We start from the raw sequence: 54797 nt of genomic DNA, 5'->3' as shown, positions 1-54797 counted from the left end.
CGGCGAGCTTCTTCGAGAAGAGATAGATATCTTCCGTGGCGCGTGCCCGCGAGCGGGCAGCGACCGCCTGTCGCTGCACGCGCACTGTCAGATTGCTGGCAATGACCGCAACAACCAGGAAGACAGCCAGCGCAACGATGCTCTCCGGATCCTGGATCGTCAGCGTGTAACGTGGTTCCAGGAAGAAAAAGTTGAAGGCAATGGCGCTGATGAGACAGGCATACAAAGCCGGCCAGAGACCGCCGGTCACCGCTGAAGTCAGAACCCCGATGAGAAAGATGATCGCCAGATTGCGGACGTCGAGAAACTGGTGGAGAAGGACGGCGAAGGCGAGCGAGCCAGCAACATAGGCCGTGGCCTTGAGATAGGGCCAGATCTCGAATTGCCACTGCTCGTCCGCGGCCTTGACGGTCCTCGACGTCGCCTCGGCGTTGCGCTCGTTTCCCGAAATGACATGGACGCTGATGTCGCCGGCATTGCGGATGAGATCATAAGTGAGCGAGCCTTCGATCAATTCCCGCCAGCGCGATCGGGTTGGCCTGCCGATCACGATATGGGTGAAGTTGTTCGCGGTCGCATGGCGAACGATGTCCTGCGCGACGTTCTGACCTGGAATGGTCGTTACCTCGGCGCCGAGCTGCTCGGCAAGGCGCAGCAGCGTCGCTAGCCGATCCTTGTCTTCCTCGGACATCCCGGCTGAACGAGGGGTATCGACATGAAGCGCCGTCCAGGGGGCGCGGAGCCGGTCGGCCAATCTCCGCGCATAGCGGACACGGGCCGCCCCGCCCGGACGCGCATCGACGCAGACGAGAACCCTTTCCCCCGCCGCCCAGGGCCCGGGTATGGCGTGGGCCTGCATGTGGATCAGCAACTGCTCGTCGACGCGCTGGGCGGTGCGGCGGAGCGCCAGTTCCCTGAGCGCCGTCAGATTGCCCGGCGAGAAATAGTTCTCGATGGCGCGCTGGGCGGTGCTGGGGATATAGACCTTGCCTTCTTCAAGCCGCTTGATCAGGTCGTCGGGAGTGAGATCGATGATCTCGATGTCGTCGGCTTGGTCGATGATGGAGTCTGGAACCGTCTCGCGCACCCTGACGCGCGTGATCTGCGCCACGACATCGTTCAGGCTTTCGACATGCTGGATGTTGAGCGTCGTGTAGACGTCGATGCCGTGCGTCAGGATTTCCTGAACGTCGAGATAGCGCTTGGGATGGCGGCTGCCCGGCGCGTTGGTATGGGCAAGCTCGTCGACGAGGACCAGCGCCGGACGCCGGGCAAGGATGGCATCAAGGTCCATTTCCTCGAGGATGCGCCCCTTGTAGTCGACTTGGCGACGGGGGATCACCTCATAGCCGTCGACCAGCACCTGGGTTTCCTTGCGGCCGTGCGTCTCGACGACGCCGATCACCACGTCCACCCCGTCGGCCAATCTTGCATGGCCCGACATCAGCATTTCATAGGTCTTGCCGACACCGGGTGCTGCGCCCAGGAATATCCGCAGACGACCGCGCGCCTCCCGCTCCGCATGATCAAGCAGCGCGTCGGGTGAGGGTCTGGTTTCGTTGCGGCTGTCGTCCGGCATCAGAATCGATCATGAATGGCGCCGGGGATGGTGTCGATCCCCGGCCCACCATTCATTGCTTCCCACCATTCATTGCCTGATGGCCTCGTTCAGCGCCAGGTTGAGCGCCAGCACATTGACCACCGGCTCTCCCATGAAGCCGAGCTTGCGCTTCTCGACATGGCTGTCGACAAGGGATTTAACCCTGGCTTCATCGACGTCCCTGGCCCTGGCCACCCTGGCGACCTGGAAATAGGCGGCTTCGGGGCTGATATGCGGATCGAGGCCGCTGCCTGAAGTCGTGACCAGATCCATCGGCACCGGCTGGTCCGGATTTTCCGCTTTCAGCCTGTCGGCATCGCCCTTGATGCGGTCGATCAGCTTGGGGTTGGTCGGCCCGAGATTCGAACCGCTCGAAGCGGCGGCGTTGTAGCCGTCGCCGGCAGCCGACGGGCGGCCATGGAAATAACTCTCGCTGGCAAAAGCCTGGCCGATCAGTTCGGAGCCGACGATCTTGCCGTCCTTCTCGATCAGGCTGCCATTGGCCTGGTTGGGAAACAGGGCTTGGGCAATGCCGGTCATGCCGAGCGGATAGATCAAGCCGGTGAGGATGGTGAAGAATACGATCATGGTGATCGCGGGTCTGATTTGCTTGAGCATGGACTTAATTCCTTATGCGAGGCCAAGCGCGGTGACGGCCATGTCGATCGCCTTGATGCCGACGAAGGGGACAATGATGCCGCCGAGGCCGTAGACAAGAAGGTTGCGGCTGAGCAGCGCGCCCGCGCCGATCGCGCGATATTTGACGCCTCTCAGCGACAGCGGGATCAGCGCGATGATGATCAGCGCGTTGAAGATGATGGCCGAGAGAATGGCGCTCTGCGGCGTTGCCAGATGCATGATGTTGAGCGCCTGCAGTGGACCTGATGTCTGTCCCGGCGCGATGTAGAAGACGGCGAATATTGCCGGGATGATGGCGAAATACTTGGCCACGTCGTTGGCGATGGAGAAGGTCGTCAGCGAGCCGCGTGTCATCAGCAGCGCCTTGCCGATTTCCACGATCTCGATCAGCTTGGTCGGATCGCTGTCGAGGTCGACCATATTGCCGGCTTCGCGCGCGGCGACCGTGCCGGTGTTCATGGCAACGCCGACATCGGCCTGCGCAAGGGCGGGCGCATCATTGGTGCCGTCGCCGCACATGGCGACGAGCTTGCCCTTGGCCTGTTCGTCGCGGATGAGCTTCAGCTTGTCCTCGGGCGTCGCCTGGGCAAGGAAATCGTCGACGCCTGCCTCTGCCGCGATCGCCGCCGCGGTCATCGGATTGTCGCCGGTGATCATCACGGTGCGGATCCCCATCTTGCGCAGTTCAGCGAAGCGTTCCCTGATGCCGCCTTTGACGATGTCCTTGAGATGGACGACGCCGAGCAAGCGTCCGTCGCGCTCGACCGCCAGCGGCGTGCCGCCGGATTTGGCGACGTCGTCGGCGATCGCCTGCAGATCGCGGACGGTGTCGCTGCTGGGGCGCGTACCATGCGTGGCGACGGTCGAACGATTGACGTGTGCGAGCACCGAATCGACCGCGCCCTTGCGCACCGAAGAGCCATCGATGTCGACGCCGCTCATGCGGGTTTGCGCGGTGAAGGGCACGAAAGCAGCATGCAATGTTGCCATGTCGCGGGCACGGATGGCGTATTTCTCCTTCGCCAGCACGACGATCGAGCGGCCTTCTGGCGTTTCATCGGCAAGCGAGGCCAACTGTGCAGCGTCGGCCAACTCCTGCTCGGTGACGCCCTTGACCGGGCGGAATGCCGTCGCCTGGCGATTGCCGAGCGTGATCGTGCCGGTCTTGTCGAGCAGCAGCGTGTCGACGTCGCCAGCCGCCTCGACGGCGCGGCCCGACATCGCCAGCACGTTGAACCGCACCAGGCGATCCATGCCGGCGATGCCGATGGCCGATAGCAGCGCTCCGATCGTCGTCGGGATCAAGGTGACGAACAGGGCGACCAGGACGGTCACCGAGATGTAGCCGCCCGAATAGAAGGCGAAACTCGGGATTGTCGCCGTCGCCAGCACGAAGATCAGCGTCATGCCGACGAGCAGGATGTTGAGCGCGATCTCGTTGGGCGTCTTCTGGCGCTCGGCGCCTTCGACCAGCGAGATCATGCGGTCGAGGAACGTATGGCCGGAGGCCGCGGTGATGCGCACGCGGATCCAGTCGGACAATACTTGCGTGCCGCCGGTCACCGCCGAACGGTCGCCGCCGGATTCACGGATCACCGGAGCCGATTCGCCGGTGATCGCCGCCTCGTTGACCGAAGCGACGCCTTCGATCACCTCGCCGTCCGACGGAATGATGTCGCCGGCCTCGACGAGCACCACATCGCCGACCTTCAGGCTGGTGCCGGGCACCAGCTTGAATTTGGTGCGGTCGTCGCCGCTCAACAGCTTGGCCTGGGTCTCGGTGCGCGCCTTGCGCAGTGAATCGGCCTGCGCCTTGCCTCGGCCTTCGGCGACCGCTTCGGCGAAGTTGGCGAAAAGCACGGTGAACCACAGCCAAATGATGATCTGCAGCGAGAAGCCGAGATCGCCGCCACCAGTGACAAGATCCTTGACGAACAGGACTGACGTGAGCGCTGAGACGACAGCGACGACGAACATCACCGGATTGCGCATCAAGGTGCGTGGGTTCAGTTTCCTGACGGCCCCGCCGATGGCGGGCAGCAGGATACTGGCATCCATGATAACAGCCGATTTGGACTGGCTCATTTAGTCGCTCCAGTGTCGATGTTGTTGGATGGCACCGATCGATCGGATGCCGAAAGAAGGTGCGGAAGCCCGGAGGCCAGCAACCAGATCACGAACATGATTGCCGCAATGCCGAAGAACGTGGACATGGTCGGAAAAGGCGGCGGGGTTGCCTCTCCCTCATGATGGGTGCGGAAACGCAGTCTGCGACGTATGGTTTCGAACCAGGACATGACATTGATCCAAGGTGGGGCGGTTTCAGAATGTCTGCCCGCGGATGCCAGCCAGGTGCTCGACGATCGGTCCGACCGCCAGCGCCGGGAAGAAGGTGAGGCCGCCAACGATCAGAATGACGCCGACCAGCAGCCCAACGAACAACGGCCCGTCGGTCGGGAAGGTGCCGGCGGAGGCGGGCACCGTCTTCTTGGCGACCAGCGAACCGGCGATCGCCAGAGCCGGGATGATGACCAGGAAGCGGCCCATCAACATGCCGATGCCGAGCGTGATGTTGTACCAGGGCGTGTTGCCGGTCAGGCCGCCAAAGGCCGAGCCGTTGTTGGCGGCGGCCGAGGTGTAGGCATAGAGAACCTCGGAGAAGCCATGCGGGCCGGCATTGGCCATCGAAGCGACGCCTGTCGGCAGCACCACCGCGATGGCGGTGAAGATCAGCATCGCCAGCGGCAGGCAGAGAATGGCGAGCATTGCCATCTTGATCTCCTTGGCCTCGATCTTCTTGCCGAGATATTCGGGCGTGCGTCCGACCATCAGTCCGGCGACGAAGACGGCGATCACGATGTACATCAGGATGCCGTAGAGACCGGCGCCGACTCCGCCGACAATGACCTCGCCGAGCTGCATGTTGATGATCGGGATCATGCCGCCAAGCGCGGTGAAGCTGTCATGCATGGCGTTGACGGCGCCGCAGGACGCGGCCGTGGTGATGACCGCAAACAGCGCCGACAAAGCGATGCCGAAGCGCGTTTCCTTGCCTTCCATGTTGCCGCCGTCGATGCCCAGCGCATGAACCAGCGGATTGCCTGATGCTTCCGCCCAGTAGCAGACGGCGACGCCAGCGACGAACAGGGCGCCCATCGCAGTCAAGATCGCCCAACCCTGGCGCTGGTTGCCGTTCATGCGGCCGAAGACGTTGGTCAGCGCCGCACCGATGGCGAAGATCGAAACCATCTGGATCAGGTTCGAGATCGCATCGGGATTTTCGAAAGGATGCGCGGCATTGGCGTTGAAGAAGCCGCCGCCATTGGTGCCGAGCATCTTGATGGCGATCTGCGAGGCTGCTGGCCCGACCGCGATCGTCTGCCGCGCGCCCTCCAATGTTGTGGCGTCGAGATAGGCGCTGAGCGTCTGCGGTATGCCGAGATAGACAAAGACCAGCGTCAGCACGATGCAGAGCGGCAACAGCAGGTAAAGGGTGCACCGGGTCATATCGACCCAGAAATTGCCTATCGATTTGCCCGAGGCCTTGGTGAAGCCGCGGATCAGCGCGATTGCGATGGCGATGCCGGTCGCCGCGGACAGGAAGTTTTGCACGGTAAAGCCGGCCATCTGCACGAGGTAGGACATCGTGCTTTCGCCGCCGTAGTTCTGCCAATTGGTGTTGGTCATGAAGCTGGCGGCGGTGTTGAAGGCGAGACCGGGTTCGACGGCGCTCATACCGGCTGGATTGTAAGGCAGGCTGCCTTGCAGCCGCTGCAGGAAGTAAAGCACCAGGAAACCGGCCAGGTTGAAGAACAGCAGGGCCGCCGCATAGGTGGTCCAGTGCTGCTCCTCACGCTCGCTGGTTCCCGAGATGCGATAAAGGCGCCGCTCGACAGGACCCAAAATAGGCGAGAGGACTGTGCGGTCGCCGCTGAAAACGCGATACATGTAGCCGCCGAGCGGCTTCACCAGCAAAACAACGATCCCGTAATAGACGAGGATCTGTATCCATCCGTTGAAAGTCATTGAAATAGCTTTCCGTGCCTTCGCCAGTTGCCGTTAGAAACGTTCTGGGCGAACGAGGGCGTATGTCAGGTAGGCGAGAAGGAACAAGGTCACAGCGCCACCAAGGATGTAATCGACAAACATGTTGTGATCCTTCAGCTAAACACTGTCGCAGGCTTTGATGAAGGCGAAGAACAGGGCGAAAAATAAAAACCCTATTCCGAGAACGATGATGTCCATCGGACTTGCTCCTTATTTTCATTTTGCATTGCATTGCCTTGCCTGCAGCCGGCAGGGTTGAAGTCATGTGAAAACAGTCGGTCGCGATGGTAATGGCGACCGAGACGTGTCCTTCCCGACGGAATATGGATCAAAACCCCATAAAGGTTCGAGCCGGGGCAAAGAGGAAAGAAATAAAAATCCTATAGGGGATTTTGCCGTCACGATCTCAGCGCACGGCGTTTAAAGACAAGTCGCGCGCCGGCGCGAAGCTGCCGAAAATCAACGATTGCGCGTATAGATCACGGCGTAGTCGTCCGCATACGCCCGCTTCCAGCCCAATTCATCGAAGAATGGAATGCGGCTGTCGTCCGGCGTCAGCAAGGCCCAGTCTATCGCATGCTTCTCGAGCTGGGCTACGAGGACAGGCTTTCCGCCGCTGCGCCCTGTCTCGGCATCTGTCTTCATAAAGCCGTTGAGAAAGAGCTGATCTGTCCGGCCGTCGATGAATGTCTTGATTCCATGGAAAATCAAGCTGCCGCCGAAGTTGTAGGAATTCAGGACATTGCCTGACAGATGATGGCTGTCGACGAATGCGAGCGCATCATTGGCCGAAGTCTTCTGGCTCGGCGCGACCGGATAGGCGCTCGTGAGCACTGCGGTTGTAACCACCAGCAAAACGCCTGCCACGCCGCAGATCTGGTAAAATCGCTGTGCCAAAAACCGTTCCAGCCCGTCGCGCCTGTCGGACACCCATTTCGCCAGGGAAAGTGCTGGATATTGCTCCGCAATCTCGGCCGCAACCACGATCGGAACCAGCAGAAAGAACAGGTACATGAAGCGCAGATGAGTGAGGTAGATATGCAAGGCAAAGACGATGAAAAGCGCCTTCGCCCAGCCGACGCGGAGTTTCGACACAAGCAGCGCGAAAAAGAACAGTAGGATACCCACTTCCTGGAACGGCTGATCCGAGGCGTCGAACGGTTTCCACTCGATAATCAAGGGAACCGCTTCATTGCCATAGGCTACCGTGAAAGTGGCAAGGATGGCTTTGATGCCATAGGGATTGATCAAGCTGACCACCGGGCAAAGCAGTCCGAAGGCAACCCATTTGCCTAGGAGTACCGGGTTGGACAAGCGGGTTCGCACAAGAACATCGAGGCCGGCGAAAGCCGCGATAACGAAGCCGATGGTAAAGGTCGCGTGGAGATTGGCCCACAAGACAAGCAGGGCAAGCAGCCACAGAGGCGGCCCCTGCTCATTGCGCGCTGCGCGGAAAAGCGCTGCGGTCCAGATCACGATGATGGGCAAGGTGAAGATGTGCGGACGCGCTGTGTAGATCGGGGAGATCAAGGCCGCCGCGAACAAGGCCAGTCCCACTGCCGCCGTCGGCCTCAACCAGGTGCTGAGATACCATGACAGCAGCGCGCCCGTCAGGGCGATGGTTGAGATGATCAGCACCGCCACGCCGTTCCAGCCGCCTGTCGTGTAGGCGAGCGCAAGGAGAACCTGTCCAAGCCATTCCTTGGCAATCCACGGCTGGCCGGCGAAAGTATGAGAATAGCTGTCGACAACCGGGAACGTACGATTTGCCAAAAGATCGAGCCCCACCTTGACCTGCCACCAACAGTCGGGGTCCTGCAGGATGGCTTGGGCGTGGGCGGAAAGCGCGAATGCCACGAGAGGCGCGACGAGCAGGCAGAACATCACCCTGGCCCGCTGCGCGTCGTTGACCGACGACGCGGTCGCAACGGTCGCTACGGTCGCCTGAATCCCGTTCATATCATATCTCCAAGCCGCTCTGCGGCAGATCGATTGGCGGTTTCAGCTTGTCGCTCATCCGAGGGCAGGGCGTCCGCTCAAACGGCAGGCTTGACCGCATGCACGAAATATTGGGCTCCCATAGGCATCCTGGTCAGGAAGCGCTCCAAGGGTCGCAATCTTGCGAGCACGCGTGGGAAAAAGATCCGGTAGACAACCTCGGATTTGGGGAAGCCGGCCGCAGCCATTCGCTTGCGCACATCGCGGCTGTTGATCAGAATTGCGTTCTCGTCGAAAGCACAGTTTCGTACCGCGTGCGTCGTCAGCGGATTCCAGGGATTATGCTCGAACAAAAAGAAGCTGCCACCACCGGTCAGCACTCTCTCGATCTCCTTGATCAGGCCGACATGGAGGTCTTCAGGGATGTGATGGAACACGCAGGCGGCGAAGGCGAGGTCGAAACTTGCGTCGTCGTAAGGGATCGTTTTGCCGTCGAAGTGCCTGAAATCGGCCTGGTCGGGAAAGCGCTTGCGGGCGATGTCGAGCGACTGCAAGGAGGGGTCGAGCAAGGTGATTTCGCTGTCGGGAAATGCGGCGCGCATAGGCCCCAGCGAATTGCCGACGCCCGCGCCGAAGTCGAGTATCCGCCGCGGCTTCACGCCTGAGCGGGCCAGCCTTGCCGCGACATCGTCGATCTTGTACTGGGCGAAGAAATCCGGGGTTTCGCCGCTCAGCCGGATACTGGCGGCATGCTGCTGCTGATACTCCAGCGCGAACTGGTCAAACTCGGCCTGAAGCACGCGCGGCTCCCTTCGCCAGTTCATCGGCCATTTCCTGAAGGCGATGGACGGGCAGTTTCCCGGCGGCAGGATCGTGGGCAGCGATCTCGTTTATGAGGTAGAGTGGCCGCCGCTTGGTCTCCATATACATGCGCCCGAGATATTCCCCAAAAATTCCAAGGACCAGAAGCTGGACGCTGCCGAGGATCAGGACGATTGCGGCCAGGCTGGTCCAGCCGGGCAACACGCTGCCGGCAATCCATGAGAAGAGCGTATAGCCCAGCGCAGCAAGACCGAGAAAGCCGAAGATCATGCCGAGATGCGAGGCGAAACGCAGCGGCACGATGGAGAAGCTCGTCATCGCATCCATTGCCAGAAGCACCATCTTCTTCAACGGATAATGCGTGGTGCCTGCGAAGCGCTGGTGCCGCTCATAGGCAAAAGCCACCTGCTTCAGGCCGATCCAGCTCACCATGCCGCGAATGAAGCGGTAACGCTCGGGCATCGCATTGAGATGATCAAGCGCGCGGCGGCTCATCAGGCGAAAATCCCCGGAATCGAGCGCCATGTCGACGTCGACCATCTTGTGCAGCAGACGGTAGAACAATGCGGCGGTTGCGCGCTTGAACCAGCCTTCGCCCTGGCGCTTCAGCCGCTGGCCATAGACGACGTCGAACCCCTCATCCATCTTTGCCATCATGGCTTTGAGCAATTCCGGCGGGTCCTGGAGGTCGGCATCGAGAATGAGAATGCGCTGGCCGCGGCAAAACTCCAGGCCGGCGCTGAGCGCAATCTGGTGGCCGTAATTTCGGGCGAGGTCTATGCCGACGACGTGGCTGTCCTGTTTGGCGAGTTCGAAAATGGCCTCGCGGGTGCCGTCGGTGGCTCCGTCGATGACCAGCACGATCTCGTAGGAATGCCCCGCTTGTTCACGGCAAACGGCTGTGACGCGCCGGTAAAGTTCGGCGACCCCACCGATTTCATTGTAGCACGGCACCACAACCGACAGCGCGACGGCGCGTCGCGCAGCGATTTTCTCTGTTTGCGCCAAAAGCCAGCTCCCATGGTTAGAACGGGAATAGGCCGAATTTGTTAGAAAATTGATAAGCCACTCAGGATTGCCGACCCGTGACGCCAGACGCGCGAAGCGTGCGGATGGCCAGGCGCGTGCGACGGTGCGGGGGCATGGCGAGGCTCCGCCAAATCGGCGGCTCAGCCTTCGGCTTTGAAGTTCTTCGCTTCCTTCTCGACCCTGGCGCGGTCCTTGCCGTGCTTGCGCATCAGATCCTTCGCCTGGTTGGGCGAAATGTCCGTGGTCTCGGCTAGGCGCAGGGCCTCCTTGTCGTCCGGTTCGCGTTTCTTCCGATCCGCCATTGTGGTCCGCTTGTCAGACATCACGACGCCCTTATGCTCTCGGCGATTTCGTGCAGCACCTTGCGATCGGTCCCGTGGCGCTTGATCAAGGTGCGTGCCTGTTCGGGAGTAATGCCGGCTTCCTCGGCGAGATGCCTCACCTCATAGTCTTCGTCGCCGGCAACTTGTGAGCGATCGCGGTTGTCGGTCTTGGTCTTGTCGTCGGGCATGGCAGTTCTCCTCGTTTCGGCCTAGAGCATAACGACGGAGATTTCGTGAAGTTCCTTAGTGCCGGCCTTCGCGAACAAACACATGGGCTTCCTTGGCGGCGGCCGTGAATGCCCGCCGCGCACTGCCAACCGCCCGCCGCTGCTCCATCGCGTCCATCATGGCTCTCAAGGCCGCGCGATATTTCGGTCCGCGCTTTTCGTCTGGCCATTTGTCGACCAGAAGCGAGGCCGCCTGGACCGTCCTCGTCACCGAGAGGGGGCGGCCGATCCGTTCGCTCTCGATCGTCACCGGAACATCGAATTGTTCATCACGCATTACCGCCACTCCTTGACTCCAAGGACAGGAACGGCACAGCGGGACTATTCGTTCCGATGAGGAACGGCGTGATCCATCCCGATCACAATTCATGGTTACTGAGTGGCTTACGCCACCGGTCTAAAGCGCGTCGCGTTTGACCGGCCTCATGCGACGCGCTTTAGGTTGTTGTTTTATGCATGTCGTTATCGCAAAACCGCTGCACACTTTTGCGCGACATGCATTTAGTTCCGACAGTGCGCAGGCTGATTGGGCGCAGGGCGCCATGCATTAGCGGGACCGATGGTCGAACACGACCCCCATGGTCCTACCAATTGCGGTCATCACGACAAGCTCGACCAGATGGTCGTCGCTGTCCTCACACGCCGGGGCTGCCCGGCGGATGGCATCTATTGCGGCTCTGGTCGATATGGTGTCGCCGGCGCGGAATTTTGAAAGCGCAGATGAAACAAGTCCTTGGGCCGTCAAGTCAACGACAGGCACTCTCGAAACGATGTTCATTGGCCTCCTCCGCCATGAACCCTGCCCCGCGAGAATGATACGCCGAATAGCAGTTTCCGCCAGCGAAATAGTGGTCCGACCAGAGGCCAATCGGACCGGGGACAGTTGCCTTTTTGCGGGGCTCAGCGCGACGCTGCCGACTTCGATTTCTCTCGGCTCCTTGCAGCTGGCTTGACCCTGATACGCATCGCTCCGCCCTCGGGATGATCGATCTCAAAGGCATTGGTCTTCCGCACGAGATCGCTCAGCTTGCGAAAGCCGAAGGTTCTGGGATCGAAGTCCGATGCCAGATTGGCGAGCTGATTGCCTACGATGCCGAGCGGCACCCAGCCGTCCTCGGTTCCCATCTGTGAAATGACCTTGGTGATGATCGGCGTCGCGGCGCTGGGCGGCTGCAAAGACTTCGTCGGCGCCGCATCGTGAGCGTTGGCTGGTGCGGTCGCAAGCAGGTTCTCGGTGTATACGAACCGGCGGCATGCCTGCCGGAAACTCTCCGGCGTCTTCTGCTCGCCAAACCCGTAAACGTCGATCCCATGTTCCCTGATGCGAGCGGCAAGACGGGTGAAATCGCTGTCGGACGACACCAGGCAGAAGCCTTCGAACCGCCCGCTGTGGAGAAGGTCCATCGCGTCGATGACGAGCGTGATATCGGATGCGTTCTTGCCGGTGGTGTGGGCGAATTGCTGCTGCGGGATAATCGCATGCTTCGACAGCACATCGGCCCACGCCTTCGAACGGGTGCTGGAGAAGTCGCCGTAGATGCGACGAACGCTTGCCTCGCCGATCTTGGCGATTTCTTCGAACAACCCGTCGGCAATCTTGGCCGAGGCATTGTCTGCGTCGATCAGGACTGCAAGCCGTGGAGAGCGTGGTTCGGTTGGCAAGGTGAGCCCCTGTTTTTAGCTTCGCACCAGATGACATAGTGACATATGGTGCAGCGGTAACCGTTTTATCGAGATTCGACTGATGTCATCTACTTCTCCCGATACAAGATCATACCGGCGGGGTGCAGCACGCCGTCAATGAACGTTCCGTCGGCGGTAAAGCCGGTGTCGTCCCAGTAGTCGATGTGGTTTCCTCGGGGCGAAGTGGTGCCAGCTCTCGAGGACTATTGCCCGCGCTTCGCCGGCTTCTACCGAGCCGTCGCAACGTCGCGCCGAAGCTGCGCGCCCTTGTCGATCACCTACGGCGTCATGACTAGCCTCTTTCGCCAGTACGGCGACCATGTCGATGTTGCAATTACATTAGCGTGAGCGCATGTTTTCATCAGCCGGCGCAAGCCGGTTAGGCCCGGTGGCTGGCCGGTCACCCCCATAGGCTGCCGGGCCGCCAGCAACGGCTTGGGAGGGCATGCCATCCGAAAATCTTGGAACTGTTTTTCAAGACAGCGACCGTTTTTTTATCTTGGGAATCGCAGCCAGCCTGCAGATGGCAATTTCAGGCAATCACGGTGCTTACCCGGCTCACGCACACATCAATCTCCTGGGATGGGTCACAAGTGCAATATTCGGTGGGTACTACGCCCTGGAACCCGGCAAAAGCCGCCCGCAGGATCGCAATGGTCCATTATGGCGTCTACAATTTTGGCCTGGTCGTGATGTTGCCGGCTCTCTACGTGATGCTGCATGGAAATCCGGCCCTTGAGCCGATCGTCGCCACCGGCTCCATGATCGTCGCTAACAGCGTGCTCATCTTTGCCTTCGTGGTTTTCTCCGCCGAACGGCGCGCTCAGTCTCGGGAATACCTGCGGTTCCACGCTAAACGGCGTCGCTGAGCCACCAAAAGGCTCGCGGCTCCGAGAGTTTGGTCATCATTGTGCCGGGCAATGCCTTCGCGGCGTCGGTCAGGGTTGCCCGATCGTTGCCGTGCTTGCGGATCAGCTCGCGCACCAGCTCCGGCGTGACGTTGTTCTGCAGAGCGAAAAAGTCACCTCATAATCGTCGTCCGCCGCATATCTTGTTGCGGTCGCGAAAGTCGCGTTTGCTTTTGTCGTCCGCCTTTCAGAATTTTGTCATATTCACTATGGCTAATATATGCCGGTGACCTAGACTAGGTTCCATGCGTAGGCGGGCAGGGGCCGGCACCGACCGGCTAGAGTTCATCCCCCCGATGGAGCCCAAGCTGGTGGCCAAGCCGCCCGAGGGTGACAACTGGATTCATGAGATCAAGCTCGACGGCTATCGCGCCCAGATCATCATCAACGGTCCCGAGGATATCCGCGTCTATACCGAAACCGGTAAGGACTGGACGCGTAAATATCTGGGCATCGTGGAAGCCGCGACGGAGCTTGAGATCAAGAACGCCATCATCGACGGCGAGGCGGTCGTCACCGACAAGGCCGGTATGCCCGACTTCAACGCGCTCCAGAACGCCGTCCACAACAGTCCCTATGGCATGTATCTCTGCGCATTCGACATTCTGCACCTGAACGGCCATGATCTGCGCGACATCGGCTGCAAGGCGCGCCGCGAAATTCTCTGCGGTATCATCAGGCCGCACAGCCGGATCCAGTTCAGCGAGGCCATGCCTGGTGACGCCAAGTCGATCTTCTATCTCGTCGAGCAGGCCGAGCTTGAGGGAATTGTCTCGAAGCGCGCCGACAGCAAATATCGCAGCGGCCCGACCTCGAACTGGCTGAAGACCAAGAGCTTCACGGTCGATGAATTCGAACTGCTGGGCGTCGAACGCGAGCCCGGCAAGGCAGCCTTCGCCCTTTTGGCACAGCCCGGCACCGGGAAATATGTCGGTTCCGCCTTCATCAGCCTGGGCCGCGACATGAAGGAGCGGCTGTTGAAGCGGGTTCGGGAGCACGCCGGGCCGCCGCCAGCGGCCATGAAGAAACGGCCGGGGACGCAATGGGTCAGGCCCGGGGTGAAGCTGCGCATCAAGCATCTTCGCGGCGACCACAGCCACATCCGCCAGGCCTCGCTGCTGGGTTTCGGAGACGACGACTAGAAAGGCCGGCCGGCGCGCAAGTTCGACCGCGAGTTTGGCGTTCTCTTTTTGGCGCGCGTCTTTCATCTGTTCGGCCGATGCGCCGGTCCGTTGGAGGGTAGAGATTGAGAATCTGCCTTAGCTCTGGACCACCTCGTGCTGGCCGTGACCTCTGCAGACTTCGGATGAAGGGGCTGACCTATATTGTTGCGCGCAGGTTCATATCCGATCGCGGCAAGGGTCGCTTTCCTTGTCGCGTTGGCCGGCGTTCTCCTGCTCGCCGTTTTTCCGGAGTGGCTCCTGCAGAATTTGGGCGTGACCTTCACGCATCATGGCAAGCTCATCCACGCTGCCGCATTCGCTGTTTTGGCGGCCTTGGGAAGTCTTGGCTGGACGGGACACAAGGCAAAGCTGATTGTTCTCCTCGCATTTTCGGGCCTGGCGATTGAAGTTGTTCAGGGCGCGCAACTGATAGGGCGCGGTCCGGATGTATTCGACTGGATTGCCGACTGTGCCGGCATGGCCTGCGGGATCACGATCGCAAGCTGGACAAAGTGGCTGGCTGGAGGGCTGCCATAGGCGCTGGTCTGCGAATTACGTGTGACTTGATTCATGAATGAAATTACGGTGACAGTGCACCATTTTCTTTTCCCCGCCTGCCGCGGTTTCCCGATTTCACGGCTTTTCCGGTTTGCGTGGCAATCCGGTCCAGAAGTGCTTCGCTGCCCATCGGCAGCACAGATGCCGACATCGCGGCGCGGCAAGGCAAGTCGAGCCATACGTTCAATTTACACACAGCGACAGCCGAGAAAACATGGAGAAAAGTGCACTGTCACCGTAATTCCAAATTGGGCTGCTCGGGCCGTTCTGCGACAAAGAGAGTATCGGAGAGAAGCCCAAGCCGCTCGCGATCCGCGGAGGGTATACGATCTGAATTTATTTGGATGACGGTAAAACCAGCATACTCGATACGCTCCTTGATATCGGGTCCGTAGGCTCGCACGTGATCTGATCCGCCGAAGCGCTCGTCGCGCTCGCTCAGTGACATGGATGGCGTCGCTTCGATGGTTTGACGATAGATAAGCGGCACCTGGATCCAGACCTGTCCTCGGGGCTTAAGAGATGACCAAATTTCCCGAAATACATGCCGATCATCGGGTACGTGTTCCATGACGTGACACAAGACGACGATATCGAGATCGCCGGTGCGACTCATGTCCATCAGGTCAATCTTCACGGTATCTGGCCCGTACCGTCCTGGCTCGACATCGCCTTTGATTAGGTTGCCCGCTTGAGAGAGTCTCCTTGAAAGCCCCTTCTCGCTCGGCGCAATCTGGAGAATTCTAAGCTGTCCCGCCGGCAGCTTGATTAGCTTGCGGTCTAGAGCGTGAATCAAAAACCGCTCACGATCCACCGCATGACAAAGCGGGCAAATAAGCGTGTACCGCCCGAAACGGTAAAAAGCCGCTAGATCGCGATCGCAGGCATTGCAGTGATGAGCCTTCTTTGTCGGAAGGAGAGTCAGGGTAAGGGCTCTCAGCCAATCTCCGTATGAGTCAAGTTTGCGTGTGACCCGCCGCGCTGTGATGCGATCACCGTAGCTGCGAAAAAGAGATACCAGTCGGCTTTCTCGAACATCGTTCCATGATGGTTTCAGCATGTCGCCCTTTAAGGTTTTTTCACCTAAGGAGGGCTAATTTAGCGCCAGATGATATGATGTCGAGTCAGCCGAGCAGCAAGTGCTCGCGATGGGTCGCTGGCAATGAAGGGCGCGGTTTGCTCGGCAATCCGGTCCAGAAGTGCTTCGCTGCCCATCGGCCGCGCAGATGCCGACATCGGCGGCGCGGCAAGGCAAGTTGAGCCATGCGGCCAATCTACACACAGCGACAGCCGAGAAAAAATGGAGAAAAGTGCACTGTCACCGCAATTCCTTGGCGACGCATCCCGGTCCAATATGGATCATCATCGCTTGCTCAAACTGGTCTAAGGAGGAGTTCTCTTGCCAAATGGACCACGCGGTTCCGCTCGGACGTGGTCCAGCCTTGAGGATGACGCGTCTCAATGGCGAGCGCTCCGTCGGACGTGGCAGTTAGCCTGGTGTGGCCGTCGCGAAATCCAAGCGCCCGACTTTTGTAGCCAAGGTCTTCCAGCAATAAAGCAATCGTTGCACCGCAATACCCGGAAGTTGCGAAGAGGATGACGCGGGGGGCGAGAGATGCAATCTCCTCTTTCAATGCCTGTAAGTGAGGCTCTGCAATAGCTGGCCATCGATTCGCGGGCGGCGGCCTTGAACCGCCGACTTCGTCCATCTTGCAAATGTTCGTCCAAGCGATACGACGGCGAGACGGATCGATGAGATCGACCATTTGCCAGAAGGCTGACTTATTTCTCTTTTCAACCATCCACTTGGTAGATGCGGCCCCGCTCGTAGTCTGGTTGGTGTTTGACCCTACGAGCGTGCCTAGTGGTCCCGCGCTCTTTCCGACGTAAAGCAATGCCAAATTGCTTGTCGGATCATATTCAGGGCCGACGCCGGTCGCAAACACTCCGGGCAATGCCCAGCCTTGCTTAACGGCCACACGGTTGCATTCAGTAAGCTGTTTCCAAGTTGCGTCACTGATAGGCAACTTCCTTGACATGAGAAATCCCCCAGCATTCCGCTATTAAGCGCGCTCCTCCTGAGAGGCAGTCAAGTAGCCGGAAGATTTGCTGCTGCCAGACGTTCTGTTTCAAAACTGGCGAGACGGCATTCGGGTAACCCCACTGTGAAATTTTATGGCGGAGAGAGCGGGATTCGAACCCGCGTTACGGTTTCCCGTAAACACACTTTCCAGGCGTGCGCCTTCAACCACTCGGCCACCTCTCCGTCTTAGCATTTTCGCCGCGGCCGGTTTCACCGCGCGGGTTGGGGAGATGCGTCTCCCTTGGGGGATTCCGGTCCGGAACTCCGCACCGTAGGTGCCGTCAACCAGCGGACACCCTTTCCCCGCACCTGAGCCGTCAAAGCAACAGGCGCGGGGCTCATCTAGTCGATCCGGTGCCGAATGCCAAGACGCTCTATTCGCTTTGTCGGATAGCGATGCTCTGGCTATGCCATCAGCGCTGCCTTGGTAGCCGATCGCCGCGATCGGCGGCGTCTTAGCCGACTGGCGCCTCAGCAGCGCAAACCGGCGGCGTGGGTTCAACTTCGCGTGTCGCGATTGCGGATAAAGCGCGCAGATCCTATCTGTCAGGCCGATACAGACATCTGATAAGCTTCCGGGGAGGTAAGGTCTGGATGTTCCGCTTCGTCTTCCGTCTCGCGGCACTGGTTGCGCTTTCGGTTTCCGTCATCATGGCGGTGATCGACGCGACGCGCTCGGTGGCGGCCTCCGCGCTGGTTATGACCCCGCTCAACACGAGCTGGCTCGCCGTCTCGCCGGATACGCGAAGCGCCATCGAAAGCTTCGTCCGCGACGAGCTTGGTCCGCTGCTGTGGGACGGCGCCATCGCCTGGGTGCTCAGCCGGCCCGGTTTCGCCGTGTTTGCGGTGGTTGCCTTCATTCTCTACTTGATCGGCTACAGGCGGGAGCGGCCGACCGGGCGGTTCGCCTAGACTTGATGATTTGTTGTTGATGACCTTCTGGCGTCCCCAAACAAAGAGAAAGCCCCAAACAAGAGAAAGGGAGACCGCACATGTTTCTCAGCGACATGCTGAACAAGAAGCTCAATCTGCCGAAGCCTGCCGAGGCGCTGCCGGGCCGCGCCAAGCCTATCCCGACGGCATCCAAGCACTTCGTCTCGAAGCGGCCGCTCAAGGGGCCCTATCCCGAGGGGCTGGAGACGGCGATGTTCGGGCTGGGCTGCTTCTGGGGCGCCGAGCGCCTGTTCTGGCAGCTTGAAGGTGTCTGGGTCACGGCCGTCGGCTATGCCGGCGGCGTCACCCCCAACCCGACCTACCAGGAAACCTGCACCGGCCTTACCGGCCATGCCGAGGTCGTGCTCGTCGTCTTCGACCCGAAGATCGTCTCCTATGCACAGCTTCTGAAGCTGTTCTGGGAAAGCCACGACCCGACGCAGGGCATGCGCCAGGGCAACGATGTCGGCACCACCTACCGCTCGGCGATCTACACGTTCGGAGATGCGCAATACCAGGCGGCGATCGCCTCGCGCGACGCCTATGAGGCCTCGTTGCGCGGCGCCGGCCGCGGCAAGATCACCACCGAGATCGCGCCGGCGCCGGAATTCTACTTCGCCGAGGAAGACCACCAGCAATATCTGGCGAAGAATCCCTACGGCTATTGCAATCTGCAGGGCACCGGCGTCGCCTGCGCCATCCCGGCTGCCGTCTCCGCTTGAGGCATTTGGCGAGAGGATGATCGGTGGCGCCGGGATGCGGCGCCACGCTTTTCCAAAGGGTCAAAATTCCGCGTGAATTTTGTTTCGGGCCGTGCCAGATTGGCCCGAAGCGGGAGGAAGACACTCCTGTCTGATGTCGCGTGCCTGCCGGAGAACCGGGCAGGCAGGCGGTGCATAACGGAAAAATAACCGACAGGGTGTGGATCACATGAAACGTATCGTTCTCGGCCTCCTGGCCGCAACTGCGATGGTTCTTCCGGCCTTCGCCGCGGACATTCAGCCAGCACTTCTCTATGATCTCGGCGGCAAGTTCGACAAGTCGTTCAACGAAGCGTCCTACAACGGCGCCGAAAAGTTCAAGGCCGAAACCGGCATCGCCTATGTGGAATTCGAGGTCTCAAACGCGACCCAGCGCGAGCAGGCGCTGCGCCGTTTTGCCGAGGACGGCCGCAATCCGATCGCCATGGCGGGCTTCTCCTGGGCAGATGCGCTGGAGAAGATCGCCGTCGAGTTTCCAGAGACTAAATTCGCCATCATCGACATGGTCGTCGACAAGCCCAATGTCCGCTCTGTCGTCTACAAGGAGCAGGAAGGCTCCTACCTCGTCGGCGTGATGGCGGCGATGGCCTCAAAGACCAAAAAGGTCGGCTTCATCGGCGGCATGGACATTCCGCTGATTCGCCGATTCGGCTGCGGTTATGTCGGCGGCGCCAAGGCGGCCGGCGCGACCGATGTCATCCAGAACATGACCGGCGACACGCCGGCAGCCTGGAACGATCCGGCCAAAGGCGGCGAGATCGCCAAGACGCAGATCGACCAGGGCGCCGACGTGATCTACGCAGCGGCAGGCGGCACCGGTGTCGGCGTGCTGCAGGCAGCGGCCGACGCCGGCAAGCTCGGCATCGGCGTCGATTCCAACCAGAACGGCCTGCAGCCCGGCAAGGTGCTGACCTCGATGGTCAAGCGCGTCGACGTTGCCGTCTACAACACCTTCATGGACGCCAAGAACGACAAGTTCACCGGCGGCATCAACGATCTCGGCCTTAGGGAAGGCGGTGTCGACTACGCCATGGACGACAACAACAAGGCGCTTGTCGATGACGCGATGAAGGCGGCGGTCGAAAAGGCCAAGGCCGACATCATCGCCGGTACCATCAAGGTGCATGATTATATGTCGGACAATTCCTGCCCATATTGATCGCGAGATTGCCGATCTGATGGAAGCCGTCGGGTGAAAATCCGGCGGCTTTGCTTTCTCCGTAGGCTCACCAGTGCGGCGGCTTGGTTACCGGCACGTCCGATCCAGCCTGCTCCTCCAGCGCCAGGAAGCGGTCGGCCAGCGCATCAAGCTTGCGCTGCATGCGCTCGATCGCCTTCCACTGCTCGGCGATCTGGTCGGACAGTTCTTCGATGGTCTTCTCCTGCTCGGCGGCGCGGATTTCCAGCGTCGTCAGCCGGTCGGCGGGCATGGTCATCTGAAAAACCTCGGTTTCTTGCTGCGCAACTCTCAAGAGATGCGAATTTCGGGATTTGCCACATTAGAGCGACATGCGTCCAATCGGACCCACAAAGTAACCTTTGACACCTATATTCTTTGCATCGTGCATTCCGAAAATCGAATTCAATTTTCGGGCTCATGCGATAGGCTGCGGCTACGTTCGAAATTGACAAGCGCGCGGTGATTTGTCGAGAGTGAACGCTGCTCCGGCCAATTGGCACAGACCCAATTGGCACAGACTGGGCGTCATGCTAGGCGTTTTGACCAAGCGATAAAAATACGAGTGGGACAGGCTGCATGGCGCAAGCCGCAATCGAGCTGATCGGCATCAACAAGAGTTTTGGCGCCGTGCGCGCCAACCGCGACATCAATCTGGAGATCGTGCGCGGGACCATCCATGGTATCGTCGGCGAGAACGGCGCTGGCAAGTCGACGCTGATGTCGATCCTCTATGGTTTCTACCAGGCCGACAGCGGCGAGATCCGCGTCGGCGGCCAGCCGGCGTCGATCAAGTCGCCAAATGACGCCATCGCGCTCGGCATCGGCATGGTGCATCAGCATTTCATGCTGGTCGACAATTTCACGGTGCTGGAAAACGTCATTCTCGGCGCCGAAAGCGATGCGCTGCTGAAGAAGAGCATCACCAAGGCGCGATCCGAACTGGAACGGCTCGAGCGCGAATACGGGCTGGAGGTCGATCCCGATGCGATCATCGAAGAGTTGCCGGTCGGCCTGCAGCAGCGTGTCGAAATCCTCAAGGCGCTGTATCGCGGCGCTGAGATCCTGATCCTCGACGAGCCGACAGGCGTGCTCACCCCGGCTGAGGCCAACCATCTGTTCCGCATCCTCAAGCAGCTGAAGGAGCAGGGCAAAACGATCGTGCTGATCACCCACAAGCTGCGCGAGATCATGGCGATCACCGACACGGTCTCGGTCATGCGCCAGGGCACGATGGTGGCGACACGCGAAACCAGTAAGACCACCGTCGAGGAATTGGCCGAGCTGATGGTCGGGCGCCGCGTGCTGCTCAGGGTCGAGAAGGGCGAGGCGGAAGCCGGCGGCGTCAAGCTCGCGGTCAAGAACCTGACAGTGAAGGATTCGCGCGGCGTCACCATGGTCGACGACATCTCCTTCGATGTGCGCGCCGGCGAGATCGTCGGCATCGCCGGGGTCGCCGGCAACGGACAATCCGAAATGCTCGAGGCGATTTCAGGCATCAGGCGCGCCGTCTCGGGCTCCGTCATGCTCGACGGCAAGCCGATCGATCTGACCGGGGCCGCCGATCCCGGTGAGCTGCGCGACCGCGGCCTCGCCCATGTGCCGGAAGACCGTCATCATGTCGGGCTGGTGCTGGCCTTCGAGGAAAACGAGAATTCGATCCTCGGCTATCACGACGATCCGCGCTATCTCCGGGGGGCGTTCCTCAACATCGACGCCATCCGTGACGACGCCCGGGACAAGATCACCAAATATGACATCCGACCGACGGACTGCCGGCTCAAGACCGCGAATTTCTCCGGCGGCAACCAGCAGAAGATCGTGCTGGCGCGGGAAATGGAACAGGATCCTGGCGTGCTGATCGTCGGCCAGCCGACGCGCGGCGTCGATGTCGGCGCCATCGAATTCATCCACAAGCGGCTCATCGCCATGCGCGACCAGGGCAAGGCGGTGCTGGTGGTATCGGTCGAACTGGATGAGATACGCTCGCTCTCCGACCGCATTCTGGTGATGTTTGCCGGCCGCATCGTCGGCGAGCGCGGCCCGGAGGCGACCGAAGGCGAACTCGGACTGCTGATGGCCGGTGTCGAGCACCGCGAGGCGGCGGAATGAGTACGCCTTACGCCAAGCTGCCGGCCTGGGCCGATTACGGACTGATCCCGGTGATCAATCTCGCCGTTGCCTTCGTCGTCGCCGGCTTCGTCGTGCTTCTGGTTGGCGAAAATCCGTTCCGCGCTGCTGTCGTCCTGGTCGAGGGCGCCTTCGGCCGTGGACAAGGCATTGCGTTCACGCTTTTCTACGCCACCACCTTTATCTTCAGCGGGCTGTCGGTGGCGGTTGCGGCGCATTGCGGCCTTTTCAACATCGGTGGCGAGGGCCAGGGCTATATCGCCGGTCTCGGCATCGGCATCGTCTGCCTGGCCTTCGACAGCGTGCTGCCATGGTGGCTCACCTTCCCGCTGGCGATCGTCGCCGCCGCGGCGATGGGTGCGCTGTGGGCGCTGATCCCAGCCTATCTGCAGGCCAAGCGCGGCTCGCACATCGTTATCACCACCATCATGTTCAACTTCATCGCCGCCAGCGTCATGGTCTACGCACTGGTCGGATTCTTGAAGCCGGTCAATTCGATGGCGCCGCAGACGCGCACCTTCCTCGAAGGCGCGCAACTGCCGAAGCTCAACTGGGTCATCGAGTTGTTCGGCGCCAAGATACGCTCGGCGCCGTTCAACATCAGCTTCCTGCTGGCGCTGGTCATGGCCTTTCTGGTCTGGGCGCTGATCTGGCGCACCAGGCTCGGTTACGAGATGCGCACCTACGGCCACAGTTCGAAAGCGGCGCGCTATGCCGGCATTTCGGAGACCCGCATCATCATCGTCGCCATGATGATTTCGGGCGCGCTCGCCGGCATGATGGCGCTCAACCCGACGATGGGCGACCAGCACAATGTCGCGCTCGAATTCGTTTCGGGCGCCGGGTTCGTCGGCATCGCCGTGGCGCTGATGGGGCGTCTGCACCCGGTCGGCATCGTCCTCGCCGCAATATTATTCGGCATGCTCTACCAGGGCGGTGCCGAGCTCGCCTTCGAGATGCCGGCGATCAGCCGCGACATGATCGTCATCATCCAGGGCTTGGTCATCCTGTTCGCCGGCGCGCTCGAGCACATGTTCCGGCCTTATGTCCAGGCGCTGTTCGCCTCGCTCAGCCCGAGATCTGTCGGCATGGAAGCGATCAAGGGGAAGGGTGCCTGAGATGGATTTCTTCAACGCCATCGTCCAGGTTCTGGACTCGACCATCCGCCTGTCGGTGCCCTTGTTGCTCGCTTGCCTCGCCGGCCTCTATTCGGAGCGGGCCGGCATCTTCGACATCGGGCTCGAGGGCAAGATGCTGGTCGGCGCCTTCGCCGGTGCCGCCGCAGCCTCCGTCTTCCATTCCGCCTATCTCGGCCTCGGCATGGCTATCCTCATCTCGGTCGCTTTCGCGCTGGTCCACGGCTTTGCCTCGATCACCCATCGCGGCAACCAGATCGTCTCCGGCGTGGCGATCAATTTCATCGCCGCCGGATCGACGATCATGCTCGGCCAGGCCTGGTTCCAGCAAGGCGGACGCACCCCGGCGCTTGCGCCCGGCGAGCGGTTCGGGGCGATCATCTGGCCCGGTGCGGATGCTGTCAGGGGGGTGCCGATCCTCGGTCCGATATATTCGGAACTCATCTCCGGCCATTCCGTGCTGGTCTATGTCGCCTTCCTCGCCGTGCCGTTCACCTGGTGGGTGCTGTTCCGCACCCGCTTCGGCTTGCGCATGCGCGCGGTCGGTGAGAACCCGGCCGCGGTCGACACCGCCGGCATCTCAGTCGCCTGGCTGCGCTACCGGGCGCTGATCTGCACCGGCGTGCTCACTGGCATTGCCGGCGCCTATCTGTCGATGGTGCAGAATGGCGGCTTCGTGAAGGACATGACCGCCGGCAAGGGTTATATCGCGCTGGCCGCGCTGATCTTCGCCAAATGGAAGCCGGTCAACGCCATGTTCGCCTGCCTGTTGTTCGGCTTCCTCGACGCGCTGTCGATCCGCCTGCAGGGCACGCCGCTGCCGCTGATCGGCAAGGTGCCGGTACAGCTCATGCAGGCGCTGCCCTATATCCTCACCGTCATCCTGCTCGCCGGCTTCATCGGCAAGGCGATCCCGCCGCGCGCCGGCGGCGTGCCCTATGTCAAGGAACGCTGAGCATGGTCCCGAAAAGTGCATGCCGGTTTTCGGATCGGGCCATGCGAAAAGGAAAATATGAGCATGATCCCGAACCGCAGGTCCGCGTCAGCGAAAAGTGGAAGCCGGTTTTCGGACAAGATCATGCAAGGGAAAAACGATGTCGCATGATATGTTCGAAGCGGCCAAGGCCGCCATGGCGAAGGCCTATGCGCCCTATTCGAAGTTTCCGGTCGGGGCGGCATTGCGCACCGAGGACGGCCGCGTCTTTGCCGGCGCCAACATCGAGGTCGCTTCCTATCCGGAAGGCTGGTGCGCCGAAACCACCGCGCTCGGCCACTACATCATGGGCGGCGGCGGCAGGATCACGGAGATCGCGGTGATCGCCGAGCGCATGCCGAAATGCTCGCCCTGCGGCGGCTGCCGGCAGCGGCTGGCCGAATTCTGCCGGCCGGAAACCAAACTCTATCTCTGCGACAATGGCGGCGTGGTCGAGACCGTGACCCTGGGCGAGATGCTGCCCTACGGCTTCCAGGGCGACATGTTGAAATGAAGAGCTGTTGAAATGAAGAGCTGGTTGAAATGAAGGAAGCGCTTGATCGTCTCGTCGAAAGGCTGGACGGGCTGGCGCCCGCCACCGCGCTGGTCTTGGGTTCGGGTCTTGGCGAGCTTGTCGACCAGGTCGAGGACGCTGTCCGCATTTCCTATGCCGAATTGCCGGGCTTTCCCAGAAGCGGCGTCACAGGCCATGCCGGCGAGGTGGTGGCGGGACGTTTTGCCGGCACACCAGTGCTGATGCTGTCCGGCCGCGCTCACTACTACGAGCACGGCAACGCGGCTGCGATGCGGCCAGCGCTGGAGGTGCTCGCCGGCCTCGGCATCTCGAAACTGATCCTCACCAATGCCGCCGGCTCGGTCGATCCGGACATGGGGCCGGGCTCGGTGATGCTGATCACCGATCACATCAATTTCTCCGGCTCCAACCCGCTGATCGGCGAGCCGAGCGACCGCCGCTTCGTCGGCCTGACCGAAGCCTATGATGCCGGCCTTCGCGCGGCGATCGAGGTGGCGGCGAAGGCGACGGCTACCGCCCTGCACAAGGGGATCTATATGTGGTTTTCCGGGCCGTGCTTCGAGACGCCCGCCGAGATCCGCATGGCGCGCGTCATGGGCGCCAATGCCGTCGGCATGTCGACCGTGCCGGAGGTCATTCTCGCCCGCTTCCTCGGCCTGCGCGTCGCCGCCTGCTCGGTCATCACCAACCTTGCCGCAGGGATGACCGGGGCGGAGCTTTCGCACCAGGAGACCAAGGACATGGCGCCAATCGGCGGCGCGCGGCTGGCTACGATCCTCCACCGTATGTTCCAGGACGGGTTGCCGGGGCGTAAGGTCCCGGCCTGATGCTTCCCCAGGAAATCATCCGCAGCAAGCGCGACGGTCACAGGCTGTCGACGCAGGAGATCGCCAGCTTCATCGAAGGCGTGACCGCCGGCACTGTCTCGGACGGCCAGGTCGGGGCCTTCGCCATGGCGGTGTTCTTCAACGGCATGAGCCGCGACGAGGCGGTGGCGCTGACGCTGGCCATGCGCGATTCCGGCGACGTGCTCGACTGGTCGGACCTGCCGGGCCCGGTCACCGACAAACATTCGACAGGCGGCGTCGGCGACAATGTCTCGCTGTTGGTGGCGCCGATCGTCGCCGCCTGCGGCGCTTATGTGCCGATGATTTCCGGCCGCGGTCTTGGCCATACCGGCGGCACGCTGGACAAGATGGATGCAATCCCCGGCTATATCAGCCAGCCGGATGTGGCGGGCTTCCGCAAGGCAGTGCTCGAAGCCGGCTGCGCCATCATCGGCCAGACCGCCGATCTCGCGCCCGCCGATCGCAGGCTCTATGCGATCCGCGACGTGACGGGAACCGTCGAATCGGTGCCGCTGATCACCGCCTCGATCCTGTCAAAGAAGCTGGCCGCCGGCCTGCAGTCGCTGGTGCTCGACGTGAAGGTCGGCAACGGCGCCTTCATGGAAAAATCCCGTGACGCAACAACACTGGCGAACAGCCTGGTCGAAGTCGCCAATGGCGCCGGACTGAAGACCTCGGCACTGGTCACCGGCATGAACGAGCCGCTGGCGTCGGCTGCCGGCAACGCGGTCGAGGTGCGCAATGCCGTCGATTTTCTCACCGGCCGCTTCCGCGACCGGCGCCTGGAGGATGTGACGCTGGCACTGGCCGCAGACATGCTGCAGTCGGCCGGGCTGGTCTCGTCCAACCAGGACGGCATGCGGCGCGCCGCCGAGACGCTTGCCGGCGGCGGTGCCGCAGCCGTCTTCGCGCGCATGGTGGCGGCGCTCGGCGGGCCGGCCGACTTCGTCGAGAACCCGGAAAAATACCTGCCGAAGGCAGCGACGGAGTTCGCGGTCAAGGCGACCGAAAACGGCTTCGTCACCGGCATCGCCACCCGCGAAATCGGGCTCGCCGTCGTCCGGCTTGGCGGCGGGCGCATACGGCCGGACGACAGGATCGACCATGCGGTCGGCATCACCAGGCTATTGCCGGTCGGTGCGGAGGTGCGGGTCGGCGAGGCGCTGGCGCTGGTCTATGCCCGCAATGCCGGGGATGCCGAAGCGGCCGCCGCCGCCGTGCTTTCGGCCTATGCGATCGGCGCTTCGAAGCCACCCGCGGAAAAAACCGTGATCAGGCGGATCCTGCCACGCGGGTGATCACTGGACGAGCAGCAGCGCGCCGTTTTCGACCTGGTACTTTTCAAGCCGCTGGAGAAAGCTCAGCCCGATCAAATTGGTGCGCAGCGCCTTGTCGTCGAGCACCACCGCCTGGATGCCGTCGACCGTGATCTTACCGATCTGCAGCCGATCGACGGTGACCAGGGCAGCCTTGATCGCCCCGTTGGCGGTGTTGACCTGGTGTTTGAAGTCCGACGCGTTCAGCGAAATGCCGATCCTGCGTGCCGTCGAGCTGTTGATGGCGACGAGCGTCGCGCCGGTGTCGATCATGCCGTCGACCGTTCGACCGTTGAGCTTGAACGCCGACGTGAAATGCCCACGCGCGTCCGCCGCGATCACGACCTTGCGGCCGAGCGGCTGCGCCGGTCTGTCAGGAACCGTGGCCAGGTTCAGGTCCGTTTGCGTTTCGACCTCCGGCCTGGCCCCGACCGCCGATTTCAGCAGGCCTTCGAACATCTGCGGATTCGACTGATAGAGCATCGGGAACGACGCCGATGTTACGGCGAGCACGCTAAGGATGAGAAGATTGCGCAGCATGGACCGGCCTTCGTGAAGGCCCATGCTTATAGCGACATGGTGTTTGCCGCTTTAACGGACGCGGAAAGCGGTCGTTTGCGTAAATGATCGGTAAACGAGTGGCACGGTCATTTGGTCCCGTACATACGATCGCCGGCGTCGCCGAGGCCTGGCATGATGTAGCCCTTCTCGTTGAGCTGGCGGTCGATGGAAGCGGTGAAGACCGGGACATCGGGATGCGCCTTGGTGAAGCGCTCGAGGCCCTCTGGCGAGGCTAGCAGGCAGAGGAAGCGGATGTTGGTGGCGCCGCGCCCTTTCAGCTTGTCGATCGCCGCGATCGCCGAATTGGCGGTCGCCAGCATCGGATCGACGACGATCACCAGCCGGTCGGCGAGATCGCTCGGCGCTTTGAAGAAATACTCGACCGCTTCCAGCGTTTCGTGGTCGCGGTAGAGACCGATATGGGCGACGCGCGCCGCCGGCACCAGGTCGAGCAGGCCTTCGAGCAAGCCGTTGCCGGCGCGCAGCACCGAGGCGAAGACCAGCTTCTTGCCCTCCAGCGTCGGCGCTTCCATCGTCTCGATCGGCGTTTCGATCGTCGTCGTCGTCAGTTCGAGGTTGCGGGTGACCTCGTAGCCGAGCAGCAGTGAGATCTCGCGCAGCAGCCGCCGGAAGCCGGCCGTCGAGGTTTCCTTCTTGCGCATGATGGTCAGCTTGTGCTGGACAAGCGGGTGGTCGACGACAGTGACGCCCTGCATGGTGTTCTCCTAGCTGCGCAGTTAGTGAATGGTGAATAGTGAATAGTGAATAGGTTTGCGAGTCCTTGGTTTAGCGGAAAAACTCGCGGTTGACGGACCGAAGCGCCGGGTGAACCATTCACCATTCACCATTCACCATTCACCTGCCCTTGACGTCGAGCCGGCCCAGCAGCATTGCCCTGGTCTTCTTGTCGATGAAGGCGGCCTCGATGGCAGTTCTGGTGACGGCGGCGAGCGCCTTGTCGTTCATCGAAAAATGCTCTGCGGCAATGTCGTATTCGCGCTTCAGCGACGTCCAGAAATAGGGCGGATCGTCGGAGTTGAGCGTCACCTTGCAGCCCGCCGCCTGCAGTGCCGGAAAAGGATGATCGGCGAAACTGTCGAAGACCTTCAGCGCGATGTTGGAACTCGGACAGCACTCGAGCACGACGCCTTCGTCGGCGATGCGCCGGACAAGGTCGCGATTCTCGATGGCGCGCACGCCATGGCCGATGCGGGCGGGGCGGATGTGGTCGAGTGCGGCCTTGACACTCTCCCAGCCCATCAGTTCGCCGGCATGGACGGTGATACCGAGGCCGCCCTCCCGCGCGATTTCGAAGGCCCTGACATAATCCTCCAGATCGCCCATCCGCTCGTCGCCGGCGACGCCGAAGCCGGTGACCAGCGGATGCCCGCAGCGGGCCGCGAAGCGCGCCGCCTGCTCGATCGATTCGACGCCGGCGTTGCGCACGCCGGTGACGATCATGCGGCCTTCGATGCCGGTCTTGGCCTTGGCGCGCGCCATGCCTTCGCCGAGCGCGTCCGTATAGGCCTTGGGCGACAGGCCGGCCTTGCCGGCGTGGTCCGGCGAGGTGAAAATCTCGGAATAGATGGCGCCGTTGCGGGCGAGGCTGGTCAGGTAATGATCGGCCAGCCGCGCATAGTCTTCTTCCGTGCGGAACAGGTCGGAGGAGAAGTCATAGGCGGCGAGGAAGGAGGTGAAATCGTGCCAGACGAAAGAGCCGTTCTGAATGTAGGGCGAGGCGTCCTTGCCGTATTTCTGCGCCTGGCGGATGACGAGTTCGGGCGCCGCTGCCCCTTCGATATGGCAGTGCAGTTCCGCTTTAAAAGGCATGCAATCATCCCGTCAGGTCTGTCCAGCTCGTCGACATAAGTACGATTCACGACCGAGAAGCGCGGCCGAACACCGCGCCTTAAACAATAGCGTCGGCACCATCGATCGGCTATGGTCCCGCCGGTTTTATGGCGGATCAAAAATAATGTCGGTTGAGAGAACCACGGCCGTTGGCGGCATGGAGACCTCCTATGGTTTCAAGCGTGTAGGGGCAGGCGAGAAGCAGTCCCTGGTCAATGACGTTTTCCACAAGGTCGCGAACCGCTACGATCTGATGAACGACCTGATGTCGGCCGGGCTGCACCGGCTGTGGAAGGACGCCATGGTCACATGGCTCAATCCACCGAAACGACCGGGCTGGAGCGTTCTTGACGTTGCCGGCGGCACCGGCGACATCGCCTTCCGCATCGTCGAGGCGAGCGGCAGGAACGCCCATGCCACGGTTCTCGACATCAACGGATCGATGCTTGCCGTCGGCCGCGACCGGGCCGAGAAAAAGGGCCTGACGGCAAATACCGATTTCGTCGAGGCCAATGCCGAGGAGCTGCCTTTCACTGAGGCCAGTTTCGATGCCTACACGATCGCTTTCGGCATTCGCAACGTGCCGCGCATCGATGTGGCGCTTGCGGAAGCCTATCGCGTGCTCAAGCCCGGCGGGCGCTTCCTTTGCCTCGAATTTTCCGAGGTCGACATGCCCCTGCTCGACAAGGTCTATGAGGCGTGGTCGTTCAACGCCATCCCCAGGATCGGCAAGGCGGTGACCGGTGACGACGAGCCCTATTCCTATCTGGTCGAATCGATCCGCAAATTTCCCAATCAGCAGAATTTTGCGGCGATGATTTCCCGCGCTGGCTTCGACCGCGCTTCCTTTCGCAATTATTCCGGCGGCATAGCTGCGCTTCATTCGGGCTGGAAGCTTTGAGGCGAGCGCAGTCATGAGCAGTGTCGGCGCTGGTTTCAGGCTCGTGCGCGCCGGCTGGGTGCTGGTCCGCGAAGGCGTCGTCGCGGCGCTGCCGGGCGACGAGCTCTTCGGCCTGCCGAAACTCGGCTGGCGGATGGCGCGGCTGTTCACCCGCCGCCGCGCGCTCGCCTATGAGCGTGGCGACCGGCTGGCCAAGGCCGTCGTCCGGCTCGGCCCATCCTATGTCAAGCTCGGCCAGTTCCTGGCGACCCGGCCCGATGTCGTCGGCAACGACATAGCGCTCGATCTCGCCATGCTGCAGGACAAGATGCAGACATTTCCGCAGGCCGAGGCCATTGCGGCGATAGAGGGCTCGCTCGGGCGCAAGGTCGGCGAACTCTACGCCAGTTTCGGCGAGGCCGTCGCCGCGGCTTCGATCGCCCAGGTCCATATCGCGGAAACCCTGGAGAACGGCGTCGGTTCACGGGTGGCGGTGAAGGTCATCCGGCCGGGCGTGCGGCGCCGCTTCTTTCGCGATCTCGAAAGCTATTTCCTGGCTGCTCGCCTCCAGGAAAAATACATCCCGTCGTCGCGCCGGCTGCGGCCGGTCGAAGTGACCGAGACGCTGGCGCAGACCACCAAGATCGAAATGGATCTGAGGCTCGAGGCGGCAGCGCTTTCGGAGCTCGGCGAGAACACCAAGGACGACCCCGGCTTTCGCGTTCCGTCCGTTGATTGGGAGCGTACCGGCCGCGATGTGCTGACCATGGAATGGGTCGACGGCATCAAGATGAACGACATTGCCGGCCTCGCTGCCGCCGGCCACGATCTGAAGGCGATCGCCGCCAATCTGGTCCAGTCGTTCCTGCGCCATACGCTGCGTGACGGTTTTTTCCATGCCGACATGCATCCCGGAAACCTGTTCGTCGAGCCTAATGGCACCATCGTCGCTGTCGATCTCGGCATTGCCGGCCGGCTCGGCAAGAAGGAGCGCCGTTTTCTCGCTGAAATCCTCTACGGCTTCATCACCCGTGACTATCTGCGCGTCGCCGAAGTGCATTTCGAGGCCGGCTACGTGCCGCGCCGGCATAATGTCGCTGCGTTCGCCCAGGCTATCCGGGCGATCGGCGAGCCGATCCACGGCCAGCCGGCCGAGACTATCTCGATGGCCAAGCTCTTGGCGCTTCTGTTCGAGGTGACCGATCTCTTCGATATGGCGACGCGCTCCGAACTGGTGCTGCTGCAGAAGACCATGGTGGTGGTCGAGGGCGTCGCCCGCACCCTCGACCCGGCCTTCAACATGTGGAAGACGTCCGAACCGGTGGTCGGCGGCTGGATATCGGGCAATCTCGGCCCGCGTGCTCTGCTGGCCGACGCACGCGACGGTGCCAGCGCACTGCTGGCGCTGGCCCGCCAGGCCCCGGATCTCGCCGCCCGCACCGAGCGGCTGTCGCGCGAGATCGACCTGATGGCCGAACACGGGCTGCGTTTCGATGAAAGGACGGCGCACGCCATTGGCAAGGCCGAGGCGCGCTATAGCAGATCCGGCCGGCTGGCGCTGTGGGTGATCGCGCTGACGCTGGTCTATATGGCCTGGAAGCTGCTCTGAATGCTAGCAATGACAGCAGTGCTGTCATTGCAGTCATGCTCCGGTGTCGCTATATTAGGTCGCGGGAGCGCGATCATGGCCCGGATTACTGTCCGCAATGTGGATGAGAGTGTCATGCGGCGACTGCGTGAGCGTGGCGCCGCGCGTGGCGTTTCCATGGAGCAGGAGGCGCGAGACGTGCTCGCCGCATCCGTTGGGCTTCCGACGACCAAAGGTTTCGACTGGTCGGGCATTGCAGCCGAGGACCAAGCCAAGTTCAGACCGACGACACGGGGGCAAGGGTAGTTATGGGCACCCTGACCATTCGCAATCTCGACGACGATCTGAAGCAAAGGCTGCGCGAGCGGGCGGCTAGACATGGTGTGTCAATGGAGCAGGAGGCAAGAAGTCTGTTGCTGAAGGATGTGGCAGCCGCCAAAGAACGTGACGGGGATTTTGTTACGGCGGAGGAAATCCTCGAATTCGGCCGACGACTGCAACAAGCGGACTTCGATCAGAAGAAATTCACTGATGACCTCTGGTCCTTCATCGAGGAGGAATGACCGTGGTGGTCGACACCTCAGCGATCGTGGCCATCCTGAAGCAGGAGCCCGATGCTCCGGCGATCGCCCAGCGCCTCGCCGGAAATCAGCAGATATTGATGAGCGCCGCGACTCTGATGGAATGTGGAACAGTAATTGTTCGACGCTATGGCGCGGCCGGCACGGCCGAGTTGACGGGCCTTCTTGCTAGACTAAAAGTCACGATCGTCGCTCTCTCCGCCGAACATGCGCAGGTCGGAATTGAAGCCTATGCATTCTATGGCCGAGGTACTGGCCATCGCGCCAATCTCAACATGGGCGACTGTTTCGCCTACGCTCTGGCCAAGACGCGAAACCTGCCGCTGCTTTTCAAGGGCGACGATTTCATCCATACCGACATCGAACCGGCGCTGAAGCCGGCATGACTTTGGACAAGGACTGGTTTCGGGCATGACCCTTTCCGGCAAGCGCATCCTGCTGATCATCGGCGGTGGTATCGCCGCCTATAAGGCGCTCGACCTGATCCGCCGGCTGCGCGAGCGCGGCGCTGCCGTGCGTGTCGTCATGACCGCTGCGGCGCAGGAGTTCGTCACCACGTTATCGGTTGGAGCGCTGTCGGCCGACCACGTCTTCACCGATTTGTTCGATCGCAATGACGAGCACGATGTCGGCCATATCCGCCTGTCGCGCGAGACCGATCTTGCGGTCGTGGCGCCGGCCACCGCCGATCTGATGGCGAAGCTTGCCAACGGCCACGCCAACGACCTCGCCTCCACCGTGCTTCTCGCCACCGACAAGCGGGTTTTGATGGCACCGGCCATGAACCCAAAAATGTGGTCGCATCCGGCGACCCGGCGCAACCGGGCGACGTTGCAGAAGGACGGCATCGCATTCATCGGCCCGGCGAAGGGCGAGATGGCCGAGAGCAACGAGGCGGGCGAAGGCCGAATGGCCGAGCCGCTGGAAATCGTCGCCGCTATCGAGGCGCTGCTCGATATCAGGCCGAAGCCGCTGGCAGGCAGAAAGATCATCGTCACCTCAGGGCCGACGCATGAGCCGATCGACCCGGTGCGGTACATCGCCAACCGTTCGTCCGGCAAGCAGGGCCATGCCATCGCGGCGGCGCTGGCCAGGCTAGGCGCCGATGTGCACCTCGTCTCCGGTCCGGTCGGCATTGCTGATCCGGCCGGCGTCACCACGCTGCATGTCGAAACCGCAAATGAGATGAAGGACGCGGTCGAACAGCTGCTGCCGGCGGACGCGGCCGTGTTCGTCGCGGCGGTCGCCGACTGGCGCAGCGAGACTTCAGCCGGCGAGAAGATCAAGAAGGTGGCGGGCGAGGGGCCGCCGGCGCTGCAGATGATCGAAAACCCTGATATTCTTGCCGGTGTCGGTCACCACAAGAAGCGGCCCAGCCTGGTCGTCGGCTTTGCCGCCGAGACGCAGGATCTCGTTCGGAACGCCGAGGCCAAGCTTGCGAAGAAGGGCGCCGATTTCATCGTCGCCAACGACGTGTCCCACGAAGGTGGGGTGATGGGCGGCGACCGCAACCGGGTGCGGATCGTCTCGAAGGCGGGTGTCGACGAATGGCCCGAGATGAGCAAGGACGAGGTGGCGACGCGGCTTGCAACACTGATCGCCGAGCGGCTTAAGACGATTACTGTCTAGCCCGTCGCTTCCTGTGGCCGGGCTGCCGGTACCGAGATCCTGAGGGCGGCGAGGCATCCCAGACTCCCCAGCGGCACGAAGGCGAGGAACAGCCAGGTGGCGACGTTCGCCGCCGCCTCACGGTTGAGGCCTTCGGAAAAACCGCTGGCGTTGGCGACGATGCCGGTCAACGCGGCACCGACCGCATAGCCGATGCGCTGCATCGTCGGCACGGCGGCAGAGGCGATCGTCTGCTCGCCGTCACTGGCCGATGCCACGATCGCGCGTGTGACGAAGGGCCAGGCAATGCCGAAGCCGCCGCCCTGCAGCAAGGCGCAAAACAGGATCAGCGGAATCGAACCCGCCGGCACAGCATAGGCGAAACCGGCGATGCCTGTCGCGATCATCAGTGCGCCGCTGGTGATGATCAGCCTCTCGCGTTCCGGCGGCGCATTGGCGACGAGAATCGACAGGATCGACCAGGCGATCGATTCGGCGGCGATGATGTAGCCGGTGGTCAGGATCGGAATGCCGTGCAGGCTGGTCAGAAGCAGCGGTCCGTAGACGGCGAAGGAACAGGTCGCCACGGAGAAGGCGGCGACCATGGTCATGCCTGCGCCGACCGGCGAGCGCCATGAGAACAGCCGCGACGGGAACAGCCGCGAGCGCGGCTTCAGCGCATCTATGCGGATGAACAGCGCAAGCCCGATCAGGCCGAGGGTAAGCAGCAGGGACGAGCGCAGCAGGGCAATGTCGACACCGGCCGTGGCGATCAGCACGACGCTGACGGCCAGGCAGCCGAGCGCGGCAAAGGGGAACGGCGGCGCCGTTCCAGTGACCGCCCGGGGCCGGGTTGCCTCGGGCGTGTCGAGCACGATAAAGCTCGCCAGCGCCATGGCCGTGCCGCCGACCGTGAAGACGCCGAAAGCCCAGCGCCAGGAGAGCAGCTCGGTCATCAACGCACCTAGCACCGGCCCGCTGAAAGCGGCGACGCCCCAGATCGCCGACATGACGCCGAAAAGCTGCGGCCAGATGGCGCGTGGAAACAGCCGCTCGACCGAGACGAAGGCCAGCGACACCAGCGCGCCGCCGCCAAAACCCTCAATCAGGCGCCCGGCCAGGAACAGCGGCATGGAGGGCGCGATGGCGCAGACCAGGGCGCCGGCCGCATAAAGCAGGGCGGCGACCACCATATTGGTGCGCAGGGCGACATAGCTCACCAGCCGTCCGGCGGCAGCGCCGGCGACGATTGCGCCGAGCTCGTAGATCGCCAGCGACCAGCCGACCAGCTGAACGTCGGCGAGTTCGCCGACCATGGCCGGCATCACCGTTGCCACCATGGTTTCGTTGGTGGCGTGCAGCAGGATGCCGAGGCTGATGAAGCAGAAGCGCGCCAGATCGCCGCTCGCCCACAGCGCGCGCCAATCGACCCTGTTTGTGCTGGTTTCGGTCACCGCGCCCTCCCGAACTTTCTTATACGCCGTTAAAAAATGGTGGAGCGCTCTTCGTCTCCATGGGCACGCGGCGCTTCGGGGACGGGTTGTAAAACCTCAACCGCAGTTGAGCTCAAGCGGTTTTTTTGCGGGTGCGCTGAGATGCTGATAAACGCGGGAACTCAGGGTGATCGAAGATTGGCGATCATGGCGTCAGCGATGATCATCCTTTGGCATGCCGGTTTTCCAAAAATCATGCGGCGCGGAACAGCTTATCCTGTTCCGCGCCGCATGCAGAGTTACGTTTATGGCGCTTACTTATTTGAAAGAGTGGATCAGCTCCAGTGAGGTGACGGCGACTGCCAGGTTGACACCGGTCTGCGCCTGTACGTTGAGAGGGCTGCAGCGAGAAGGCGCTGTTCAGTCCGCCGACCAGAAGGTTGGCGCCGCCGCCGGTCACCAGGCTGGCCTCGGCGTTGACGCCATAATAGCTGCCGGCAAGATCGCCGGAATCACTATCGCGGGTGGCCGCCAGAACCGCCCATATCAATTCGCCCTGGTGCGTTCTGCCGACGTCGACGCCGAGCTTGGAAATGACCCCGGTATAGGCTTCGGGGGGACCGCCATGATGGGGGCGAAAGGTGCAGGCCACGCCCTTGTTGGATGTGACGATATAGCCGGTGCCGCCGTCGATGGTGCAGTCAAGTACGCCGAGCTCCAGCCTGCCCGCGCTGGCAGGGGCAGCGAGCACCGTGGCGGCGAGGGCGGCGGCACAGGCGAGTTTCTTGATCATGGGAGGGGTCCTTTCGCGAATTGCCTTGAACAACGGCTAAGCGTCCCGAGCGTTCCGCCGAAAACTTGGCGCGATCAAGGCGGGCGTCAATGCACAGTCATTGAAGGTTTCGAAGCGATGCCAAACGGCAGGCCTGCCATATCAGGCCGAAAAGCCGCCGTCGGTCAGCCGGTACTGGTGCGGGCCAGGCCGTCCTTGGCCGGCTGATAGGTCGGGTTGAGGCGCACGGCCTCGCGGTAGGATTTTGCCGCCTTGGCCTTGTCGCCGCGCCGCTCGTAGATCAGCGCCTGGTTGGACCAGGCTTCGGCATTCTTGCCGTCGAGCTTGATCGCCATGTTGATATCGGCGAAGGCATTGTCCTCATCGTTCATGGCGAGGTAGGAGAGGCCGCGGCCATTGTAGGGTTCGGCGGCGTCCGGCGCCAGCGAGATGGCGGTCGAGAAATCCTCGATGGCGAAAGCGTGCTGGCCCTGGCTCTGATAGATCAGGCCGCGATTGTGATAGGCACGCGCATCTGTCGTGTCGAGCTGGATCGCCTTCTGGAAATCGTTGAACGCTTCCTGGATGCGGCCGGCTTTGCGGTAGAGATTGCCGCGGCCGATATAGGCGGCGTCATAGTCGGGATTGATCTGGATCGAGCGGTTGTAGTCGGCAAGCGCGGCCGCCTGGTCGCCGAGGAAGCGCTGGATGAGAGCGCGGTTCGAATAGGCCTGGTAGAAATTCGGATTGAGCTGGATGGCGGTGTTGAAGTCCTTGAGCGCAGCCTGATACTGGCCGCCGCGGCCATAGGCCGAACCGCGTACATTGTAGCCTTCGGGATCCTGGGGGCTGCGCTGGATAACGGCCGACAGCGAGGAGATGTTTTCGGCCGACCCCTGTGCCTTGTCGATGTTGGTGAATTCGCCGGTCGGGGCTGTCTGGCAGCCGGCGAGCGCCAAGGCGGAAAGCAGGGCTACCGTCAGGGCGAAGCGGCGCATTGCGGTTCTGCGCTCTACGCTTGTTGCATTCATGTCTGCTCTGTCCTCACTGCCCGCCGCGCCGTCAGGTCTGTTCCGTCTCCGAACCGGCCCTCTCCGAACTGGTCGAATTCAACAAAAAGGTGGCGGCGATTACGCATCGCGCCACCCTGGGTATCCTTCGAAAAGGACGAAAAATTGGCGTCAGAACCGCGGCGGACGCGGAGCACCTGCACCAGCAGCACCAGCCGCCACCGGGCGCGGCGTCATCGGCAGCAGACCCTCGCGCTGGGCGCGCTTGCGGGCCAGCTTGCGGGCGCGGCGAACGGCTTCCGCCTTTTCGCGGGCGCGCTTCTCGGAAGGCTTTTCATAATGTCCACGCATCTTCATTTCGCGGAAGATGCCTTCGCGCTGCATCTTTTTCTTGAGCGCGCGAAGCGCCTGATCAACATTGTTGTCGCGGACGAGTACCTGCACGGGCAATCCTGTCTTTCGGGTTTGTTAACAACAGGCAAGTGGCCATAGTCGCTTGCCTCCGCGGCGGTCTACACCACGAATTGTGGCGGCTGATAGCAGAATCATGCCGCTCTGTCCACTGCCGAAACGAAAAACCCGCCTCGGCGGCGGGTCGTGGGCGCAAATCAGCACTATGCGCAAATCAATAGCATAACTGCCGCCAAAAGCAAGGAATTACGACCCCTGGTAGTAGATTTGCCTTATCGGAGGGGCTCTCCGCGCCGATGAGAGCGATCGTTGGCGTTTTCTCCGCCACTGATGAATCCTGCTGCCTCAATCCAGCAAAACGGTCCGCCTGACTTATCGACGAAGGAACAACCTTGTTCCTCAATGGTTGTTCTCGCGAAGCAAGCACAGGAGAAATCGATGTCAGATACCCGTGAGTGGCTCGTCCAGTGGCTCAGGGACGCGCATGCGATGGAGGAGCAGGCCGAAACCATGCTGAACGGACAGCTGAGCCGGCTGGAAAGCTATCCCGAGCTCCGTAAGCGCATTAGCCTGCACGTCGACGAGACGAAGGGGCAAGCTGCGCGCCTCAGAACCTGCCTCGAAAGATTGGGCGAGGATACATCCACGCTGAAGGACGCCGGCGGCAAGCTGCTGGCGATGGCACAGTCCCTGAGCGGCGTCTTCGCCGGCGACGAGGTGATGAAAGGCTCACTGGCGAGCTACACCTTCGAGCACATGGAGATCGCATCCTACACGATCCTCATCGCAGCCGCCGAATCCCTTGGCGAAACAGAAGTCGCCCGGGCTTGCGAAGAAAATCTGCGTGAGGAGGAGGCGATGGCCGAGTGGCTGAAAAACAAGCTGCCCGCGACTACGGAGCAGTTCCTGGCTCGCTCGGGGTCGGACAGCGACAATGCCAAACGATGAGGACAACAGGCCGGCGGGCAACGTGAAACGACCTTCGGTGTGGCGGGCTTACAGCTATGCCTGGATTACCCTGGGCTTCTTCATCATTTCGATCATCGGCCACTGGGTTTTCGGCTGGTTCGCCTATCTCGACGAGCAGCGAGCGCTGGGCCAACCGCCCGAGTTCGGCGGCTATCTGATCGAGATGAGCCGCGACACGCTCGAGAACTGGCAATCGGAATTCCTGCAGCTGCTCTGGCAGGTCGGTGGCCTGGCGTTCCTGCTCTTCGTCGGATCGCCGCAATCGAAGGAGAGCACCGACCGGATGGAGGCCAAGATCGACGCGCTTCTCAGGCTTGTCGATCCGAAGAAGGGCAAGGAGGCGATTCGCGAACTGGACCTGCAGTATGACGGCCGCCACACCGACGAGCCGCACGCCCACCGGGACTAATCTGGGAATGGAAATGTGGCCCGGAGCCGATCACCCTCCGGGCCCGTTTAATGGTCCTTGCATTCGCAACAGAGCAAGCGGCGACAGGCGCTCCCTCTATGCCGTGGCCAAATGAAGCCGCTCGAAATCCTCGAAGAACTCGCCGTAGTCGCAGGTTATTTCCTCGCCCGCCGCTATGTCGCGGATCGCGGTTGCCCCGCCATACTGCGAAAAATCCGTGTTCGGCCTTTCGGCGTGGTTCATGAAGCGGCCATTGTCGACTTCATAGACCATGAATCCGGGCCGGTCCGGGCTTGGATAGGCATATCTGTCGAGCAATTCCCTGAGGTGCGGCGGCGCCGCCTCATATTTTTCCATTGGAATCAGCCGGTCGAAATCCGGATCGAGCCGCCAGATCGGCGTCCCTTTCCGGACCGGCTCGGCGGCAAAGACGCCGACGCCTTCGATTGCGCTCGCGGCGATATAGGTCCTGATCAGCAGCATGTTTTAGGCCCGTCTTCGAACAGAAGTGTCCGAAGAAATCGCCAAATCGCGCTGGAAAGCAAGACCGCTTTTGCGACATTGCGGCTTGCTTGCCCACGCGGGAAACGCCTCACGTCCGGCTGATCGAGACGCCGCCATCGGCAAACAGCGCGGTTCCGGTGGTGAAGCTCGATGCATCCGACGCCAGGAAGAGCGCCGAGCGGGCGATCTCTTCAGGCTCGGCGACGCGCTTCAAGGCATGCAGGTTTTCGACGAAGGCTCGCGATTCAGGTGTCTTGAACGTTGCCGAAGGCGTATCGGTGCCGCCCGGCAAAAGTGCGTTGATCCGCACGCCTTTGGCGCCGTATTCGGCGGCAAGCACCTGCGTCAATCCGATCAGCCCGGCCTTGCTTGCGGCATAGCTGGTCATGCCGGGCATGCCGACCGTGTGGCCGACAAAGGTAGAGGTGAAGATCAGCGATCCGCCGCCGCGTTCGACCATCGCCGGCACCTGATATTTTGCACCAAGGAACGCGCTGGTCAGGTTGGTGTCGAGCGTCTCTTGCCAGCCCTCCAGCGACAACTCCGAAATCGAACCCATCTTGCCGACCGAGCCGGCGTTGTTGAAGGCGATATCGAGACCGCCGAACCGGCCAACCGCCAGGTCGACAAGGGCTTTGGCATAGGCCTCGTCGCGGACATCGCCGGCAAGGGCAAAGGCCGTGCCGTCGGCGTCTTCGATTTCGGCAACGAGTGCGTCCAGCTCTGCCTGGCGACGGGCAGCGATGACCACCTTGGCGCCTTCCTCGGCAAAGAGTTTTGCCGTGGCGCGGCCGATGCCGGAACTGGCGCCGGTGACGATGGCGACCTTGTCGGTAAGTGCGAACATTTTTGCATCCTTTTTTTCACGCCAGCTTTGCCGGCAATCGGATGCTTGGTCGCAGATCGAGGCGGGGCGAGCCACCCGATACCTGCGAAAGGCGCCCTGACGAGTGGCCGTTCGGTCCGCCGCTTTGGATGGGTCTTTTTTGTCGTGGCGCAAAACGGCAAGCGCCGTCGCAAACAGCGCAAGGCTGGCAGCGCTGTTTCGCTAGTGATACACCTCGCGCGCCGGGGCTCGATTGGATGCCAGGTCGCTATCTGCGAGGCCAGAACGTTGAAAAAATACTCGGTATTCGCCATCGCCCGCGAGGCCATGCGCGGCCACAAGGGCTGGGAGGAACAGTGGTCCTCGCCAGAGCCGAAGAAGGAGTACGACGTCATCATCGTCGGCGCCGGCGGCCATGGCCTGGCCACCGCCTATTATCTCGCCACGGTGCACGGCATCACCAATGTCGCGGTACTGGAAAAGGGCTGGCTCGGCGGCGGCAACACCGGCCGCAACACCACCATCATCCGCTCCAACTACCTCTATGACGAAAGCGCCGGCATCTACGACCATGCGCTAAAACTGTGGGACGGGCTCAGCCAGGAGCTCAATTACAACGTCATGTATTCGCCGCGCGGCGTGATGATGCTGGCGCACAATGTGCACGACATCCAGGTGCTGAAGCGCCACGTCCATGCCAACCGTCTGAACGGCATCGACAACGAATGGCTGACGCCGGAAGCCGCCAAGGAATTCTGCCCGCCGCTCAACATTTCGCGCGATGCCCGCTATCCGGTGATGGGCGCCACCTTGCAGCGTCGCGGCGGCACGGCGCGTCACGATGCCGTCGCCTGGGGCTATGCGCGCGGCGCTTCGGCGCGCGGCGTCCACATCATCCAGAATTGCGAAGTCACCGGCGTCAAGCGGGCGCCGAACGGCGCGGTCACCGGCGTCGAGACGACGCGCGGTTTCATCGGCGCCAAGAAGGTCGGCGTCGTTGCCGCCGGCCATTCGTCCGTCATCATGAACATGGGCGGCGTGCGCATGCCGCTGGAAAGCTATCCGCTGCAGGCGCTGGTGTCGGAGCCGGTCAAGCCGGTCTTCCCCTGCGTGGTGATGTCGAACACGGTGCACGCCTATATCTCGCAGTCCGACAAGGGCGAGCTGGTCATCGGCGCCGGCACCGACCAGTATGTCTCGTATTCGCAGACCGGCGGATTGCACATCCTCCAGCACACGCTCGACGCCATCTGCGAGATGTTCCCGATGTTCACCCGCATGAAGATGCTGCGCTCGTGGGGCGGCATCGTCGACGTGACTCCCGACCGCTCGCCGATCCTGGCCAAGACGCCGGTGCCCGGCCTCTATGTCAATTGCGGCTGGGGTACGGGCGGCTTCAAGGCAACGCCAGGCTCGGGTCATGTCTTTGCGCACACCATCGCCAGGGACGATCCGCACCCGATCAACGCGCCCTTCACCATCGAGCGCTTCCGCACCGGCCGCCTCATCGACGAGGCGGCAGCGGCAGCGGTGGCGCATTGATGATGGCCCGCTTGGTGATGTTGGGCCAGCGGCTTTGCGATCAACCGGTCGGCGCCCGCGTCGGCCATGGCGAATTGTAGGAACAACCATGCTTCTCATCCGCTGCCCCTATTGCGAGGAAGAGCGTCCGGAACTCGAATTCCGCAACGCCGGCGAGGCGCATATTGCGCGTTCGGCAGACATGGCCGCGACAAGCGATGACGACTTCGAAAAGTTCTTCTTCATCCGCTCGAATCCCAAAGGCATCATCTATGAGCGCTGGCGGCACATGCATGGCTGCGCGCGGTTCTTCAATGCCGTGCGCGATACCGTCAGCGACAGGTTCCTGATGACCTACAAGGCCGGCGAGCCGAAGCCCGCGAAGCTGCCGGGAGCCTCCAAATGATCGCAGCGTTCCGCATTCCCCGCGCCGGGCGCCTCAAGCAGGCAGAGACGGCCCGCTTCAGCTTCGACGGCCGGTCCTATGCCGGTGTCGAGGGCGATACGCTGGCCTCGGCGCTGCTCGCCAACGGCGTCCACCTGGTCGGCCGCTCGTTCAAATACCACCGGCCGCGCGGGTTTCTGTCCGCCGGCGCGGAAGAGCCCAATGCGCTGGTCGAGATCAAGCGCGACGCAGCGCGCAAGACGCCGAATGTCCGCGCTACCGTGCAGGAGCTCTATGACGGGCTGACGGCGCAGTCGCAGAACCGCTGGCCGTCGCTTTCCTTCGACGTCAGTGCGGTCGGCGACATCGCCTCGCCGCTGCTTTCGGCCGGCTTCTACTACAAGACCTTCATGTGGCCGAAGTCCGCCTGGAAGACCCTTTACGAGCCAAAGATCCGTGCTGCGGCCGGCCTCGGCGTCGCCCCCGATCAGCCGGATCCCGACCATTATTCGGCGCGCTACGCTCATTGCGACGTGCTGGTGCTGGGCGGTGGCGCCGCCGGCATCGCCGCCGCACTTGCCGCGGCCGAAACCGGCGTGCGCGTCATCCTTGCCGACGAGCAGGCGGATTTCGGCGGCAGCCTGCGCTTCGAGAGCGGCGCGAAGATCGACGGCCAGGACGGTTTTGCCTGGGCGCAAGGTGCAGTCGCGACGCTCAAGGCCATGGATAATGTCCGCGTGCTGTCCCGCACCACGGCCTTCGGCTATTACGCGCAGAATTTCGTCGGGCTGGTCGAGCGCATCAGCGATCATTTGCAGAACCCCGGCCGCGAGCTGCCGCGCGAACGGCTCTGGCAGGTCCGCGCCAAGCGCGTCGTGCTGGCGACCGGCGCCATCGAGCGCCACATGGTGTTTGCCGACAATGACCGGCCCGGCATCATGCTGGCGTCGGCGGCGCGCACCTATCTCAACCACTATGGCGTCGCCGTCGGCAGGAATGTCGGCGTCTATACGGCCAATGATTCCGCCTATGCAGCGGCGATCGACCTCAAGAAAGCCGGCGTCGGCGTGGCGGCGATAGTCGACCTGCGCGACAACCCGACCGCGGCGCTGATCGACGAGGCGAGGGCGCTCGGCATCGAGGTCAATTTCGGCCGCGCAGTGGTCCGCGCCGGCGGCAAATTGCGCGTCTCGTCGATGACCGTGCAGCCAAAGAACGGCGGCGGCGAGCGCACCATCCCGGTCGACGCGATCCTGATGTCGGCGGGCTGGACGCCGTCGGTGCATCTGTTCTCGCAATCGCGCGGCAAGGTCGCCTTCAACGACGAGACCAAGCGCTTCGTGCCCGGTGTCTATGCGCAGGACTGCGTTTCGGTCGGCGCCTGCAACGGCACGGACGGGCTGTCGGCGACGATCGACGAGGCCTATGCAGCGGGCGCCATGGCGGCCAAGGGTGCGGGCCCCAAGAATGCCGGCGCCAGCGCCGCCAAGGGAACCAAGCCGAAGGTCGATGCCAGCGAGAACTGGTCGCGCGGTATGCTGGGTGCGGCGCCCGGCGCCGGGCCGGATACGACGGTCAAGGCCTTTGTCGATTTCCAGAACGACGTCACCGCCAAGGATATCCGCCAGGCGGTGCATGAAGGCATGCGTTCGATCGAGCACGTCAAGCGCTTCACCACCAACGGCATGGCGACCGACCAGGGCAAGACCTCGAACATGCACGGCCTGGCGATTGCCGCCGAGACGCTGGGGAAGCCAATCCCGCAGGTCGGGCTGACGACGTTCCGGGCGCCCTACACGCCTGTCACCTTCGGCTCGATCGTCGGCCATGCGCGGGGTCCGCTCTTCGACCCAACCCGCGAGACGGCGATCCATCCCTGGGCCGAGGCTCAAGGTGCGGTGTTCGAGGATGTCGGCCAATGGAAGCGCGCCTGGTATTTTCCGAAGGCGGGCGAGGACATGCACGCCGCCGTCGATCGTGAGTGTGTCACGGTGCGAAAAACGGCCGGCCTGTTCGATGCCTCGACGCTGGGCAAGATCGAGGTGGTCGGGCCGGATGCGGCGAAGTTCATGGAACTGCTCTACACCAATCCGTGGGAGAAACTGGAGCCCGGCCGCTGCCGCTATGGTATCATGCTGCGCGAGGACGGTTTCATCTATGACGACGGTGTCGTTGGCAGGCTTGCACCCGACCGTTTCCATGTAACGACAACGACGGGCGGCGCCCCGCGTGTCATGAACCATATGGAGGATTACCTTCAGACCGAGTTCCCGCATCTCAATGTCTGGCTGACCTCGATCACCGAGCAGTGGGCGGTGATCGCCGTGCAGGGACCGAAGTCACGCGAGATCATCGCGCCGCTGGTCGAAGGCATCGACATGTCGGACGAGGCGCTGCCGCACATGTCGGTGCGCGAGGGCAGGATTTGCGGCGTGCCGACAAGGCTGTTCCGCATGTCGTTCACCGGCGAGCGCGGCTTCGAGGTCAACGTGCCGGCCGATTACGGCCAGGCCGTCTGGGAAGCGCTGTGGGACGAGGGCCAGAAGCACAGCGCATGTGCCTACGGCACCGAGGCGATGCACGTGCTGCGTGCGGAAAAGGGCTACATCATCGTCGGCCAGGACACCGACGGCACGGTGACGCCAAACGATGCCGGGCTCGACTGGGCGGTCGGCAAGAAGAAGACCGACTTCGTCGGCATTCGCGGCATGGCGCGGCCGGACCTTGTCGCCAAGGGCCGCAAGCAGCTTGCCGGGCTGAAGACCAAGGACCCTAAGGTGGTGCTGGAAGAAGGTGCCCAGATCGTCGGCGATCCGAAGCAGGCGATCCCGATGACCATGATCGGCCATGTCACCTCGAGCTATTGGTCGGAAAATTGCGGCCGCTCGATCGCGCTGGCTCTGGTTGCCGGCGGCCGCGATCGGATGGGCGAGACGCTTTACGTGCCGATGCCCAACGGGACGATCGAGGTGGAGGTCACCGGCATGGTGTTCTTCGACGAGAAGGGAGAGCGCCTGAATGGCTAAGGCTGCCGCGAAGAAATCTACCGCCGCTGCTCCGTCGGTCGAACGCCGCCCGGCTCTCGCCGGTCAGGAGCTTTCCGCAACCGGCGTCACGCTTGCCGTCTTGCCACCGGCGGAGCGCATTTCGCTGCGCGCGCCGGGCGCCTCGGTCGCGGCGCTTTCGAAGGCGCTCGGCGTGGTCCTGCCGCAAAAACCCAAAACCTCGGCGGCAAAGGCCGGGCGCACGGCATTGTGGCTTGGGCCAGACGAATGGCTGGTCATCGACGAGGCCGGAAAAGACCCGCTCGCCGACTGCGCTGAGGTGGCCGTGCTGCATTCGGCGGTCGGCGTCTCACATCGCAACGTCGCCATATCGGTTATCGGCCCGGCGGCTGCGGCAACAATCAATTCAGGCTGCCCGCAGGATCTGTCGCTCGACGCCTTTCCGGTCGGCGCGGCGTCGCGCACCATTCTGGGCAAGGTCGAAATCGTGCTGCTGCGCACCGCGACCGACGCGTTCCGCGTTGAATGCTGGCGTTCCTTTTCCGATTATGTCTTTACTTTCCTGTCGGAGACGGCAGGCGACGCAGCGGCTTAGGAACACTCGCTCCGCTCGGCCGTTGCCGGAGCAAGCCGAGGGAGCCGGAGCAAGCCGAGGGAGAATGTCGATGCCGTCGAAGTCCGCGCCGAATCCACCGGTCCAGAAGACGCCGGCCGTTCGCTCGTTCGAACACGAGCAGCACGACGAACCAAACATCGAAGAGGAACTCGAGGAAGGACTCGAGGACACGTTTCCGGCCAGCGATCCGGTGTCGATTACCGGGACTTCCATTTCCGGTGCTCCCGCAAGACCCGGCAAGGCCAAGATCGTGGCCGGAATGAAGAAGCGCAGGAAATAACTTCCATCAGGCTCCGGCGGAGTCGGGCTGAAATGGCTATGAAAACGGGCGGTCAGGATTTCCTGCCGCCCTTTGTTTTCGAACGTCAGAACGTGCTGGGCACGATCCACGGATCGATGTCGATGCCAAGCCGCGGGTCCTTGTTTTCAGTCGAGCCCTTGTGAGTCGCCGTGCCTGTCTTCTCGACCGATCCGGTCGCGCCGCAATCGAGCTTGATGTTGGTGTCGGCGCAGGCTGCGGCCGGGGCCTGCTTGCCGGGCTGGCTCTGGCCGGCGTAGGCCGCGCCCGAGAATGCCAGGACCGCCACGAGGGTGAAGATTGGCTTTTTCATCATCTGTCTCCGGTTCAACCGCTGAATTTTCCGTACATGTACGATGTTGCGTACATATACGCCAGACAATCGCGGGGTTCAAGTCAGAAGTCGTACATGTACGAACAATTTTACTTGAATGTTGGGGATCTTCTTGCAACGGCACGCGCCGAGTACGCGGCGCCGTTCACCCGTGCCGTACAAGGTCTTCAGCTATCCGAAACCGAAGGGACCCTTCAGCAGTTGACCGGCGTCTCGGTCAGCGGCGGCACGTCCTGTGTGGCCAGCGCGCCAAGCGTGAAGTCGCACATCCGCTTCACAAAAGCCTGCTGGTCGCCGAACGGATAGAAGGGAAAGGTGATCAGCAGCGAGATCGTGCCGTGGCCGACCGCCCACAGCATGGTGGCAATGGCGCGCGGATCGCCCTTAAGCCTGCCGGCGGCGACGCAGGCCTCGACCCTTTTGATCAGCACATTCATCAACGGGTTGCCCTCCTGCATCTCGGCGAAGGTCCTGCCTTCCGGGGGCTTGACCTTTTCGGTCATGAACACCGTGCGATATTCGTTGGGATTGCCAAGGCCGAAAGCCGCGTATTCGGTCATAACCACCTGCAGCGCCTCGATCGGATCGCGGGCCGGGTGATCCTCGATACGCTTGGCCAGAGTCTCGAACGCATCCTCGGCCAGTGCGAACAAGATGTCCTGCTTGTCGGCAAAATAGGAATAGACCGACATCGGCGCATAGCCGACGCGCTTGGCCAGCTTGCGGATGGTGAGGCCTTCATAGCCTTCCTCCTGTACGAGCTTGTGCGCTGCATCGACAAGTTCGGAGCGCAGTTCGGCCTTTTGTTTCTCGCGGCGTGTCTGGACGCTAAGCGGCAATTTCGCCTGCCTTCTGTTAGCGGCTGTTAGTGGCTGGCTAATTTATATACGCTGTACGGAATCGGACAAGGCGCCGTCAAATCAAGCATTGGCAAAATCGGCGTCGCAGCACTCCGATTGGCGATACCGCCCCTAGGTCGGCCGGCACATGAAGATCATCTCTGCCGAAGCTCGTTGAGCCTTTCAAGCCGCCTCTGGCTGGCGCTCGATCAATGTCAGCGTCAGCCAGCGCGCAGTCAGCGCCGGTTTTTTCGAACCCTCGATCTCGATGGTCACGTCATGCGCCGTCTGCAGCCAGCCCGACGGCCTGACCTTGACGTCGGCCAGCACGAAACGGGTGCGGATGCGCGCGCCGGTCTTCACCGGCGCCAGGAAGCGCAGCGAATCGAAGCCATGATTGACGCCCATCTTGCTGTTTTCGAGCGGCGGCATGGTCTCGAAGGTCATCGCCGACAAAAGCGAAAGCGACAGGAAGCCATGCGCGATGGTGCCGCCGAACGGCGTCTCGCGCTTGGCGCGCTCCGGATCGCAATGGATGAACTGGTGGTCGTCGGTGGCATCGGCGAACTGGTCGATCATGCGCTGCGAGACCACCCGCCACGGCGACACGCCGACCTCCTTGCCGACGCTTGCCAGAAGCACATCGAGACTGATCGGTTCCACGCTGATGTCCTCCATTTCAACCGTCCGGAGCGCGAGCGGCTTCATTCCTTGAACAGTGCCAGCCCATGCTGCACCGACTGCCCGCCATCGATCGGCAGGATGGCGCCGGTGACATAGCTGCCGGCTCGGCTGCACAAATAGAGCGTTGCGCCGGCAATGTCATCCGGCGCGCCGATGCGGCCGATCGGAACGTGGCCGCCGACATGTCTTGCCTGGTCCTCGGTCGCCGTGGCGAAGGCGGTCATCCGGCTCCGGAAGGGGCCGGGGGCGAAGGCGTTGACGGTGATGCGGCGGGCGGCGAACTCGATCGCCAACGTGCGTGTCAGATGATGAACCGCGGCTTTCGAGGCAGAGTAGGAATAGGCGTCGTCGGCCAGCGGCTGCGTGCCCATCACCGAACCCAGATTGATCACCCGGGCCGGATCGGCATCGCTGGCGGCGCCGTCGAGCAGCGGCAGAAGCTCGCGCGTCAGGTGGAAGACGGCGGTGACGTTGACGCCGAACACCTTGGCCCAGGCATGGTAGGGGAAGCTTTCCAGCGGCGCGCCCCAGGAAACGCCGGCATTGTTGACCAGGATGTTCAGCCGCTCGGTCCGCGCCTTGACCTCGGCGACCAGCGCCGCGATGCCAGCCTCGCTGGAGACATCGCCGGCAAAGCCCTCAACTCGGCCGGAGCCGCCGAGGTCGTTCAATTCGCCGGCGACTTTGACGCAATCATCACCCTTGCGCGAGGCGATCATCACAGTAGCGCCGGCCCTGACCAAAGCGGTTGCCGCCATGCGGCCGATGCCGGTCGCAGCCCCGGTCACCAGCGCGGTCTTGCCGGCCACCGAAAACAGCTCGTCCAGATAGCTCATTGCAATTCCCCTACGTGTCCTGTCCCGCCCGGCGAAAGGCCTGGTATTGACAAGGCTATCCGAACTACGGTCATCCTCGCCACGGGTAAAGTGCCGGGTTGAGGCAAATGATAGTGCCCAATTTGTATTGGAGATCAACTTGTTGAAGTCAGCGCTGCCCCTCATTGCCCTGCCGGGCATTTCTCCCCGTAAACGGGGAGAAAGGGGCTGGCTGTGATGTTGGCGCCATCCTGCAACGCTGGTGATTGGCGAAACCGTCGATGACAGCGTCCCTCTCCCCGTTCCTATACGGGGAGAGGATGCCGGCAGGCAGGTGAGGGGCAGCGCAGACGCTCGGAACGAGCGGCCACTGGTCTAAAGCTGAAACGATTGTCCTGCCGGTGTGCGGCTGCGGTTTCTACGCCTGAGGAAATCCGTATACTGTCTGTCTATTTCGATCGCGGGGCGAGAAGGCCGAAATGACGCTCAAACTCGAATATGACCCGGAAGCTAATGCTGCCTACATCCGTTTCTCCTCGGAGGCGATCCAGGAAAGCGAGGAAGTTTCTGCAGGCATAGTCCTCGACTATGATGCTGAAGGCCACATCGTCGGGATGGAGGTGCTGGATGCTCGAGAACACCTTCCCGCCGCGATGCTGAAGGCGGCCTGACCCTACTCCGCCGGCTCGACATTGGTGTAGGCGGCTTCCTCGAGCTCGCGCTTCAGCCGCGATGCCTCTTCCACCTTGGGTGTGACGAAGCGGCCGAGCAGGAGATAGGCGACCGGCGTCAGGAACAGCGTCGAGACGGTGGCCAGACCCAGGCCGCCGACGATCACCCAGCCGAGCGCGATGCGCGCCTCGGCGCCGGCGCCGCTCGCCAGCACCAGCGGTACGCCGCCGAGCACGGTGCAGATCATCGTCATCATCACCGGCCGCAGCCGGATGGTGGAGGCCTGCTCGATCGCCTCGCGCACGCCGAGCCCGCGGTCGCGCAACTGATTGGCGAACTCGACGATCAGGATGCCGTTCTTGGCCATGACGCCGACCAGGAGCACCAGGCCGATCTGGCTGTAGGCGTTGAGGCTGGTGCCGCTGAGCAAAAGGGCAAAGATCGCGCAGGCAAGGCCGAGCGGCACGGTCGCCATGATGATGACCGCGCTGACGAAGCTCTCGAACTGAGCGGCGAGCACCAAAAGGATGATGACCAGCGAGAAGCCGAAGATGGTGATCATGGCGCTGTTGGTCTCGCCCAGCGTCGCCGCCTCGGCCAACGGCACGATGCGGCTGCCCGGCGGCAGAAGCGGTGTGGCGATTGCTTCGGCGCGGGTGAGCGCCTGGCCGAGCGCGAAATCGCCGCTGAGGTTGGAGGTGATCGCCACCGACGGCTGCTGCTGCTCGCGGGTCAGCGAGGGCGGCACGGCGCGCTCGGTCAAAGTGGCGATGGTCGACATCGGCACGAAGCGGCCGTCGGCCGTCTTCAGGAAGATGTTCTCCAAATCGGTCGGATCGTTGATCGGGCTGGTCGTCGAGACGAGCTTCACGCCGTAGCTGCGATCGGCGATATAGACGTCGACGACATCATTCCCGTCGAGCATGGCCTGGAAGGTATCGGCCAGCCCGGTGATGTCGATGCCGAGGTCGGAAGCGCGCTCGCGGTCGATGGCGACGGAAAGCTGGGGCTGCGTCGGGTCGACGGAGAGTCGGGGCGACTGGAAGCCGGGATCCTTCTGCATCTCGGCGATGATCTTCACCGCAGCGTCGCCGAGCGCCGCGCGATTGTTGCCAACCAGCGCGAACTGCAGGCCGTTGCCGGCGCCGCGAATACCGAGGCTGTTGGGCTGCATCGGAAAGACGCGCACGCTCGGCACCTGCCGGGTGAGCCGGCTGATGTCGGCCATAATCTGCTGCTGGCTGCGGTCGCGTTCGTCCCACGGCGCTAGCGTCATCACCATGAAGCCGGCATTGTAGGCGCCGTTCCGGCCGGCGCTCTCGAACGTGTTGCGGATTTCGCCGGAATCGCGCAGCGGCTGGATCAGTTTTTCGATCTTCTGCATCTGCTGCGTCGTGTAGTCGAGGCTGACGCCTTGCGGCGCGTCGACGCGCATGAGCACGACGGCACGATCCTCGGTCGGCGTCAGTTCCTGGCGGATCGTGCCGAACAGCGTGAAGGCGGTGGCTGCAAACAGCAGCGCGACCAGGAGCACGATCCACGGCGCGTCGAGGCAGATGCGCAGGCAGCGCCGGTAGAGCGTGTTCAGCGCGCCGCCGATGCGGCCGCCGATGCCGCTGCCGCCTTCGTGGCGAAGCGGCGCGGCCGACAGCATGCGCGAGGCAAGCATCGGACAAAGGGTCAGCGCCACGACGGCGGACAGAAGCACCGATATCGCAAGAACAAAGCCGAATTCGCGAAACAGGCCGCCGGTCTGGCCGGGCAGGAAGGAGATCGGCACGAAGACGGCGACCAGCGTCAGCGTCGTGGCGATGACGGCGAAGAACACTTCCTGCGCACCAAGCACGGCCGCGGCGCGTGGCCCCATGCCTTCGTTGCGTCGTCGCACGATGTTTTCCAGAACGACGATGGCGTCGTCGACGACCAGGCCCGTCGCCAGCACCAGGGCGAGCAGCGTCAATATGTTGACTGAGAAGCCCGCGAGATAGATGGCAGCGATCGTCCCGATCATGGCGACCGGCATCGCAAGCCCTGGAATGAGCGTCGCGCGCCAGTCGAGGAGAAACACATAGATGACGATCAGCACGATGGAGACGGACAGGCCGAGGGCGATCTCGACTTCATGCACCGCGCCGTTGACGAACACCGCATCGTCGCTGGTGACCGTGATCGAGATGCCCTGAGGCAGATCCGCCTGCAGCGTGGCAACTGCGGCCCTGACGCCGGTTGAAATATCCAGCGTGTTCGATTCCGCCTGGCGTATGATGCCGAGACCGATGCCGGTCTTGCCGTTCGAACGCAATGTGGTCTGGCCGATGTCGGGGCCGAGCGTGACGGTGGCGACGTCGCGGATGCGGGTCGTGCCGCCGATGATGATGTTTTCGAACTCCTCTGGCGTGGTCACGTCCGCCGTCGGACGCACGATCAGGTCCTGGTTGGTCGTGGTGATCGAACCGGCCGGCGAATCGAAAGCGACCGAAGCCAGCGCTGTCCTCAGGTCGGCGACGGTGAAGCCCAAGCTGGCAAGTTTGTTCTGGTCGACATCGATGCGGAAGATCTTGTCGCGGTCGCCATAGACCTGGACGTCGGCAACGCCGGGCACGGCGGCAAGCTCGTCCTCGATCTGGTCCTGGACCAGCACCGTCATGTCCTGCACCGACATGGTGTCGGAGGTGACAGCCAGCCGCATCACCGGCTCGGAATTGGCGTCGGCCTTGACGATGCGCGGCGCATCCGCCGTGTCCGGCATCTGGTTGACGACGCGGCCAACGCCATCGCGCACGTCGGAGGCGGCGACGTCGAGGTCGACGCCGTCGTTGAATTCGATGGTGACGCGGCTCGTGCCGAAGGACGAGGTGGACGAGATCGACTTCACACCGGAGACGCGGGCGACCGCGCCCTCAATCACATCGGTCAATTCGCGGTCGACGGTCTCGGCCGCAGCGCCTTCAAAGGTCGTGTTAACGGTGACGACGGCGCGATCGACATCCGGCAGTTCGCGGACCTCGACACCGTAGAAGGCAGCAAGGCCAGCGACCGCGATCAGCGTGTTCAAGACCAAGGCCATCACCGGCCTGCGGATGAACAGTGCGGTGAAGCCTGTGTCGCCGGCGGCGTTGTTGGTTGTGGTCATCAGCCGTCAGCGTCCGCGGCGCGCTGTTCTTCGCCGGCGATGGCGACTGCGCCGCCTTCGTTGACGCTCTGGGTGCCCTCGGTCACCACCATGTCGCCGCTGACGATCGGGGCGTCGATCAGCACGGTCTCGGTGTTGCGCTGGATGATGCGCACGGCTACCCGCTTGGCCTTGCCGTCCACGATGGCCCAGACATAGGCACCGTCCGAACCCCACTGGATCGCCAGCGGACTGACCGCCGGATAGCTGTCGCCGGGGAATTTCATGGAGATCTGGAAGGACATGCCGGCACGCAGCGAATCGGCTGGATTGGCGATCTTTGCCTTGACCAGAAGGGTACGGCTGGCTTCATCGATGTGGTTGTCGATGGCGGAGACCGTACCGGTATAGGCCTTGTTGGGATTGGCAATCGGCGTCGCCGACAATTGCGCGCCGACCTTGACGGCGGCGGCGAAGCGCTCCGGCACCCAGAACTCGACCAGTATGCTGGAGCGGTCGTCGAGGGTGGCGACCGCCGACTGGCTGGTCACATAGTTGCCGGCTGATATCGGCAGGATGCCGACGACGCCGGCAATCGGCGCGACGATCGAGCGGCGCTGCAAGGCCAGTTCCGCATCGCGAAGCGCCAGCCTGGCATTGGCAAGCACCACTTCGGCATCGGCAACGGCGACCGCTGTCGCAGCGTTGGAAGCGCGCAGTGATTTGACCCGGTCGAGTTTGGCCTGCGCGTCCTGCAAGGCAACCTTGGCGCGGTCCTGTGCGATCACCTCGGTGTCGGAATCGAGGGTGGCGATGACCTGCCCCTTTTCGACATGGGCGCCGGATTCGACCAGGAATTCGACCAGGCGGCCGGAACTGTAGGGATTGACCGTCACCGAGGCGTTGGCGCGGCCGGTGCCGATCGCCTGCAGGCGATCGTTGATGATGGCAGCGGCCGCCGGCAATGCGACGATAGTCACCCGCTGACCGGCGGCGTTGCTGCTGCCTGCTTGGCCGGCCTTATCGACGGCGCCCGTTGGTGGCGTCGCGGCATAAGCCCAGTCGATGCCCCAGCGCGCCAGCACATCGGGCGCGCCTGGAAAAAAGCGAACCCAAGCGGCCGCAGCCGCGACGAGGATCACAAGTGCAAAAACGATCTGTTTCCAGGTGGCCATCGGCGCTCCGGTTGGCAAATATACCGCCTACGGGTCCCAAGGTGAAGTAGACGCGACGGCACACTCCGACACGCAGGATGACTCGTCGATATCAAAGCTTTATGGCAATTCTCCCGCTCGCTTGCACATTAAATCGGTGTAACGTTGATAGGGGCTGCGCTTGGGCAAAACCGGATCAGGCGCTGCCGCCAATGGGGCCGAATGGTTCCAGCCGGTTTGGCCGCGCCGCCACGCAGATCCGCTGGAACGGTGGGCTCCGCTGGCAGACCGGACATGGGTCGCGTCATCCTTGAACTTTCCCGTTTTGTTCCCATATAGACTGACAGAAGAGACCAGATCTCCAGGCTGCCGCGCGTAAGCGACGGATGTCGCAGAGCGAGGAAAGTCCGGGCTTCACCGACACACCCCAGCAGGTAATGCCTGCCCGCCGTAAGGCGAGCCACGGCAACAGAGACGAGCCGTCCCAGTCGGGACGGGTGAAACGGGCGACAGGGTGGGGGAAGCAACCGCAAGAAGTGCCCTGTGACCTGTGTCGGGGAGGGCTTTGGTGGCGGGCAAGGAGGCGCCTGGCGACAGGCGTCCAAGAGGAATGGCAGCCCTCGACAGAACCCGGCTTACACGGGATCTGGTCTCAAGCATCTCGGGGCGAGAACCGGCAGACGCGTACGGCCTATGGGCTCGGAGGGCCGGAGTGTAGCGCAGCCTGGTAGCGCACCTCGTTTGGGACGAGGGGCCGCAGGTTCGAATCCCGCCACTCCGACCATCCCGGTTCGCGATCTTTGCGAACGCGGTGCGAAGCTGGAAAAGCACTCGCGGACGTGGCGGGCGGACGTGGCGGAATCGGTAGACGCAGCCGGCTTAAACCCGGCGGGCACTCCCGTTGCGAGTTCGAATCTCGCCGTCCGCACCAAATCGGGCTGCACCAAATCGAATATAGAGGGGTGGCAGAGCCCGGTTGAATGCGCTCGCCTCGAAAGCGGGTAGGCCTGCAAGGGCCTCGGGGGTTCAAATCCCTCCCTCTCCGCCATACGACATTTGTCCAGCCCGGAGACATAGGTAACAGAATGTACCTAAGACATGGGTGACAACCCCGTGCCGAACGGGTTGTC

The 54797-nt window shown here is 62.4% G+C and carries 58 protein-coding genes, 3 tRNA genes, 1 other RNA gene and 2 pseudogenes (1 of these 64 running past the window's edge); 30 read left to right on the top strand and 34 right to left on the bottom strand.

Translation table 11 applies throughout. The features are described 5' to 3' along the window. The 14 genes and pseudogenes from AC0L25_RS14465 to AC0L25_RS14400 all read right to left on the bottom strand — a co-directional run. On the bottom strand, positions 1 to 1579 hold the 5' portion of the coding sequence (locus tag AC0L25_RS14465) for a DUF4118 domain-containing protein (RefSeq protein ID WP_473596116.1). Its footprint begins 1139 nt before the window's first position; 1579 of the gene's 2718 nt are visible here — the first part of the coding sequence; it begins with the start codon at positions 1577 to 1579; its stop codon lies off the left edge, out of view. Between the two features lie 69 nt (positions 1580 to 1648). After that, the gene (gene kdpC, locus AC0L25_RS14460) at positions 1649 to 2218 is read right to left on the bottom strand and encodes a potassium-transporting ATPase subunit KdpC (RefSeq protein ID WP_473596115.1); all 570 of its coding nucleotides are present in this window, start codon (positions 2216 to 2218) and stop codon (positions 1649 to 1651) included. 12 nt (positions 2219 to 2230) lie between these two features. Then, positions 2231 to 4324 (bottom strand): potassium-transporting ATPase subunit KdpB, encoded by a 2094-nt coding sequence (kdpB, locus tag AC0L25_RS14455; RefSeq protein ID WP_473596114.1) that lies wholly within the window; start codon positions 4322 to 4324, stop codon positions 2231 to 2233. Then, positions 4321 to 4536: a hypothetical protein gene (locus tag AC0L25_RS14450; protein WP_473596113.1), complete on the bottom strand. Its 216-nt coding sequence runs from the start codon at positions 4534 to 4536 to the stop codon at positions 4321 to 4323. Before AC0L25_RS14450 ends, kdpB begins: the two co-directional genes overlap by 4 nt. Positions 4537 to 4561: 25 nt before the next feature. Beyond that, positions 4562 to 6265 (bottom strand): potassium-transporting ATPase subunit KdpA, encoded by a 1704-nt coding sequence (gene kdpA / locus AC0L25_RS14445; RefSeq protein ID WP_473596112.1) that lies wholly within the window; start codon positions 6263 to 6265, stop codon positions 4562 to 4564. A 33-nt stretch (positions 6266 to 6298) separates the two neighbouring features. Further along, positions 6299 to 6388 (bottom strand): K(+)-transporting ATPase subunit F, encoded by a 90-nt coding sequence (locus tag AC0L25_RS14440; protein WP_192356230.1) that lies wholly within the window; start codon positions 6386 to 6388, stop codon positions 6299 to 6301. A gap of 357 nt (positions 6389 to 6745) precedes the next feature. Continuing rightward, a complete protein-coding gene (locus AC0L25_RS14435) occupies positions 6746 to 7930 on the bottom strand; it encodes a hypothetical protein (RefSeq protein ID WP_473596111.1) in 1185 nt (394 codons plus the stop codon). 392 nt (positions 7931 to 8322) lie between these two features. Continuing rightward, positions 8323 to 9048: a class I SAM-dependent methyltransferase gene (locus AC0L25_RS14430; RefSeq protein ID WP_473596110.1), complete on the bottom strand. Its 726-nt coding sequence runs from the start codon at positions 9046 to 9048 to the stop codon at positions 8323 to 8325. Then, complete coding sequence (locus AC0L25_RS14425; protein WP_473596109.1) at positions 9005 to 10054, bottom strand: glycosyltransferase family 2 protein; 1050 nt, start codon at positions 10052 to 10054, stop codon at positions 9005 to 9007. Before AC0L25_RS14425 ends, AC0L25_RS14430 begins: the two co-directional genes overlap by 44 nt. A 161-nt stretch (positions 10055 to 10215) precedes the next feature. Next, positions 10216 to 10398, bottom strand: coding sequence for a hypothetical protein (locus tag AC0L25_RS14420; RefSeq protein ID WP_473596108.1), 183 nt, complete (start codon positions 10396 to 10398; stop codon positions 10216 to 10218). After that, positions 10398 to 10586: a DUF3606 domain-containing protein gene (locus tag AC0L25_RS14415; protein ID WP_473596107.1), complete on the bottom strand. Its 189-nt coding sequence runs from the start codon at positions 10584 to 10586 to the stop codon at positions 10398 to 10400. Before AC0L25_RS14415 ends, AC0L25_RS14420 begins: the two co-directional genes overlap by 1 nt. A gap of 55 nt (positions 10587 to 10641) precedes the next feature. Further along, a complete protein-coding gene (locus AC0L25_RS14410; RefSeq protein WP_473596106.1) occupies positions 10642 to 10902 on the bottom strand; it encodes a DUF982 domain-containing protein in 261 nt (86 codons plus the stop codon). Between the two features lie 623 nt (positions 10903 to 11525). Next, complete coding sequence (locus tag AC0L25_RS14405) at positions 11526 to 12287, bottom strand: NYN domain-containing protein (RefSeq protein ID WP_473596105.1); 762 nt, start codon at positions 12285 to 12287, stop codon at positions 11526 to 11528. Positions 12288 to 12376: 89 nt separating this feature from the next. Beyond that, positions 12377 to 12481, bottom strand: a pseudogene (locus AC0L25_RS14400) (Atu4866 domain-containing protein); the annotation flags it as partial. A gap of 1 nt (position 12482) precedes the next feature. On the opposite strand from AC0L25_RS14400, the pseudogene AC0L25_RS14395 reads away from it, so the two are divergent. Both AC0L25_RS14395 and AC0L25_RS14390 read left to right on the top strand, forming a co-directional pair. Further along, a pseudogene (locus AC0L25_RS14395) lies at positions 12483 to 12604 on the top strand (LysR family transcriptional regulator); the annotation flags it as partial. 165 nt (positions 12605 to 12769) lie between these two features. Then, positions 12770 to 13177 (top strand): hypothetical protein, encoded by a 408-nt coding sequence (locus tag AC0L25_RS14390; protein WP_473596104.1) that lies wholly within the window; start codon positions 12770 to 12772, stop codon positions 13175 to 13177. Here AC0L25_RS14390 and AC0L25_RS14385 read toward each other — a convergent pair. Continuing rightward, complete coding sequence (locus AC0L25_RS14385) at positions 13161 to 13292, bottom strand: hypothetical protein (protein WP_473596103.1); 132 nt, start codon at positions 13290 to 13292, stop codon at positions 13161 to 13163. The genes AC0L25_RS14390 and AC0L25_RS14385 overlap by 17 nt on opposite strands. 169 nt (positions 13293 to 13461) lie before the next feature. Here AC0L25_RS14385 and AC0L25_RS14380 point away from each other — a divergent pair, with 169 nt between their 5' ends. Together AC0L25_RS14380 and AC0L25_RS14375 are read left to right on the top strand one after the other, a co-directional pair. Further along, complete coding sequence (locus AC0L25_RS14380) at positions 13462 to 14358, top strand: ATP-dependent DNA ligase (RefSeq protein WP_473596102.1); 897 nt, start codon at positions 13462 to 13464, stop codon at positions 14356 to 14358. Between the two features lie 183 nt (positions 14359 to 14541). Beyond that, positions 14542 to 14916 (top strand): VanZ family protein, encoded by a 375-nt coding sequence (locus AC0L25_RS14375; protein ID WP_473596101.1) that lies wholly within the window; start codon positions 14542 to 14544, stop codon positions 14914 to 14916. Between the two features lie 253 nt (positions 14917 to 15169). Here AC0L25_RS14375 and AC0L25_RS14370 read toward each other — a convergent pair whose 3' ends face one another. The 3 genes from AC0L25_RS14370 to AC0L25_RS14360 form a co-directional block, all read right to left on the bottom strand. Further along, positions 15170 to 15997, bottom strand: coding sequence for a methyltransferase domain-containing protein (locus AC0L25_RS14370; protein WP_473596100.1), 828 nt, complete (start codon positions 15995 to 15997; stop codon positions 15170 to 15172). A gap of 313 nt (positions 15998 to 16310) precedes the next feature. Next, complete coding sequence (locus tag AC0L25_RS14365) at positions 16311 to 16976, bottom strand: hypothetical protein (RefSeq protein WP_473596099.1); 666 nt, start codon at positions 16974 to 16976, stop codon at positions 16311 to 16313. Between the two features lie 137 nt (positions 16977 to 17113). Further along, positions 17114 to 17203: transfer RNA gene (locus AC0L25_RS14360), tRNA-Ser, on the bottom strand. 411 nt (positions 17204 to 17614) lie between these two features. Between AC0L25_RS14360 and AC0L25_RS14355 the strand changes: the two genes are divergently transcribed. From AC0L25_RS14355 to AC0L25_RS14345, 3 genes are all read left to right on the top strand, one after another. Beyond that, on the top strand, positions 17615 to 17932 hold the full coding sequence (locus AC0L25_RS14355; protein ID WP_473596098.1) for a hypothetical protein: 318 nt from the start codon (positions 17615 to 17617) through the stop codon (positions 17930 to 17932). An 80-nt stretch (positions 17933 to 18012) separates the two neighbouring features. Then, positions 18013 to 18675 carry a peptide-methionine (S)-S-oxide reductase MsrA gene (gene msrA / locus AC0L25_RS14350; RefSeq protein WP_473596097.1) on the top strand — a complete coding sequence of 221 codons (663 nt, stop codon included), beginning with the start codon at positions 18013 to 18015 and terminating at the stop codon, positions 18673 to 18675. A gap of 208 nt (positions 18676 to 18883) precedes the next feature. Beyond that, complete coding sequence (locus AC0L25_RS14345) at positions 18884 to 19873, top strand: BMP family lipoprotein (RefSeq protein WP_473596096.1); 990 nt, start codon at positions 18884 to 18886, stop codon at positions 19871 to 19873. Positions 19874 to 19940: 67 nt separating this feature from the next. On the opposite strand, the gene AC0L25_RS14340 is transcribed toward AC0L25_RS14345, so the two are convergent. Beyond that, on the bottom strand, positions 19941 to 20150 hold the full coding sequence (locus AC0L25_RS14340; RefSeq protein ID WP_473596095.1) for a SlyX family protein: 210 nt from the start codon (positions 20148 to 20150) through the stop codon (positions 19941 to 19943). Between the two features lie 320 nt (positions 20151 to 20470). On the opposite strand from AC0L25_RS14340, the gene AC0L25_RS14335 reads away from it, so the two are divergent. The 6 genes from AC0L25_RS14335 to deoA all read left to right on the top strand — a co-directional run bounded on the left by AC0L25_RS14335 (position 20471) and on the right by deoA (position 26811). Next, positions 20471 to 22003, top strand: a complete 1533-nt coding sequence (locus tag AC0L25_RS14335; protein ID WP_473596094.1) for an ABC transporter ATP-binding protein — start codon at positions 20471 to 20473, stop codon at positions 22001 to 22003. Next, positions 22000 to 23139, top strand: a complete 1140-nt coding sequence (locus AC0L25_RS14330) for an ABC transporter permease (RefSeq protein WP_473596093.1) — start codon at positions 22000 to 22002, stop codon at positions 23137 to 23139. Before AC0L25_RS14335 ends, AC0L25_RS14330 begins: the two co-directional genes overlap by 4 nt. A gap of 1 nt (position 23140) precedes the next feature. Further along, positions 23141 to 24112: an ABC transporter permease gene (locus AC0L25_RS14325; RefSeq protein WP_473596092.1), complete on the top strand. Its 972-nt coding sequence runs from the start codon at positions 23141 to 23143 to the stop codon at positions 24110 to 24112. 139 nt (positions 24113 to 24251) lie between these two features. After that, positions 24252 to 24644, top strand: a complete 393-nt coding sequence (gene cdd / locus AC0L25_RS14320; protein ID WP_473596091.1) for a cytidine deaminase — start codon at positions 24252 to 24254, stop codon at positions 24642 to 24644. Positions 24645 to 24673: 29 nt separating this feature from the next. Then, positions 24674 to 25492 carry a purine-nucleoside phosphorylase gene (locus tag AC0L25_RS14315; protein WP_473596090.1) on the top strand — a complete coding sequence of 273 codons (819 nt, stop codon included), beginning with the start codon at positions 24674 to 24676 and terminating at the stop codon, positions 25490 to 25492. Then, positions 25492 to 26811, top strand: coding sequence for a thymidine phosphorylase (gene deoA, locus AC0L25_RS14310; protein ID WP_473596089.1), 1320 nt, complete (start codon positions 25492 to 25494; stop codon positions 26809 to 26811). Before AC0L25_RS14315 ends, deoA begins: the two co-directional genes overlap by 1 nt. Here deoA and AC0L25_RS14305 read toward each other — a convergent pair whose 3' ends face one another. The 3 genes from AC0L25_RS14305 to AC0L25_RS14295 form a co-directional block, all read right to left on the bottom strand. Further along, positions 26812 to 27369 carry a TIGR02281 family clan AA aspartic protease gene (locus AC0L25_RS14305; protein WP_473596088.1) on the bottom strand — a complete coding sequence of 186 codons (558 nt, stop codon included), beginning with the start codon at positions 27367 to 27369 and terminating at the stop codon, positions 26812 to 26814. A gap of 107 nt (positions 27370 to 27476) precedes the next feature. Beyond that, positions 27477 to 28106, bottom strand: a complete 630-nt coding sequence (gene upp / locus AC0L25_RS14300; RefSeq protein ID WP_352954522.1) for a uracil phosphoribosyltransferase — start codon at positions 28104 to 28106, stop codon at positions 27477 to 27479. A gap of 139 nt (positions 28107 to 28245) precedes the next feature. Continuing rightward, positions 28246 to 29220 carry an adenosine deaminase gene (locus AC0L25_RS14295; RefSeq protein WP_473596087.1) on the bottom strand — a complete coding sequence of 325 codons (975 nt, stop codon included), beginning with the start codon at positions 29218 to 29220 and terminating at the stop codon, positions 28246 to 28248. 145 nt (positions 29221 to 29365) lie between these two features. Here AC0L25_RS14295 and ubiE point away from each other — a divergent pair, with 145 nt between their 5' ends. The 6 genes from ubiE (at position 29366) to coaBC (ending at position 33919) form a co-directional block, all read left to right on the top strand. Next, positions 29366 to 30142: a bifunctional demethylmenaquinone methyltransferase/2-methoxy-6-polyprenyl-1,4-benzoquinol methylase UbiE gene (gene ubiE, locus AC0L25_RS14290; RefSeq protein ID WP_473596086.1), complete on the top strand. Its 777-nt coding sequence runs from the start codon at positions 29366 to 29368 to the stop codon at positions 30140 to 30142. A 13-nt stretch (positions 30143 to 30155) separates the two neighbouring features. Next, the gene (gene ubiB / locus AC0L25_RS14285) at positions 30156 to 31730 is read left to right on the top strand and encodes a 2-polyprenylphenol 6-hydroxylase (RefSeq protein WP_473596085.1); all 1575 of its coding nucleotides are present in this window, start codon (positions 30156 to 30158) and stop codon (positions 31728 to 31730) included. A gap of 75 nt (positions 31731 to 31805) precedes the next feature. Next, a complete protein-coding gene (locus AC0L25_RS14280) occupies positions 31806 to 32015 on the top strand; it encodes a FitA-like ribbon-helix-helix domain-containing protein (protein WP_473596084.1) in 210 nt (69 codons plus the stop codon). Positions 32016 to 32017: 2 nt separating this feature from the next. Further along, positions 32018 to 32272, top strand: coding sequence for a FitA-like ribbon-helix-helix domain-containing protein (locus AC0L25_RS14275; protein WP_473596083.1), 255 nt, complete (start codon positions 32018 to 32020; stop codon positions 32270 to 32272). Beyond that, a complete protein-coding gene (locus AC0L25_RS14270) occupies positions 32269 to 32676 on the top strand; it encodes a type II toxin-antitoxin system VapC family toxin (RefSeq protein WP_473596082.1) in 408 nt (135 codons plus the stop codon). The genes AC0L25_RS14275 and AC0L25_RS14270 overlap by 4 nt, the downstream gene beginning before the upstream one ends. Positions 32677 to 32701: 25 nt before the next feature. Continuing rightward, positions 32702 to 33919 (top strand): bifunctional phosphopantothenoylcysteine decarboxylase/phosphopantothenate--cysteine ligase CoaBC, encoded by a 1218-nt coding sequence (gene coaBC, locus AC0L25_RS14265; RefSeq protein ID WP_473596081.1) that lies wholly within the window; start codon positions 32702 to 32704, stop codon positions 33917 to 33919. On the opposite strand, the gene AC0L25_RS14260 is transcribed toward coaBC, so the two are convergent. The 4 genes from AC0L25_RS14260 to rpsU all read right to left on the bottom strand — a co-directional run bounded on the left by AC0L25_RS14260 (position 33916) and on the right by rpsU (position 37557). Further along, positions 33916 to 35352: an MFS transporter gene (locus AC0L25_RS14260; protein WP_473596080.1), complete on the bottom strand. Its 1437-nt coding sequence runs from the start codon at positions 35350 to 35352 to the stop codon at positions 33916 to 33918. The genes coaBC and AC0L25_RS14260 overlap by 4 nt on opposite strands. Positions 35353 to 35584: 232 nt before the next feature. Then, positions 35585 to 36124 (bottom strand): DUF992 domain-containing protein, encoded by a 540-nt coding sequence (locus AC0L25_RS14255; RefSeq protein ID WP_473596079.1) that lies wholly within the window; start codon positions 36122 to 36124, stop codon positions 35585 to 35587. Between the two features lie 164 nt (positions 36125 to 36288). Beyond that, a complete protein-coding gene (locus tag AC0L25_RS14250; protein ID WP_473596078.1) occupies positions 36289 to 37134 on the bottom strand; it encodes a tetratricopeptide repeat protein in 846 nt (281 codons plus the stop codon). Between the two features lie 150 nt (positions 37135 to 37284). Then, complete coding sequence (rpsU, locus tag AC0L25_RS14245; protein ID WP_023675331.1) at positions 37285 to 37557, bottom strand: 30S ribosomal protein S21; 273 nt, start codon at positions 37555 to 37557, stop codon at positions 37285 to 37287. Positions 37558 to 37962: 405 nt separating this feature from the next. Here rpsU and AC0L25_RS14240 point away from each other — a divergent pair, with 405 nt between their 5' ends. Next, positions 37963 to 38472 carry a ferritin-like domain-containing protein gene (locus AC0L25_RS14240; RefSeq protein ID WP_473596169.1) on the top strand — a complete coding sequence of 170 codons (510 nt, stop codon included), beginning with the start codon at positions 37963 to 37965 and terminating at the stop codon, positions 38470 to 38472. Further along, a complete protein-coding gene (locus AC0L25_RS14235) occupies positions 38459 to 38902 on the top strand; it encodes a DUF6766 family protein (protein WP_473596077.1) in 444 nt (147 codons plus the stop codon). The genes AC0L25_RS14240 and AC0L25_RS14235 overlap by 14 nt, the downstream gene beginning before the upstream one ends. A 96-nt stretch (positions 38903 to 38998) precedes the next feature. Here AC0L25_RS14235 and AC0L25_RS14230 read toward each other — a convergent pair whose 3' ends face one another. Both AC0L25_RS14230 and AC0L25_RS14225 read right to left on the bottom strand, forming a co-directional pair. Continuing rightward, a complete protein-coding gene (locus AC0L25_RS14230) occupies positions 38999 to 39385 on the bottom strand; it encodes an SET domain-containing protein (RefSeq protein ID WP_473596076.1) in 387 nt (128 codons plus the stop codon). 109 nt (positions 39386 to 39494) lie between these two features. Beyond that, the gene (locus AC0L25_RS14225; protein ID WP_473596075.1) at positions 39495 to 40253 is read right to left on the bottom strand and encodes an SDR family oxidoreductase; all 759 of its coding nucleotides are present in this window, start codon (positions 40251 to 40253) and stop codon (positions 39495 to 39497) included. A gap of 267 nt (positions 40254 to 40520) precedes the next feature. Here AC0L25_RS14225 and AC0L25_RS14220 point away from each other — a divergent pair, with 267 nt between their 5' ends. From AC0L25_RS14220 to AC0L25_RS14200, 5 genes are all read left to right on the top strand, one after another. Next, entirely contained in the window at positions 40521 to 41774 is a 1254-nt protein-coding gene (locus AC0L25_RS14220; RefSeq protein ID WP_473596074.1) for a sarcosine oxidase subunit beta, read from the top strand. Positions 41775 to 41862: 88 nt separating this feature from the next. Further along, the gene (locus tag AC0L25_RS14215) at positions 41863 to 42159 is read left to right on the top strand and encodes a sarcosine oxidase subunit delta (protein WP_292403913.1); all 297 of its coding nucleotides are present in this window, start codon (positions 41863 to 41865) and stop codon (positions 42157 to 42159) included. Beyond that, positions 42156 to 45164 (top strand): sarcosine oxidase subunit alpha, encoded by a 3009-nt coding sequence (locus tag AC0L25_RS14210; protein WP_473596073.1) that lies wholly within the window; start codon positions 42156 to 42158, stop codon positions 45162 to 45164. The genes AC0L25_RS14215 and AC0L25_RS14210 overlap by 4 nt, the downstream gene beginning before the upstream one ends. Beyond that, complete coding sequence (locus AC0L25_RS14205; protein WP_473596072.1) at positions 45157 to 45738, top strand: sarcosine oxidase subunit gamma; 582 nt, start codon at positions 45157 to 45159, stop codon at positions 45736 to 45738. The genes AC0L25_RS14210 and AC0L25_RS14205 overlap by 8 nt, the downstream gene beginning before the upstream one ends. A gap of 70 nt (positions 45739 to 45808) precedes the next feature. Further along, positions 45809 to 46039 carry a hypothetical protein gene (locus AC0L25_RS14200; protein WP_258122276.1) on the top strand — a complete coding sequence of 77 codons (231 nt, stop codon included), beginning with the start codon at positions 45809 to 45811 and terminating at the stop codon, positions 46037 to 46039. Between the two features lie 85 nt (positions 46040 to 46124). Here the strand turns inward: AC0L25_RS14200 and AC0L25_RS14195 are convergent, their stop codons facing one another. The 4 genes from AC0L25_RS14195 to AC0L25_RS14180 form a co-directional block, all read right to left on the bottom strand. Beyond that, the gene (locus AC0L25_RS14195) at positions 46125 to 46370 is read right to left on the bottom strand and encodes a DUF680 domain-containing protein (protein ID WP_473596071.1); all 246 of its coding nucleotides are present in this window, start codon (positions 46368 to 46370) and stop codon (positions 46125 to 46127) included. 215 nt (positions 46371 to 46585) lie between these two features. After that, positions 46586 to 47230 (bottom strand): TetR/AcrR family transcriptional regulator, encoded by a 645-nt coding sequence (locus AC0L25_RS14190; protein ID WP_473596070.1) that lies wholly within the window; start codon positions 47228 to 47230, stop codon positions 46586 to 46588. 183 nt (positions 47231 to 47413) lie between these two features. After that, positions 47414 to 47908 (bottom strand): MaoC family dehydratase, encoded by a 495-nt coding sequence (locus tag AC0L25_RS14185; RefSeq protein WP_473596069.1) that lies wholly within the window; start codon positions 47906 to 47908, stop codon positions 47414 to 47416. A gap of 26 nt (positions 47909 to 47934) precedes the next feature. Next, on the bottom strand, positions 47935 to 48750 hold the full coding sequence (locus tag AC0L25_RS14180; RefSeq protein ID WP_473596068.1) for an SDR family oxidoreductase: 816 nt from the start codon (positions 48748 to 48750) through the stop codon (positions 47935 to 47937). 458 nt (positions 48751 to 49208) lie between these two features. Between AC0L25_RS14180 and AC0L25_RS14175 the strand changes: the two genes are divergently transcribed. Further along, positions 49209 to 49400, top strand: a complete 192-nt coding sequence (locus tag AC0L25_RS14175; protein WP_123151247.1) for a DUF2283 domain-containing protein — start codon at positions 49209 to 49211, stop codon at positions 49398 to 49400. A gap of 2 nt (positions 49401 to 49402) precedes the next feature. On the opposite strand, the gene AC0L25_RS14170 is transcribed toward AC0L25_RS14175, so the two are convergent. Together AC0L25_RS14170 and AC0L25_RS14165 are read right to left on the bottom strand one after the other, a co-directional pair. Further along, a complete protein-coding gene (locus AC0L25_RS14170; protein WP_473596067.1) occupies positions 49403 to 52534 on the bottom strand; it encodes an efflux RND transporter permease subunit in 3132 nt (1043 codons plus the stop codon). After that, positions 52534 to 53688 (bottom strand): efflux RND transporter periplasmic adaptor subunit, encoded by a 1155-nt coding sequence (locus AC0L25_RS14165; RefSeq protein ID WP_473596066.1) that lies wholly within the window; start codon positions 53686 to 53688, stop codon positions 52534 to 52536. Before AC0L25_RS14165 ends, AC0L25_RS14170 begins: the two co-directional genes overlap by 1 nt. Before the next feature lie 332 nt (positions 53689 to 54020). Here AC0L25_RS14165 and rnpB point away from each other — a divergent pair. The 3 genes from rnpB to AC0L25_RS14150 all read left to right on the top strand — a co-directional run bounded on the left by rnpB (position 54021) and on the right by AC0L25_RS14150 (position 54598). Further along, positions 54021 to 54321, top strand: an RNA gene (gene rnpB, locus AC0L25_RS14160) — RNase P RNA component class A. 54 nt (positions 54322 to 54375) lie between these two features. Continuing rightward, positions 54376 to 54451: transfer RNA gene (locus tag AC0L25_RS14155), tRNA-Pro, on the top strand. Between the two features lie 62 nt (positions 54452 to 54513). Beyond that, a tRNA-Leu gene (locus tag AC0L25_RS14150) sits at positions 54514 to 54598 on the top strand. Positions 54599 to 54797 lie beyond the last annotated feature (199 nt).

The organism is Mesorhizobium sp. WSM4813 (assembly GCF_055811555.1).
The sequence above is the reverse complement of the archived record's forward strand: the minus strand, read 5'-3'. Positions and strand labels throughout refer to the sequence as shown.

Bases quoted from the DNA above. Each gene is read 5' to 3' on its own strand.
- AC0L25_RS14450 (WP_473596113.1), bottom strand. From the start codon at position 4,536: ATGTCCTGGTTCGAAACCATACGTCGCAGACTGCGTTTCCGCACCCAT.
- AC0L25_RS14225 (WP_473596075.1), bottom strand. From the start codon at position 40,253: ATGTTCGCACTTACCGACAAGGTCGCCATCGTCACCGGCGCCAGTTCC.
- AC0L25_RS14380 (WP_473596102.1), top strand. From the start codon at position 13,462: ATGCGTAGGCGGGCAGGGGCCGGCACCGACCGGCTAGAGTTCATCCCC.
- AC0L25_RS14415 (WP_473596107.1), bottom strand. From the start codon at position 10,586: ATGCCCGACGACAAGACCAAGACCGACAACCGCGATCGCTCACAAGTT.
- AC0L25_RS14180 (WP_473596068.1), bottom strand. From the start codon at position 48,750: ATGAGCTATCTGGACGAGCTGTTTTCGGTGGCCGGCAAGACCGCGCTG.
- AC0L25_RS14345 (WP_473596096.1), top strand. From the start codon at position 18,884: ATGAAACGTATCGTTCTCGGCCTCCTGGCCGCAACTGCGATGGTTCTT.
- AC0L25_RS14325 (WP_473596092.1), top strand. From the start codon at position 23,141: ATGGATTTCTTCAACGCCATCGTCCAGGTTCTGGACTCGACCATCCGC.
- upp (WP_352954522.1), bottom strand. From the start codon at position 28,106: ATGCAGGGCGTCACTGTCGTCGACCACCCGCTTGTCCAGCACAAGCTG.
- ubiB (WP_473596085.1), top strand. From the start codon at position 30,156: ATGAGCAGTGTCGGCGCTGGTTTCAGGCTCGTGCGCGCCGGCTGGGTG.
- kdpB (WP_473596114.1), bottom strand. From the start codon at position 4,324: ATGAGCCAGTCCAAATCGGCTGTTATCATGGATGCCAGTATCCTGCTG.
- deoA (WP_473596089.1), top strand. From the start codon at position 25,492: ATGCTTCCCCAGGAAATCATCCGCAGCAAGCGCGACGGTCACAGGCTG.
- AC0L25_RS14210 (WP_473596073.1), top strand. From the start codon at position 42,156: ATGATCGCAGCGTTCCGCATTCCCCGCGCCGGGCGCCTCAAGCAGGCA.
- AC0L25_RS14235 (WP_473596077.1), top strand. From the start codon at position 38,459: ATGCCAAACGATGAGGACAACAGGCCGGCGGGCAACGTGAAACGACCT.
- AC0L25_RS14255 (WP_473596079.1), bottom strand. From the start codon at position 36,124: ATGATCAAGAAACTCGCCTGTGCCGCCGCCCTCGCCGCCACGGTGCTC.
- msrA (WP_473596097.1), top strand. From the start codon at position 18,013: ATGTTTCTCAGCGACATGCTGAACAAGAAGCTCAATCTGCCGAAGCCT.
- AC0L25_RS14175 (WP_123151247.1), top strand. From the start codon at position 49,209: ATGACGCTCAAACTCGAATATGACCCGGAAGCTAATGCTGCCTACATC.
- AC0L25_RS14440 (WP_192356230.1), bottom strand. From the start codon at position 6,388: ATGTTTGTCGATTACATCCTTGGTGGCGCTGTGACCTTGTTCCTTCTC.
- AC0L25_RS14215 (WP_292403913.1), top strand. From the start codon at position 41,863: ATGCTTCTCATCCGCTGCCCCTATTGCGAGGAAGAGCGTCCGGAACTC.
- AC0L25_RS14195 (WP_473596071.1), bottom strand. From the start codon at position 46,370: ATGAAAAAGCCAATCTTCACCCTCGTGGCGGTCCTGGCATTCTCGGGC.
- kdpC (WP_473596115.1), bottom strand. From the start codon at position 2,218: ATGCTCAAGCAAATCAGACCCGCGATCACCATGATCGTATTCTTCACC.
- AC0L25_RS14280 (WP_473596084.1), top strand. From the start codon at position 31,806: ATGGCCCGGATTACTGTCCGCAATGTGGATGAGAGTGTCATGCGGCGA.
- kdpA (WP_473596112.1), bottom strand. From the start codon at position 6,265: ATGACTTTCAACGGATGGATACAGATCCTCGTCTATTACGGGATCGTT.
- AC0L25_RS14330 (WP_473596093.1), top strand. From the start codon at position 22,000: ATGAGTACGCCTTACGCCAAGCTGCCGGCCTGGGCCGATTACGGACTG.
- AC0L25_RS14305 (WP_473596088.1), bottom strand. From the start codon at position 27,369: ATGCTGCGCAATCTTCTCATCCTTAGCGTGCTCGCCGTAACATCGGCG.
- AC0L25_RS14185 (WP_473596069.1), bottom strand. From the start codon at position 47,908: ATGGAGGACATCAGCGTGGAACCGATCAGTCTCGATGTGCTTCTGGCA.
- AC0L25_RS14270 (WP_473596082.1), top strand. From the start codon at position 32,269: ATGACCGTGGTGGTCGACACCTCAGCGATCGTGGCCATCCTGAAGCAG.
- AC0L25_RS14230 (WP_473596076.1), bottom strand. From the start codon at position 39,385: ATGCTGCTGATCAGGACCTATATCGCCGCGAGCGCAATCGAAGGCGTC.
- AC0L25_RS14370 (WP_473596100.1), bottom strand. From the start codon at position 15,997: ATGCTGAAACCATCATGGAACGATGTTCGAGAAAGCCGACTGGTATCT.
- AC0L25_RS14420 (WP_473596108.1), bottom strand. From the start codon at position 10,398: ATGTCTGACAAGCGGACCACAATGGCGGATCGGAAGAAACGCGAACCG.
- AC0L25_RS14365 (WP_473596099.1), bottom strand. From the start codon at position 16,976: ATGTCAAGGAAGTTGCCTATCAGTGACGCAACTTGGAAACAGCTTACT.
- AC0L25_RS14410 (WP_473596106.1), bottom strand. From the start codon at position 10,902: ATGCGTGATGAACAATTCGATGTTCCGGTGACGATCGAGAGCGAACGG.
- AC0L25_RS14430 (WP_473596110.1), bottom strand. From the start codon at position 9,048: ATGAACTGGCGAAGGGAGCCGCGCGTGCTTCAGGCCGAGTTTGACCAG.
- AC0L25_RS14295 (WP_473596087.1), bottom strand. From the start codon at position 29,220: ATGCCTTTTAAAGCGGAACTGCACTGCCATATCGAAGGGGCAGCGGCG.
- AC0L25_RS14315 (WP_473596090.1), top strand. From the start codon at position 24,674: ATGAAGGAAGCGCTTGATCGTCTCGTCGAAAGGCTGGACGGGCTGGCG.
- AC0L25_RS14250 (WP_473596078.1), bottom strand. From the start codon at position 37,134: ATGAATGCAACAAGCGTAGAGCGCAGAACCGCAATGCGCCGCTTCGCC.
- AC0L25_RS14165 (WP_473596066.1), bottom strand. From the start codon at position 53,688: ATGGCCACCTGGAAACAGATCGTTTTTGCACTTGTGATCCTCGTCGCG.
- AC0L25_RS14205 (WP_473596072.1), top strand. From the start codon at position 45,157: ATGGCTAAGGCTGCCGCGAAGAAATCTACCGCCGCTGCTCCGTCGGTC.
- AC0L25_RS14275 (WP_473596083.1), top strand. From the start codon at position 32,018: ATGGGCACCCTGACCATTCGCAATCTCGACGACGATCTGAAGCAAAGG.
- ubiE (WP_473596086.1), top strand. From the start codon at position 29,366: ATGTCGGTTGAGAGAACCACGGCCGTTGGCGGCATGGAGACCTCCTAT.
- AC0L25_RS14200 (WP_258122276.1), top strand. From the start codon at position 45,809: ATGCCGTCGAAGTCCGCGCCGAATCCACCGGTCCAGAAGACGCCGGCC.
- AC0L25_RS14240 (WP_473596169.1), top strand. From the start codon at position 37,963: ATGTCAGATACCCGTGAGTGGCTCGTCCAGTGGCTCAGGGACGCGCAT.
- cdd (WP_473596091.1), top strand. From the start codon at position 24,252: ATGTCGCATGATATGTTCGAAGCGGCCAAGGCCGCCATGGCGAAGGCC.
- coaBC (WP_473596081.1), top strand. From the start codon at position 32,702: ATGACCCTTTCCGGCAAGCGCATCCTGCTGATCATCGGCGGTGGTATC.
- AC0L25_RS14170 (WP_473596067.1), bottom strand. From the start codon at position 52,534: ATGACCACAACCAACAACGCCGCCGGCGACACAGGCTTCACCGCACTG.
- AC0L25_RS14340 (WP_473596095.1), bottom strand. From the start codon at position 20,150: ATGACCATGCCCGCCGACCGGCTGACGACGCTGGAAATCCGCGCCGCC.
- AC0L25_RS14355 (WP_473596098.1), top strand. From the start codon at position 17,615: ATGTTCCGCTTCGTCTTCCGTCTCGCGGCACTGGTTGCGCTTTCGGTT.
- AC0L25_RS14335 (WP_473596094.1), top strand. From the start codon at position 20,471: ATGGCGCAAGCCGCAATCGAGCTGATCGGCATCAACAAGAGTTTTGGC.